The sequence below is a fragment of the Teichococcus aerofrigidensis genome (assembly GCF_054073225.1).
The window spans coordinates 1-56666 of record NZ_JBSXMU010000006.1; the positions used below are offsets into that span (position 1 = coordinate 1).

Sequence of the window (56666 nt, forward strand, 5' to 3'; positions counted from 1 at the left end):
CGAGAGGCTAAGGGCGCCGTCCGCTTTATTGCCCCTTTCCCGGATTTACGGACCAGGCTTGGCCTAGGCGGCCTGCGGCCTGAGGCGCTGCGCGAAGCGCTTCCGGAACTTGGCAACCTTCGGAGCAATCACGGCCCGGCAGTAGCCGGACCACGGATTGTTCCGGAAATAGTCCTGGTGTTCCGCCTCGGCCGGCCAGAAGCGGCCGGCGGCCGCGATCTCCGTCACGAGGGGCGCGGGCCAGAGCTCCTCGCGCGTGACCTCCGCCATCACCTCCCGCGCCGTCCTCTCCTGTTCGGGGGAGAGGGTCAGGATGATGCTGCGGTATTGCGGCCCGATATCCGCGCCCTGGCGATCCTTTGTCGTGGGGTCGTGCAGGGTGAAGAAGATGCGCAGAACATCCGCATAGGAGATCTCGGACGGGTCGAAGGTGACCTTCACCACCTCCGCGTGGCCGGTCTGCTTGCCGCAGACCTGCTCATAGGTCGGATGCTCCGCATGGCCGCCCGCATAGCCCGACACAACCTCCTTCACGCCCTGCAGATCACGGTAGGCCGCGTCCAGACACCAGAAGCAGCCTCCGCCCAGGATCGCCGTCTCGCCACCTTCCATCCCGAAACCCTCCATTGACCGGATCCTGCAGATGGGGTCGGCCCCGCCGGCCGTCCATGCCTCCGCTTGCCGGGACTCGCTGTCGCGTTCAGGCTGGGCGTCATGGAAGCTTTGCCCTTTGCCGGCGCCCCGGCGCCCGCGTCGAATTTCGATCCCGCCCGGCTCGCCGGCGCCGTCGCCTTCGCCCAATCGCGGGAGACACCGTTCCCCCGCGACCTGCTCGCGCATCTGCGAAGCGGCTATTTCGAGCCTCCCCCGGACAATGAGGTCCTGGGCAATACAGCGCCCCGCGGCGCGCCCAACGGCCTGCTGCTGCTGCACGGCCGCCCGGTGGCCCGGTGGGGGGACACACAGCAGGTCGACATGACCTTCAGCGTGGCCAAGAGCTACCTGGCCCTGCTGGCAGGCCTGGCCTGGGGCGACGGCCTCATCGCCGATCTCGACGCGCCTGTCCGGGACACTGTCCGGGATGCGGCTTTCGAGGGTGATCACAACGGCCGCATCACCTGGCGCATGTTGCTGGAGCAGACCAGCGAATGGGAAGGCACGTTGTTCGGCAAGGCGGACCGGATCGACCGGGGCCGCGACCTGAAGCGGGAGGGCAAGGCCGAGAAGGGGCTGGACCGGCCGCTGGAGGCGCCGGGCAGCTACTGGGAATACAACGACGTGCGCGTCAATGCGCTGTCCCTGGCCCTGCTGCACCGCTTCCGCGCGCCCCTGCCCGAGGTCTTCGCCGAGCGGATCCTGAAGCCCATCGGCGGCAGTGGCAGCATGCGGTGGGAGGGTTACCGCACCAGCGACGTCGAGATCGAGGGACGCTTCATCCAGTCGGTGTCCGGCGGCGGCCATTGGGGTGGCGGCGTCTTCACCCATGCCGAGGATCAGGCCCGGATCGGGCAGCTGATGCTGAATGATGGCCTCTGGGACGGCCGGCGCATCCTGCCGGAGGGATGGGTCCGGGCCTGTACCACGCCATGCCGCCTCAATCCGGACTATGGCCTGCTCTGGTGGCTCAACGGCAATGGCCGCTACCCGGGCGCCAGCCGCGAGAGCTTCCTGGCGCAGGGAGCGGGCGGCAACTACATCTGGGTCGATCCGCGGCACGGGCTGGTGGGCGTGTTCCGCTGGCTGGATCCGGCGGCGCTGCCCGACATGCTGGAGCAGGTGACGGCCGCGCTGGAGGGCGCCGCCGCCGGTTGACGCCTTGCCCCCCACCGGCGAGGCTTTCCGCCCTGCCAGGTCGTCCGGACGCGATATGCAACCTCCTCCGCCTTCCGCCGCCGTCCATGCCGCGACGCTCACGCTGGACACCCATGTGGACATCCCCTGGCCGGACCCGCCCGACCCAAGAGGTCCGACCCAGCGGTGCGTGGACTTCGCGAGGATGGCGGCGGGCGGCCTGAAGGCCGTGGTCTTCGCCGCCTATCTGCCCCAGGGGCCGCGCACGCCGGAGGGACATGCGGCGGCCAGCCGGCGTTGCGAGGCCATGCTGCGCGCCATCCGGGCGACGGCCGGCGGGCAGGAGCGGCGAATCGTCGGTCGCGCCGCCGAGCTGGAGGCGTTGCGCTCCGGCGGCACCGGCATCCTGCTGGCGGTCGAGAACGGCTATGGCATGGGGGAGGATCTGTCGCGGCTGGCGTTGTGGCGTGGACTCGGCGCCTGCTACGTGACGATCACCCACAATGGCCACAACGCCCTGGCTGATGCCGCGATCCCCCGGCCCGACCTGGGGGACGGGCCGGTCCTGCACGGGGGCCTTTCAACGCTGGGCCGCGCGGCGATCGCCGAGATGAACGCCCTGGGGCTGCTCGTCGATGTGTCCCATGCGGCGAAGAGCACGATGCTGCAGGCCGTCAGCCTGTCCCGGGCCCCCGTGGTGGCCACGCATACCTGCTGCCGCGCCCTGCGCGACCATCCGCGCAATCTGGATGACGAGCAGATGGATGCCCTGCGCGCCGCGCACGGGCTGATGCAGATCACGGCGGTCCCGGGCTTCCTGCGGGGCCCGGATGCCGATGGCAGGGCCCGGGCGAGCGTCAAGGACATCGTCGATCACGTGGATTATGCCGTGCAGCGCATGGGCATCGCCCATGTCGGCCTGTCCTCGGACTTCGATGGCGGCGGCGGCGTGGACGGCTGGATGAGCGCCGCGGACAGCCCCAACCTGACGGCCGAGCTGTTGCGCAGGGGCTATGACCGGGACGCGATCGGCCTGCTCTGGTCCGGGAACTTCCTCCGCCTGATGCGGGCCGCCGAGGCGGTGTCCGCCGCCGGCTGACGCTGGCTTCCGGATCGGCGGACGACGCAGACCTCGATCATGCCGCCAGCCTCGCCATGGCTTGGCGGAAGCGGGCAAGGATGCGCTCCGCATCGACGTGCCGGCCCTGGCGCACCACCTCCCGGCCCCCGGCGATGACCTGACGCACCGGATTGCCCTGCCCGCTGAACACCCAGGCGTCGAGCAGTTCGTCTCCCTGCCGGCCGCAGAGAGCGGGGTGATCCGGGTCGAGCACAATCAGGTCGCAGCGCTGGCCGGTTGCGATGCCGCGGATCGGGCGCCCGCTGGCCTGAGCGCCGCCGGCGAGGGCCGCGTCCAGCAGCACGCGGCCGGGATGCGGGTTGGCCTCGTCCGTGGCCACGGAGCGCTGCCGCCGCGCCAGGCGCTGGCTGGTTTCCAGCTGGCGCATCTCGTCGCGGGGGGAGGTGCCGACATGGCTGTCCGTCCCGAAGCCGTATCGCCCGCCCGCGGCGCGGAAGGCGGGCAGATCGAAGATGCCGTCGCCCAGTGAGGCCTCGGTGCTGGGGCAGAGGCCGGCCACGGCGCCGCTGCGGGCCAGGCCGGCCGACTCCGCCTCGGTCATGTGCGTGCAGTGGATCAGGCACCAGCGGGCATCCACCGGAAGGTGATCGAGCAACCATTGCACGGGCCGCGCGCCGGTGGCGGCCAGGCATTCGGCCACCTCGCGCGGCTGTTCGGCGGCATGGATGTGAATCGGTCCGTCATGCCGGGCGATCTCGGCGAGCATCGCCGGCGTCACCGCCCGCAGGGAATGGGGGGCCAGACCGATCCCGGCCTGTGGATCGCCGGCGATGGCGCCCCGGATGCCCTCGACGATGCGCCAGAAGCCATCCAGGTCATTGAGGAAGCGCGCCTGGGCCGGAACCGGCGGTTGGCCGAAGATGCCGCCATGCCGGTACAGGCTCGGCAGCAGGGTGATGCCGATGCCGGTGGCGCGGGCGGCGGCATGGTGCCGCAACGCCATCTCCGCAGGTTGCGCATAGGGTGTGCCGTCCGCCTGGTGATGCAGGTAGTGGAACTCGGCGACGCTGGTGAATCCCCATTCCAGGCATTCGGCATAGAGTTGCGCCGCCACGGCCTCCGCGTCCTCCGGCGTGAAGCGGCTGACGAAGCGATACATGGTCTGGCGCCACGTCCAGAAGGAGTCCGCCCCACCCTCGCTGTCACGCGCCTCCGGCGGGGAGCGGCGCTCGGCATGCCCCGCCATGGCGCGCTGGAAGGCATGCGAATGCAGATTGGCCAGGCCGGGCAGGACAAGGCCCGGAAGCCTGTCCGCCCCCTCCGGCACGGCATCGGTCGTGACCGAGGCTATGCCGCCCGCGGCCGACACCTCGATCAGCACGTCATGCGCCCAGCCTTCGGGAAGCAGTGCCTGCGGGGCGAAATAGCGGGACATGCCGGACCTTTCTCCATGGGACGGGCGCATCGTCTTTCAGGTTGACGAAACTTGTCAAGACAACCAATCTGCGCGTATGTCCGTGACGATATCTCCTCCACCGACGCCTAGCCCCACGACACCGCGCTACCAGCAGATCAAGGCTTTCATCCTGTCCCGCGTGGCCAGTGGCGAATGGGCCGCCGAGGATCGCGTGCCGTCGGAGAACGAGCTGGTGAAGCTGACCGGGGTCTCCCGCGTCACCATCAACCGGGCCCTGCGGGAGCTGGCGGATGCCGGGCTCCTGGTGCGTGTGCAGGGCGTCGGCACCTTCGTGGCGCCGAGCAAGCCGCAGTCCAGCCTGCTGGAGCTGCGCGACATCGCGGAGGAGATGCGGGAGCGCGGCGGCACGCATTCCGTCCGGGTGCTGGCGCTGGACCGCTGCCGGCCCGGCGCGGAGCTGACGCGGAGCTTCGGCCTGCCGGACGGGGCCGAGCTGTTCCGCTGCCGGCTGACTCACCTGGAGAATGGCCTGCCGGTCCAGTTCGAGGACCGCTACGTCAATCCGGTCATAGCGCCGCGCTTCCTGGAGCAGGATTTCACCCGTGTCACCCCCTATGGCTACCTGACCTCCTGCGCGCCGCCCGAACGGATCGAACATGTGGTGGAGGCGATCCGGCCGGAGGCGGAAGCCGCCGCCGCGCTGGGCATCCCCGCCGACGAGCCCTGCCTGCTGATCCACCGCCGGACCTGGTCCTGGGGGCTGGTCGCCACGCGCGCATGGCTCACCCATCCCGGCTCGCGCTACCGCCTCGGCGGCGCGCTGGACTGACCGCCCCCTCACCCCCCCCTCACCCCCCCTTTCCCAGGGATCGGCCTCATGTCGCAAACCCGTCTCCGCAACGCCCCGGCCATCCGCGCTCCGCGAGGCAGCACCCTGCACGCCCGGCAATGGACCACCGAGGCGGCCATGCGGATGCTGATGAACAACCTGGACGACGAGGTCGCCGAGCGCCCGGGAGAGCTGGTGGTCTATGGCGGCATCGGGCGCGCCGCGCGGGACTGGCGCAGCTACGAAACCATCCTGGCCGTGCTGAAGCGCCTGAAGGACAACCAGACCCTGCTGGTGCAGTCCGGCAAGCCGGTTGGCGTCTTCGAGACGCATGCCGATGCGCCGCGGGTGCTGATCGCCAATTCCAACCTGGTGCCGCGCTGGGCCAACTGGGACACGTTCAACGAACTCGATCGTGCCGGGCTGATGATGTACGGCCAGATGACGGCGGGGTCGTGGATCTACATCGGCTCGCAGGGCATCGTGCAGGGCACCTACGAGACCTTCGTGGAGGCCGGGCGCCAGCATTTCGGCGGCGACCTGGCGGGACGCTGGATCCTGACGGCCGGGCTGGGCGGCATGGGGGGCGCGCAGCCCCTGGCCGGCGTCTTCGCCGGCGCCTCCGTCCTGGCCGTCGAATGCCAGCCCTCGCGCATCGAGAAGCGGCTGGAGACCGGCTATCTGGACCGGCGCGCGGAGAGCCTGGATGAGGCCCTGGCCATGATCCGCGCCGCCTCGGCGGCGCGGGCGCCGCTCAGCATCGGCCTCCTGGGCAATGCGGCCGAGGTCTTTCCCGAACTGGTCCGCCGTGGCGTGACGCCGGATATCGTCACCGACCAGACCAGCGCGCACGACCCGTCCAACGGCTATCTTCCCGCTGGCTGGACGCTCGCCGAATGGGAGGAGAAGCGGCAGACCGATCCCAGGGCCGTGGCGGCCGCCGCGCGGCGGAGCATGGTCGGGCATGTCCAGGCGATGCTGGACTTCAAGGCCATGGGCAGCGCCGTGCTCGACTACGGCAACAACATCCGGCAGATGGCGCGGGACGAAGGGCTGGAGAATGCCTTCGGCTTCCCCGGCTTCGTGCCGGCCTATATCCGGCCGCTCTTCTGCCGGGGCATCGGCCCGTTCCGCTGGGCCGCCCTCTCCGGCGACCCGGAGGATATCCGCCGGACCGACGACAAGGTGCGGGAGCTGATCCCGGACGACCCCCATCTGCACCGTTGGCTCGACATGGCGCGCGAGCGGATCCGGTTCCAGGGACTTCCGGCCCGGATCTGCTGGGTCGGCCTCGGGCAGCGGCACCGGCTCGGCCTCGCCTTCAACGAGATGGTGGCCCGGGGTGAACTCGCGGCGCCGATCGTGATCGGCCGCGACCATCTCGATTCCGGCTCGGTGGCCTCGCCCAACCGCGAAACGGAAGCCATGCGCGACGGGTCCGACGCGGTCTCGGACTGGCCGCTGCTGAACGCCCTGCTCAACACCGCCTCCGGCGCCACCTGGGTCTCGCTGCATCACGGCGGCGGCGTCGGCATGGGGTATTCGCAGCATGCCGGCATGGTGATCGTGGCCGATGGCACGGAGGATGCGGCCCGGCGCCTGCGGCGCGTGCTGTGGAACGACCCGGCCACGGGGGTGATGCGGCATGCCGATGCCGGCTATGACATCGCGCTCGACTGCGCTCGGGAGCAGGGCCTCGATCTGCCGATGCTCGGCATCGGCCCGGAGGCCGGCCGATGATCGTCACGCCCGGCGGGATCACCCTTCCCGCGTTGCACGCCATCATGGCGGGCGAGCCCCTCGCGCTCCCGGCCGGCTGGGAGGCGGCGGTGGAGACCTCGGTCGCCGCCCTGGCCGAGCGCATCGCGGAAGGCGAGGCGCTCTATGGCGTCAACACCGGCTTCGGGAAGATGGCCAGCACCCGCATTCCCCCCGCCGAGCTGGTCAGGCTGCAGGGCAATCTGCTGCGCAGCCACGCGGCCGGCATCGGCTCTCCCCTGCCGGCGCCCGTGGTGCGGCTGATCCTGGCGCTCAAGGCCCTGTCGCTCGCGCGCGGCGCCTCGGCCGTGCGGCCCGTCGTCATCTCCCACCTGCTGGGCCTGCTGAATGCCGGGATCCTGCCGGTCATTCCCTCGAAGGGCTCGGTCGGCGCCTCCGGCGATCTGGCGCCGCTCGCCCATCTCTCCCTGGTGCTGATCGGCGAGGGCGAGGCCATGCTGGGAGAGGCGCGCCTGCCGGGGGCCGCGGCGCTCCGTCACGCGGGGCTGGAGCCCCTGCAACTCGGACCCAAGGAGGGCCTGGCGCTGCTCAACGGCACCCAGGTCTCCACGGCCCTGGCGCTGGTGGGCCTCTTCAGGGCGCAGGCGCTGCTGGGCAGCGGGCTCGTGGCCGGCGCTCTGAGCGTCGATGCCGCGCGCGGCTCCGACACGCCCTTCGATCCGCGCATTCACGCGCTGCGGGGCCAGCCGGGACAGATCCGCGTCGCCGCCACGCTGCGCCACCTGCTGGCCGGCAGCGCCATCCGCGAGAGCCACCGGCGCGACGACCCCCGGGTGCAGGATCCTTACTGCCTGCGCTGCCAGCCGCAGGTCATGGGCGCCTGCCTCGATCTTCTCGATCAGGCCGGCGGCGTGCTGGAGCGCGAGGCCAATGCGGTGACGGACAATCCGTTGGTGACGCCGGAGGGCGAGGTGCTCTCGGGCGGCAACTTCCATGCCGAACCGGTGGCCTTCGCGGCGGACACCATCGCCCTGGCCCTGGCCGAGATCGGCGCCCTGTCCGAGCGCCGCATCGCCCTGCTGATCGACCCCGCCCTCTCCGGCCTGCCGGCCTTCCTGGTGCGGGAGGGCGGGCTGAATTCCGGCTTCATGATCGCCCAGGTGACGGCGGCGGCCCTGGCCAGCGAGAACAAGGCCCTGGCGACACCACGGAGCATCGACAGCCTGCCGACCAGCGCCAATCAGGAGGATCATGTCAGCATGGCCACCGGCGCCGGGCTCAGGCTGGCGGAGATGGCGGACAACACCGCCGCCATCCTGGCCATCGAACTGCTGGCGGCGGCGCAGGGCGTCGGCTTCCACCGCCCCGCCGCCACCTCCGCGGCGCTCGAGGCCGTGCTGGCAGAGGTCCGCGCCGTCGCCGCGGCCTGGGATGAGGACCGTCACATGGCGCCCGACATCGTCGCGGTGAAGGCCCTGGTCGAGGCCGGAGCCTTCTCCACCCTGGCGGGGACCGTCTGACATGTTCGATCGCGTCTGGCTCAATGCCAGCCTGGCCACCATGGATGGCCCGCCGGAGGCTCCGCTGGGCATCGTCACCGACGGCGCCCTGGCGGTGCGGGATGGGATGATCGCCTGGCTGGGACACCGCCGTGACCTGCCGGGACCGGCACAGCACAGTGTCGACTGCGACGGCGCCTGGATCCTGCCGGGGCTGATCGACTGCCACACCCATCTGGTGTTCGGCGGCGACCGGGCCGCCGAGTTCGAGCAGCGCCTCGAAGGCGCGACCTATGAGGAGATCGCCCGCGCCGGCGGCGGCATCTTCTCCAGCGTGCGCGCGACACGCGGGTCGAGCGAGGAGGATCTCCTCGCCTCGGCCCGCCCCCGGCTGCGCGGCCTGATGGCCGAAGGCGTCACCACGGTGGAGATCAAGTCCGGCTACGGGCTGGACAGGGACACCGAACTCCGGATGCTGCGGGTTGCGCGCCGGCTCGGCGCTGAAGAGCCGCTGAGCGTGCGCACCTCCCTCCTCGCCGCCCACGCCGTGCCGCCCGACTTCCCGGGCGGCGCCGAGGGCTACACGGACTTCGTGGCGCGGGAGATCATTCCGGAGGCGGCGCGGCTCGGCCTCGCCGATGCGGTGGATGCCTTCTGCGAGCGCATCGCCTTCTCTCCGGCCCAGACCGGACGGATCTTCGACGCCGCCCGTGCCGCCGGCCTGCCCGTGAAGCTCCATGCCGACCAGTTGTCGGATCTTGGCGGCGCCGCGCTGGCGGCGCGCCACTCCGCGCTGTCGGCCGATCACCTGGAGTACACCGGCGCCGACGGCTTCCGGGCGATGGCGGCGGCCGGGACCGTCGCGGTTCTGCTGCCGGGCGCGACCTACTTCATCCGCGAGACCCGCCATCCGAATATCGCGGCCATGCGGGAGGCGGGACTGCGCATGGCGATCGCCACGGACATGAATCCGGGCTCCTCACCTGCCCGGTCCCTGATCCTGATGCTCAACCTGGCCTGCACCTTGTTCCGGCTCACCGTCAACGAGGCGCTCCTTGGCGTGACGCGACAGGCCGCCGCGGCGCTGGGGTTGCGGGACCGCGGACGCCTCCGCGCCGGGTTGCGCGCCGACCTCGCCTTCTACCGAATCGGCCGGCCGGCGGAGCTCTGCTACTGGATCGGGGGCAATCCGTGCTGGGGCCGCGTCGGCGCGGGCCGCGACGCCGGGGAGGAACCCACCGGTTGAGGGAGTAAGTGGGGGCTGGCCGGACGCGGCGAGCCGTCCCGCCATCAACGATCCGTGACCCCGCAGGCGCGCGCTCTCGATTCGAATTCGGAATAAGCTTGATTTCGGTTAATCTTTATATTGCAATGCAGCATCAGTGACTTAGCGTGCGCGAGGAACTTGCAGGACCGGCGCGGGACACGTATCTCGACGATGACGCCGCGATCAATTTCGAGCGGCGGCCGACAAGATGGAGCAGCCGGATGGTCCAAAGCGCCGAAGCGGGCACCAGCAAGCGTCGCGGCAGGAGGGCTCCGCCGGCATCCGAGGCCTCATTGGCACAGGAGCAGCTGCTTCAGGCCTACCAGGACATGTTGTTGATCCGCCGCTTCGAGGAGAAGGCCGGGCAGCTCTACGGCATGGGCCTGATCGGCGGCTTCTGCCACCTCTACATCGGCCAGGAGGCGGTGGTTGTGGGTATGCAGCTCTGCCTGCAGCCCGGTGATCAGGTCATCACCTCCTATCGCGACCATGGACACATGCTGGCCACCGGCATGGAAGCGCGCGGCGTGATGGCGGAGCTGACGGGGCGCAGCGGCGGCTATTCGCGCGGCAAGGGCGGCTCCATGCACATGTTCAGCCGGGAAAAGGGATTCTACGGCGGGCACGGCATTGTCGGCGCCCAGGTCTCGCTCGGCGTCGGACTGGCCTTCGCCAACATGTACCGCGACAACGGCAATGTCAGCCTGACCTATTACGGCGACGGCGCGGCCAACCAGGGCCAGGTTTTCGAGAGCTATAATCTCGCGGCGCTCTTCAAGCTGCCCGTCGTCTTCATCATCGAGAACAACAAGTACGGCATGGGCACCAGAGCCGACCGCGCCTCGGCCTCCAAGAACCGTTCGAAGGACGGCGCGCCCTGGGGTATCCCCGGTGAGCAGGTGGACGGCATGGACGTCGTGGCGGTGAAGCAGGCCGGCGAGCGGGCCGTGGCGCATTGCCGCGAGGGGAAGGGTCCGTACATCCTGGAGATGCAGACCTATCGCTATCGCGGCCACTCGATGTCCGACCCCGCGAAGTACCGCACGCGGGAGGAGGTGCAGAAGATGCGCGAGCAGCATGACTGCATCGAAACCGTGCGCAAGCGGCTTCTGGATGGTGGCCTGGACGAGGCGGAACTGAAGAAGGTGGACGATGAGGTGAAACGCATCGTCGCCGATGCCGCCGAGTTCGCCCAGACCTCGCCGGAGCCCGACGAGAGCGAGCTCTGGACCGACATCCTGCTGGAGGCCCGCTGATCCATGGGTGCCACGATTCTGATGCCCGCCCTTTCCCCGACGATGACCGAGGGGAAGCTGGCGCGCTGGCTCAAGAAGGAAGGCGATACCGTCGCCGCCGGTGACGTGATCGCCGAGATCGAGACCGACAAGGCCACCATGGAGGTCGAGGCGGTTGATGAGGGTGAGCTGACCAAGATCCTGGTGCCCGAGGGGACCGAGAATGTCGCGGTCAATTCGCCCATCGCCGAGATCGATGGCGGTGACGGGCAGAAGGCCGCATCCGGCCCGCAGGAGCCGGTGTCGAACGCGACCCAGGCCGGCGGCGAAACCGCCGAGGTCGCGAAGGTGGCGGAAAACAACGCCGCCATCGCCGCCCGGGGCGCGGAGGAGCGCGAAGGCGTGCCGGCGCAACCCAAGGCGCCCGCCGTCGAGCCCGAGAAGGACTGGGGCGAGACCAGGAGCATCACGGTGCGCGAGGCGCTGCGCGACGCCATGGCGGCCGAGATGCGCGCCGACGACAAGGTCTTCCTGATCGGCGAGGAGGTCGCGCAGTACCAGGGAGCCTACAAGGTCTCCCAAGGGTTGCTGGACGAGTTCGGCCCGAAGCGCGTCGTGGACATGCCGATCACCGAGCACGGTTTCACCGGCATGGCGGTCGGCGCGGGCATGACGGGGCTGAAGCCGATCGTCGAGTTCATGACCTTCAACTTCTCGATGCAGGCCATCGACCAGATCATCAACAGCGCCGCCAAGACGCTCTACATGTCCGGCGGCCAGCTCGGCTGCCCGATCGTCTTCCGCGGACCCAATGGCGCGGCCGCGCGCGTCGCGGCGCAGCACTCGCAGTGCTATGCCTCCTGGTATGCGCATGTCCCCGGCCTGAAGGTGCTGGCGCCCTGGTCGGCCGCCGATGCCAAGGGCCTGTTGCGCGCCGCCATCCGCGACCCCAATCCGGTGATCTTCCTCGAGAACGAGATCCTCTACGGCCAGAGTTTCGAATGCCCGGTGGACGAGGACTTCGTTCTGCCCATCGGCAAGGCGAAGATCGAGCGCACTGGCAAGGACGTGACCATCGTCGCCTTCTCCATCGAGGTCGGGCTGGCGATGCAGGCGGCGGAAAAGCTGGCGGCGGACGGTATCGAGGCCGAGGTGATCAACCTGCGCAGCCTGCGCCCGCTCGACACCGACACCATCGTCGCCTCGGTGAAGAAGACCAATCGCCTGGTGACGGTGGAGGAGGGCTGGCCCTTCGCCGGTATCGGTGCGGAGGTGGCCATGCAGATCATCGAGCATGCCTTCGACCACCTGGATGCGCCGCCGGTGCGCGTCGCGGGCAAGGATGTGCCGATGCCCTATGCCGCCAATCTGGAGAAGCTGGCCTTGCCGACGATCGCGGACGTGGTCGAGGCCGCCAAGCAAGTCACCTACCGGAAGTAAAGGGGAAGCGGGACCATGGCCACCAACATCCTGATGCCCGCCCTCTCCCCGACCATGACCGAGGGGACGCTGGCGCGTTGGCTCAAGAAGGAAGGCGAGGCGGTCAAGTCCGGCGATGTGCTGGCCGAGATCGAGACCGACAAGGCGACGATGGAATTCGAGGCCGTGGATGAGGGCATCCTCGGCAAGATCCTGGTCCCCGATGGCACCGAGGGCGTGAAGGTCAACGCCCCGATCGGCATCATGGTCGAGGATGGCGAGGAGGTTCCCGCCGACGCGGCCGCCGGACCGAAGGCGGCGCCGAAGCAGGAAACCAGCCCGGACAGCAAGCCTGCCTCGGGCCCCGGTGAGCAGCAGCCCAAGGCAGCGACGGCGCCCGAGAACAAGGTGCCGGAGAATAGGATGCCCGAGAACAGGGCGCCGGAGAGCGGGGTACCCGAGAACAAGGCCGCGGCGGCCGGGAAGGAGGGCGAGCGCGTCTTCGCCTCCCCCCTCGCCCGCCGCATGGCGCAGCAGGCCGGCCTCGATCTGGCGGGCATTCAGGGTTCGGGCCCGAATGGGCGGATCGTGAAGGCGGATGTCGAGGCCGCCGCCGGCCAGCCCCGGAAGGCGGCGGCGGCCCCGGCCGCCGCGCAGCCCGCCGCGGCACCGGCACCGGCACCGGCACCTGTCCCGGCCAAGGCTCCGGCCGCCGCACCCGCCATCACGGCCCCGCACACCGCCGTGCCGAATTCCTCCATGCGCAAGGTCATCGCCAAGCGCCTGGCGGAGAGCAAGGCGACGGTGCCGCATTTCTATGTCTCGATGGACATCGAGCTGGATGCGCTGTTGAAGCTGCGGGCCGACCTGAACGCGCGCGCGCCGAAGGACGGTCCCGGCGCCTTCAAGCTCTCGGTGAACGACCTCATCATCAAGGCGGCGGCGCGCGTGCTGCGGCAGTTCCCGAATGTCAATGCGAGCTGGACCGATGACGCCATCATCCAGTACCAGGATGTGGACATTTCGGTCGCCGTCTCGATCCCGGATGGGCTGATCACGCCGATCGTCCGCAAGGCCGATCAGAAGGGCCTGGCGGCCATCAGCACCGAGATGAAGGATCTGGCGGCCCGCGCCAAATCCGGCAAGCTCAAGCTGGAGGAGTTCCAGGGCGGCGGCTTCAGCATCTCCAACATGGGCATGTACGGGGTGAAGGACTTCGCCGCGATCATCAATCCGCCGCAGGCCGGCATCCTGGCGGTTGGCGCGGGTGAGCAGCGCCCGGTGGTGAAGGACGGCGCCCTGACCATCGCGACGGTGATGACCTGTACCCTCTCCGTCGATCATCGCGTGGTCGATGGCGCCCTGGCCGCGGAATGGATCGCCGCCTTCAAGAAGGTGGTCGAGGACCCGCTGAGCCTGATGCTGTGAGCGAAGCCTCCGGCTTCACGCTGCGCGGCCTCCGTCCCCGGGACGCCGAGGCGGTCCATCGCCTGATCCTGGCCCTGGCCGCTTACGAGAAGCTGGAGCATGAGGTGACCGCCAGCGCGCAGGACTATTATGGCGCGCTGGCGACCCGCAGGATCCAGGGCCTGCTGGCGGAGGCCGAGGGCGAGGCCATCGGGATCTGCCTCTGGTATGAGACTTTCAGCACCTTCGCCGGCAGGACAGGCCTCTGGATCGAGGATGTCTATGTCGAGCCGGAGTTCCGGCGGCATGGCATCGGCCTCGCCTTCTTCCGCGCCGCGGCCCGCCATGCGCTGGAGGCGGGGCATGCCTGGATGGAATGGAATGTGCTCGACTGGAACGAGCCGGCCCTCGCCTTCTACCGGCGGATCGGCGCGATCCCGCGCAGTGAATGGACCGATCAACGGCTCTCCGGCGAGGCGCTGCGCGCCCTCGCAGGCTGAGTGATCTCGAAGGAACCGGACGACATGGCCGAGCAGTTCGACCTGGTGGTGGTGGGCGGCGGCCCGGGCGGCTATGTCGCCGCCATCCGCGCCGCGCAGTTGAAGATGAAGGTCGCGCTGGTGGAACGCGAGCATCTCGGCGGCATCTGCCTGAACTGGGGTTGCATCCCGACCAAGGCCCTGTTGCGCGCCTCCGAGATCAACCACCTGCTGCACAGCCTGGATCAGTACGGCTTCGCGGCGGACAATATCCGCTACGACTTCGCCAAGGTGGTGAAGCGGTCGCGGCAGGTGGCCTCGCAGCTCTCCTCCGGTGTCAAGGGACTGCTGAAGAAGAACAAGGTCACGGTGTTCGACGGGCACGGCAAGCTCGCCGGCCCCGGCAGGCTCGCGGTCAGCAAGGACGGCAAGGCCGTGGCCGAGATCCAGGCGAAGCACATCATCCTGGCCACGGGCGCCCGCGCCCGCGTCATCCCCGGCATCGAGCCCGACGGCAGGCTGATCTGGTCCTACCGCGAGGCCCTGCAACCGGACATCATGCCGAAGAAGCTGATCGTGATCGGCTCCGGCGCCATCGGCAGCGAGTTCGCCTCCTTCTTCCTGAACATGGGCGCGGAGGTCACGCTGATCGAGGTGATGGACCGGATCCTGCCGGTCGAGGACGCCGAGGTCTCCACCTTCGTGCAGAAGTCCTTCGCCAAGCAGGGCATGAAGGTCATCACCGGCGCCCGGGTACAGGGCGTGCGCAAGTCCGGCGACGGGGTGATCGCTGTCATCGAGGCGGCCAACAAGGTCACGGAGATCCAGGCCGACCGCCTGATCTCGGCCGTCGGCATCGTCGGCAATGTCGAGAATCTGGGCCTCGAAGGCACCAAGGTGAAGGTCGAGAAGACCCACGTCATCACCGATGAATACGGCCGCACGGGCGAGGATGGCGTCTATGCCATCGGCGATCTCACGGGGGCGCCGTGGCTGGCGCACAAGGCCAGCCATGAGGGCATCGTCGTCGTCGAGGCCATCGCCGGACAGCATCCGCACCCCGTGGAGGTCTCCAACATCCCCGGCTGCACCTACTGCCGCCCGCAGGTTGCCTCGGTCGGCCTGACCGAGGTCAAGGCCAGGGAACTCGGCCACGAGGTCCGGGTCGGGCGTTTCCCCTTCATCGGCAATGGCAAGGCCATCGCCCTCGGCGAGCCGGAGGGCTTCGTCAAGACGGTCTTCGACGCCAGGACCGGGGCGTTGCTCGGGGCGCATATGGTCGGCCCCGAGGTGACCGAGATGATCCAGGGCTACACCATCGCCCGGACCCTGGAGACGACCGAGGCGGAACTGATGCACACGGTCTTCCCCCACCCCACCGTCTCGGAAGCCATGCATGAGTCGGTGCTTGATGCCTATGGCCGGGTGATCCACATCTAGGGGCAGGACAGCCGGAAGCGCCTCGCAATGGGGCGTGGCCTGGCTTTATAGAGGGCGGTTGCGGCGGCTTGGCCGCGGCCGTCGTTACACAACCGGGATTCCCGAATGGCTACGCGCATCCTGATCGATCACCGGGCCGGCGGCGCGGTCTCCAATGCCGAAAGCGCCCCGGCGCCGGTCGGAAAGCCTCTGCGGCATCCGGAGAAGGCGCACCGGCCGGACAATCCCATCAAGCGCAAGCCGGAATGGATCCGCGTCAAGGCGCCGACGCACCCCGTCTATCACGAGACGCGCAACCTGATGCGCGAGAACAAGCTCGTGACGGTCTGCGAGGAGGCGGCCTGCCCGAATATCGGGGAATGCTGGTCGCAGCGCCATGCCACCATGATGATCATGGGGGAGATCTGCACCCGCGCCTGCTCCTTCTGCAACATCACCACGGGCATGCCTAAGCATCTGGACGCCGATGAGCCGCGCCGCGTCGCCGATGCGGTGGCGCAGCTGGGCCTGCGCCATGTGGTCATCACCAGCGTGGACCGGGACGATCTGCCCGATGGCGGCGCCGCGCATTTCGCCGCGGTGATCGGCGCCATCCGCCTGGCCGCGCCGGACACCACCGTGGAGATCCTGACCCCGGACTTCCTGCGCAAGGATGGCGCGCTGGAGGTTGTCGTGGCGGCGCGCCCCGATGTCTTCAACCACAATCTCGAAACCGTCCCCAAGCTCTATCCCACCATCCGACCCGGCGCGCGCTACTATCATTCGCTGCGTCTGCTGGACCGGGTGAAGCATCTCGATGCCGGGATCTTCACCAAGTCCGGCCTCATGGTCGGGCTGGGCGAGACCCGGCTCGAGGTGCTGCAGGTGATGGACGACATGCGCAGCGCCGAGATCGACTTCCTGACCATCGGCCAGTACCTGCAGCCGACGGTCAAGCATGCCGCCGTCGACCGCTTCGTCGAGCCGGCCGAATTCGAGGACTATGCGCGGATGGCGCGCGGCAAGGGCTTCCTGCTGGTCTCCGCCACCCCCCTGACCCGGTCCTCCTATCACGCCGACCGCGACTTCGCCGCCCTGCGTGACGCACGCCATGCCAAGCTGCGGGCCAGCGCCGCCTGATGCCCACTCATGCCGAGAAGCGCATCCTGCGCTATACGCCCGAGCAGTTGTTCAACCTCGTCGCCGATGTCCGGCGCTACCCTGAATTTCTGCCCTGGTGCGTCGGGGCGAGGGTCGTGTCGCAGACCGAGACGGAGCTTCTGGCCGACCTGACCATCGGCTTCAAGCTGTTCCGCGAGACCTTTCGCTCCCGGGTGGAACTGGAGAGGCCCGGCGAGATCCGCGTCCGGTACGAGAACGGCCCCTTCCGATATCTGAACAACACCTGGAAGTTCAGGCCCGTGGAGGCAGGGACCGAAGTCGACTTCTTCGTTGATTTCGAGTTCCGCAGCGCCCTGCTGCAGGCGGTGATCGGTGTTGTCTTCAATGAGGCCGTGCGTCTCATGGTCCGGGCCTTCGAGCGGCGCGCCATGGTGCTGTATGGCCGTGACGGCCTGAACCGCGCCGCCCCAGGGCCACTGGGCGAGAAATCCCCGGCGGGGGGCTGACGCCGGGGCACCACCCTGGCAGTCTCCGACTGTCATGAGCCCTGCCCGCCTCCTCGCCCGCGAAGCCGGACGCCATGGTTCCCGGGCCTGCAGCCGGCCGGACGAACCGCATTGCTGAGCTGAAAGGCAACCCATGGTCCATGTCCCCGCCCGCCCGCCGGCCGGCGCTCCGCCGGTGCGTATCAACCTCTATTCGGACACGCAGACCCGGCCCAGCCCTGGCATGAAGGAGGCCATGATGGCCGCCGAGGTGGGTGACGAGCAGCATGGCGACGATCCCACCGTACATGCCCTCTGCGACAGGATGGCCGCGCTCCTCGGCAAGCAGGCCGCGGTCTTCCTGCCTTCAGGGACGATGTGCAACGTCATCGCCATCCTGACCCATTGCCGCCCCGGCGATGAGATCCTGGCCCATGAAACAGCGCATATCCTGAGCAGCGAAGGCGGCACCCATGCCGCCCTGGCCGGAGCGCAGATCCACCCTCTGCAGGGCGCCAGAGGCATGTTCGACGCGGAAACCCTCCGCGCCGCCATTCGCCCCCGCACGCGCCATGCCCCGCCGCAGAGCCTTCTGGAAGTCGAGCAGACGGCCAATATCGGCGGCGGGGCGATCTGGCCGCAGGCGGAGCTGGATGCCGTGGTGGCCATTGCCCGCGAGCAGGGCTGGGCCACCCATATGGATGGCGCGCGCCTGATGAATGCCGTGGTCGCCGCGGACATCCCGGCGGCGGAGATGGTCGCCGGCTTCGATTCGGTCTGGCTCGACTTCACCAAGGGTCTGGGCGCGCCGCTCGGCGCTGTGCTGGCCGGCTCGCAGGAGTTCATCGACACGGCCTGGCGCTGGAAGCAGCGGCTGGGCGGCGCCATGCGGCAGGCCGGCATCTGCGCCGGTGCCTGCCTCTACGCGCTGGACCACAACGTCGATCGCCTGGCCGAGGATCACGCCAATGCGAAGGCCCTGTCGCGCGGACTGCGGCAGATCCCCGGAATGGTCGTCGAGGAGCCGGACACCAACCTGGTCTTCTTCGAACCGTCCGGCGCCGGCATCGAGGCCGGGGCCCTGGTGAAGGCCCTGCGCCTGCAGGGCATCCAGCTTTCCATGCTGGGCGGCCGCATCCGCGCCTGCCTGCACCTGGACGTCTCCGCCCCGATGATCGACGAAACCCTGGCCGCCATCCGGACCGCGGTGAACCGCTGACCTGGCGTGGCCGGGCGGGCCATGGCGTCGCCCGGCCGCTCCCCTACCGCGCCCCGGCCAGCGCCGCCAGAAGGCGGGCGTGGCTCCGCCCGCCGGCATGCAGGCAGGCGAGTTCGAACTTCTCGTTCGGGCTGTGGACCTGATCGTCGTCCAGTCCGAAGCCCATCAGCAGGCTGTCCAGGCCCAGGATACCCTTGAGGCTGGAGACCACCGGAATGGATCCCCCGCCCCCGGCCAGCACGGCGGGGCGGCCGAACTCCTCTTCCAGCACCTCCCGCGCCGCTGTCATCCAGGGCGAGTCCGTGGCCATGGCGATCCCGGGCGCCAGGCCGAAGACCTGAAGATCGAAGCGCGCATCCGCCGGCAGGCGCGCCTGGACGAAGGCCCGGATCCCCTCGACGATCTTCTGCGGGTCCTGTCCCGGCACGAGGCGGCAGGACAGCTTGGCATGACCCTCACAGGCGATGACGGTCTTGGACCCCTCGCCCATATAGCCGCCCCAGATACCGTTGATATCGGCCGTCGGGCGAGCCCAGAGGCGTTCCAGGGCGCCACGGCCCGCCTCGCCGCCGGGAACGGAGAGGCCCTGAGCGAGCAGGAAGGCGGATTCGTCGAAATCCAGCGCCGCCCAGGCGGCCCGCTGCGCCGCATCGGGCTCGGCCACGCCGTCGTAGAATCCGGGGATCTGAACGCGCCCCTCGGCGTCCTTAAGCTCCCCCAGGATCTCGGTCAGCAGGTTGAGGACATTTCCAGCCGAACCGCCGAACAGGCCGGAATGAAGATCCCGCTCGCCCCGCCGGAGGTCGATCTGCACATAGGCGAGGCCGCGCAGGCTGACCGTCAGGGCGGGCGTCCGCGGATCCCACATGTTGGTGTCGCTGATCACGGCGATGTCGGCCGAGAGAAGCTCCCGCTCCTCCCGCAGCACCCTGTCGAGGTTGGGGCTGCCGATCTCCTCCTCGCCCTCGACCAGCACGGTGACACGGACCGGAGGGCCGCCGGCGGCGCTGTTCCAGGCCCGCAGCGCCGCCAGCCAGGTCATCACCTGGCCTTTGTCGTCCACCGCCCCGCGCGCCACGATCCGCTGACCCCGGGGGCCAGGTACGATCGCCGGATCGAAGGGGGGGCTGGTCCAAAGCTCCAGCGGCTCGGGCGGCTGGACATCGTAGTGTCCGTAGATCAGGACGTGCGGCGCTTCGGGGCCCGGGCCGGGATGGGTCGCGATCAGCACCGGATGGCCCGGCGTCTCCCGCAATCCCGCCTGGAAACCCAGTGCGACAAGTTGCTCACCCAGCCATTCGGCCGCCTTTCGGCAGTCCGGCGCGTGGGCAGGCTGTGCGCTGACGCTCGGAATGCGCAGCCATTCGATGAGGCTGGCCTCCGTTTCGGCGCGGGCGGAATCGAGCGCGGTCAGAACCCGCGCGGTGAGGTCGTTTGGCATGGCGCGCCAGTCTCGCGCCATGCCTTCCCCAAGGGAAGTCCCAAGGGAGGTCCCAAGGGAGGTCCCAGAGGCGGTCCCGACCGCGGGGATCAGGGCCGCCGGACCTCAGACGGCCCCGGCAATTCCCAGGAAATCCTCCGCCTTCAGGCTGGCGCCGCCGACCAGGGCACCATCCACATGCGGCAGAGCCAGGATGGCCTGCGCGTTGCCGGGCTTCACCGAGCCGCCATAGAGAATGCGCAGCGCCGCGCCGGCCTCGCCGAAGCTCTGCTCCAGCTCGGCGCGGATGCGGGCGTGCATGGCGGCGATGTCGGCCTCTGTCGGGGTACGACCGGTACCGATGGCCCAGACCGGCTCATAGGCCACCACGCCCCCCGCCGCGGCGAAGCCGGCGGGCAGGCTGCCGGCGAGCTGGCCGGCCACGACCGCTTCCGCCTCGCCGGCGAGCCGCTGCGCCTCGCTCTCCCCGACACAGACCACCGGCACCAGCCCCTCGGCCAGCGCCGCCTCGGCCTTGGCCTTCACCACCGCGTCGCTTTCGCCATGATCGGCACGGCGCTCGGAATGGCCCAGGATGACGAAGCGGGCGCCGACATCCTTCAGCATGGGCGCGGAGACGTCGCCGGTATGCGCGCCCTTGGCGTCCGCATGACAGTCCTGGGCGCCCAGCGCGACGTGGCTGCCGCGCAGGGCCTCCGAAACCGCCGCCAGATGCGGAAAGGGCGGACAGACCAGGAGGTCGGCCCCGGCGGCAGGACCGGCGGCCACGCCACGGGCCAGGGCGGTGGCCTCGGCCAGGGTGCCGTGCATCTTCCAGTTTCCCGCGATCAGCGGCCGCACGCCTGGGGTCATGTCCTGCTTTCCTCTCCGGTCCAGCGTCGTGGAATTATGCCCTGCCGCGCTACAGGGGCCGGCGGCGTTTGGCAACCGGGCGCCTTTTGCCTATGGTCCGCCGGCCTCCACCGCTGCGGAATACGATGCTCACTGCACTGCGCCGCCTCGCCGGCACCTGGTTCGCCAAGGGTCTCTTCGTCCTTCTGATCCTCTCCTTCGCCATCTGGGGCATCGAGGACGTGGTTCGGAACTTCGGCAACGACACCGCCGTCGCGCGTGTCGATGGCGAACCCATCGAGCTTCCCGAAGCTCAGGAAACCGCCCGGCGGCAGCTCGCGCAGATGCAGCGCCAGCTCGGCAGCGGCTTCGACATCACCCCGCAGATGGCGCAGGCCGTCTCGCGCCAGGCCGTGGAAAGCCTGGTGATGCAGCGGGTGCAGTTGCGGGAGGCGGAGCGGCTGAGCATCGCCGTGCCCGAAGAGGCGGTGCGCGACTACGTCTTCGGTATTCCCGCCTTCCAGGGCACGGATGGCCGGTTCAGCCGCGCCCTGCTCGACAACTTCCTGCGCAGCAACGGCCTGACCGAGCCGGCTTTCCTCTCGTTGCTGCGCGCCGATCTGCGCCGCCAGCAGCTCGTCGGCGCCGTCCGTGCCGGCGCCGCCGGCCCCGACGCGCTGACCAGGCCCCTCCTGGCCTGGCAACGGCAGGAACGCGTGGCGCAGGTCGTCCGGCTGCCGCTCGCCGCCGCCGCCGAGCCGGCCGAGCCGGATGAGGCGCAACTCCACCGCTTCCATGAAACCCATCCCGAGCGCTTCTCGGCGCCGGAGTATCGCCGCGCGGTGATCGCCGTCCTGTCTCCCGATGTCCTGGCGTCGGAGATCGACCCGACCGAGGAGGAACTTCAGGCGGCCTTCGAGACACGGCGCGGCCAGTACGAGAAGGCGGAGCGGCGGAGCATCGAGCAGGCGCTCCTGCCCAGCCGCGAGCAGGCTCTGGCCATTGCCGGCGTCTGGCGCGCGGGCGCGGACCTTCCGGCGATCGAGGCGGCCGCGCAGGCCGATGGCGGCCAGGCCCTGGCGCTGGGCGAGGTCGACCGGGCCGGGCTGCCGGTGCCCGAACTGGCCGAGGCCGCCTTCGCCCTGCCGGAAGGCGGCATCAGCGAGCCGGTGCAGAGCGCCTTCGGCTGGCACGTTCTCAAGGTGACCGCCATCGTGCCGGGCGAGAGCGTCACCCTGTCCCAGGTGCGCGATCAGCTTCGCCGCGAATTGCAGCACGAGCGGGCGGCGGACCTCGCCTATGACCGCGCCAACCAGGTCGAGGACGCCCTGGCCGCCGGCACCTCCCTGGCGGACGTCGCGCGCCGCTTCGGCCTCTCCGTGACCGAGGCCAGGCTGGACGCCAACGGCCGTGACCCGGACGGCACCTCCGTCGCCCTGCCGCTCGAGGGAGGCCCGAAGGACATCGTCCTGCGCGCCCTCTTCGCCGCCGAGCAGGGCCAGCAGCCCCGGCTGGCCGAGGCCGGTCAGGCCGCCCTCTTCGCCTTCGATCTCCAGGAGGTGACGCCGGCGGCGCTGCGCCCCTTCGAGACGGTGCGCGATGCGGTCCATGCCGCCTATCTCGTGGATGCCCGCCGCCGGGCGCAGGAGGAAAGGGCCTCCGCCCTGCTCGCCGCGGTCGAGGGCGGCAAGCCCCTGGCCGAGGCCGCCCGGGAGGCCGGCCTGGCCTTCCAGACCGTCGGCCCCTTCGGGCGCGATCCGCAGCGCGCGCCGCAGACCTTGCCGCCGGAGCTGTTGCAGCCGATCTTCGCCGCGGGACTGAACGGCGGCACCATGGCCGAGACCATCGACGGCTTCGCCGTGGCGCAGGTGCAGCGCATTCTGCCCTATGACCCGGACAGCGACGCCCTGGCTCTGGGCCAGGTCCGCAGCGCGGTGGAACAGGCCATGCTGGGCGATCTGGAGGCGCAGTTCCTGGATGCTTTGCGGGCCCGGACCCCGGTGTCCTACAACGAAGCCGTGGTGGGACAGGTCAGCGCCCGATGAGCCTTTCGGCCAACCCGGATTTCGAGGAGTTCGCCGCGGCCCTGGCGGCTGGGAGAGGTCAGGTGCTGTCGCGCGAGCGCGTCGCCGACCTGGACACGCCGGTCGGGGCCTATCTCAAGCTGGTGCAGGGTCAGGCCCCCGCATTCCTGTTCGAGAGCGTCGAGGGCGGCGCGGCGCGGGGCCGCTACTCGGCGATCGGCCTGGCACCGGACCTGATCTGGCGCTGCCGCGACGGCAAGGCCGAGATCAACCGGCATGCCCTCTCCGCGCCGCATGCCTTCCAGCCGGATGACAGGACGGTCCTGGACAGTCTGGAGGACGCCATCGGACAGGCGCGGCTGCCGCTGCCGCCGGCGCTGCCGGCCATTGCGGCCGGGCTCTATGGCTATCTGGGCTATGACATGGTCCGGCACATGGAGGCCCTGCCGGCCCTCAAGCCGGATGTCCTCGGCATTCCCGATGCGGTGATGATGCGCCCCACCCTCACCGTGGTGTTCGATCACGTTCGGGACACGCTGACGCTGTGCGCGCCGGTCTATCCCGGGCAGGACCCGCGCGATGCTTGGAACGCGGCCATGGCCCGGCTCGACGAGGCCGAGGCCGCCCTGGACCGCCCCCTGCCGCGCCCCGCCCCCGCCGCCCGCCTGCCGGCGCTGCCGGAACCGGCCAGCAATTTCAGCCGCGAGGATTTCCTGGCCGTCGTGGAGCGGGCCAAGGAGTATATCCGCGCCGGCGACGTCTTTCAGGTCGTTCCCAGTCAGCGCTTCTCGGTGCCCTTCGGCCTGCCGCCCTTTGCGCTCTATCGGGCGCTCCGGCGCATCAACCCGGCGCCCTTCCTCTTCTTCTTCGATTTTGGCGGCTACGCCGCGGTCGGCGCCAGCCCCGAGATCCTGGTCCGGCTGCGGGATGGGGAGGTCACCGTCCGCCCCCTGGCGGGCACACGCCCGCGCGGCGCCACGCCGGAGCAGGACAGGGCCCTGGAGGCCGAACTGCTGGCGGACGAGAAGGAGCGGGCCGAGCATCTGATGCTGCTCGATCTCGGCCGCAACGATGTGGGCCGGGTAGCGCGCATCGGCTCCGTCCGCGTCACGCAGAGCTTCACCATCGAGCGCTACAGCCAGGTCATGCATATCGCCAGCGAAGTCCGCGGCAACGCGCGTCCTGGCGTCGGCCCCCTGCAGGCGCTGGCGGCGGGCTTCCCCGCCGGCACCCTTTCCGGGGCGCCCAAGGTCCGCGCCATGGAGATCATCGAGGAGCTGGAGCCCTCGCGCCGTGGCCTTTATGCCGGCGGGGTTGGCTATTTCAGCGCCGGCGGCGGCATGGACACCTGCATCGCCCTCCGTACCGCCCTGGTGAAGGACGGGGTCATGCATGTCCAGGCGGGTTGCGGGGTGGTGGCGGATTCCGATCCGGTCGCGGAGTTCGAGGAAACCCGCGCCAAGGCACGCGGCCTGTTCCGCGCCGCCGAGGAAGCCGTCCGATTTGCTGCGGATCGGCGCTAGCGATGGCCGGCAGAGCTCTGTTCTTCAAGAAAAATCGATGGCCATAGCCGGGGCGAACAGCGCGCCCCGGCCATCTTTTCCGCGCGCGGGGCGCGCATTTGTCGCGGATTGTCTGAGGCGACCACCCCTTCGAGGTGGTGCCCGGACCGGAGAACGGGTCGCGAAGCCATGATCCTCCTGATCGATAACTACGACAGCTTCACCTTCAATCTCTATCACTTCCTGGGCGATCTTGGCGCCGAGGTCGAGGTTCGCCGGAACGATGCCGTGACGGTGCAGGAGGCGATGGCCCTGCGGCCGGAAGCCATCCTCCTCTCGCCCGGCCCCTGTACGCCCAACGAGGCGGGCCTCTGCCTGCCGCTGATCGACGCCGCCGCCGCGGCTCGGCTTCCGCTCCTGGGTGTCTGCCTCGGGCACCAGGCCATCGGCCAGGCCTTCGGCGGCATCGTGGAACGCGCCCCGGCTCCCGTCCACGGCAAGGTCTGGCCGATGCACCACCGGGGCACGGATGTCTTCGCCGGCCTGCCCGACCCCTTCCCCGCGACGCGCTACCACTCCCTGATCGTGCGCCGCGACGGGCTGCCCGCCGCGCTCGAGGTCACCGCCTGGACCGAGGACGGGCTCATCATGGGCCTCGCTCATCGTGACCTGCCGATCTGGGGCGTGCAGTTCCACCCCGAGAGCATCGCCAGCGCACACGGGCATGACCTATTGCGGAACTTCATCGACATGGCCGGCATCCGCCTGCCGCCCCGGCACCAGGCCGCGTGATGGCGCAGTCCCTCAAGCCCGTCCTGGCCCGGCTGGCGCTGGGTGAGCGTCTCGCCGAGAGCGAGGCGGAGCAGGCCTTCGGCATCATCATGGAGGGCGAGGCCACGCCCGCGCAGATCGCCGCCCTGCTGATGGCGATGAGGGTCCGCGGTGAGACCGTCGCCGAGATGACCGGTGCGGTGCGCGCCATGCGGGCCCGCATGATCGCCGTCGAGGCCCCCGCGAATGCCATCGATCTGGTGGGAACGGGCGGTGACGGCGCGGGCACGCTGAACATCTCGACCGCCGCCGCCATGGTGGTCGCGGCCTGTGGCGTCCCGGTCGCCAAGCACGGCAACCGCGCCCTCTCCTCGCGCTCCGGTGCCTCCGATGCCTTGTCGGCGCTGGGGATCAATCTCGATGCCCCGCTCGCCGCCCTGCCCGCCATCCTGCGCGAGGCCGGCATGGTGTTCCTGATGGCGCCCCGTCATCATGCGGCCCTGCGCCACGCCGCAGGCCCGCGAATGGAGCTCGGCACCCGCACGATCTTCAATCTGCTGGGCCCCCTCACGAGCCCGGCGCGGGTGAAGCGCCAGATGACCGGCGCCTTCGCGCCGCAGTGGTTGCGCCCCATGGCGGAAACCCTGCTGCGGACCGGCAGCGAGCGGGCCTGGCTGGTCCATGGCCAGGGGCTGGATGAGCTGACCCTCTCGGGGCCCAGCCAGGTGGTGGAGCTGGAGGACGGACGCATTCGCGAGTTCACCCTCGCGCCCGCCGATGCGGGACTCCCGGAAGCGCCGGTGGAGGCCCTGAAAGGCGGCGACCCGGCCGAGAACGCCGTGGCGCTGGAAGAGCTGCTGCGGGGTGCCACGGGCGCCTATCGGGACTGCGTGTTGCTGAATGCCGCGGCGGCGCTCATCGTCGCCGGTGTCGAGACCGATCTGCGGGAGGCCGCGGCCCGGGCCGGCCGGGCGGTCGACGACGGATCGGCCCTGCAGGTGCTGGAACGCCTGCGCCGGGCGACGGCCTTGCCTGAAACCCGGCCGGACTGAGGGGCCTTCCCCGTGACGCTGTCCATCCTGCCTCCTGGCCTGCCTCCCGGCCTGCCACATCCGCCTTCGAGGAAAGCCCCATGAACACCGAGGCCCTGCCCGACACCCTGCTGCGCATCCTCTCCGACAAGACGTCGGAGATCCGCGAGCGGGCGGCCAGCACGCCGCTTTCCGAACTGGAGGGGCGCGTGCGTGACGTGGGCAAGCCGCGCGACTTCACGGGCGCGCTGTTCGCGGCGGTCGCGGAGGGGCGCATCGGCCTGATCGCCGAGATCAAGAAGGCCTCGCCCTCCGGCGGCCTGATCCGCGATCCCTTCGATCCGGTCGGCCTGGCCAGGGCCTACGAGTCCGCCGGGGCGGCCTGCCTGTCGGTACTGACCGATGGCCCCCACTTCCAGGGCAGCCCGGCCGATCTGGTCATGGCGCGCGGGGCCTGCGGACTGCCGGTGCTGCGCAAGGACTTCATGATCGACCCCTATCAGGTGTTCGAAGCACGGGCGATGGGCGCGGACTGCATCCTGCTGATCCTGGCCGCCCTGTCCGACGAGCAGGCCAGGGAGCTGGAGGACGCCGCGCGCAGCCTGGACATGGCGGTTCTCGCCGAGGTGCACGACCGCCATGAGCTGGAACGGGCGCTCGGCCTCCGCACCCAGCTGATCGGCGTGAACAACCGGAATCTGCGGAGCCTGAAGACCGATCTGGCGACGGCGGAGGAGCTGGTTCCGCTGATCCCGCCCGATCGCATCCCGGTCGCCGAGAGCGGACTGCGCGACGCAGCCGATGTCCGCCGCATGGCGGCGGCGGGCGCCCGCTGCATTCTGGTGGGCGAGCATCTGCTGCGCCAGGCGGATGTCGCCGCGGCCGCCCGCGCCATGGTCCAGGCCTGATGCCGCCCCCGCCCGCCCTGACCCATTTCGACCCGGAGGGCCGGGCCGTCATGGTCGATGTCTCGGCCAAGCCCGACACCGTGCGGATCGCGCTCGCGCGCGGCTGCGTCCGGATGGCCGCCGAGACCCTGGCCGCCATCGGCGCGGGACGGATGAGCAAGGGCGACGTGCTGGGCGTGGCCCGTCTGGCCGGGATCATGGCCGCCAAGCGGACGGCCGACCTGATCCCCCTCTGCCACCCGCTGGCCCTGTCATCGGTGCGGATGGACTTGCGGCCCGAGGGGGAGACGAGCCTGCTGATCGAGGCGGAGGTCAAGACCACCGGCCCGACGGGCGTGGAGATGGAGGCGCTGACGGCGGTGAGCGTCGCGGCCCTCACGGTCTATGACATGTGCAAGGCGATCGACCGGGGCATGACCATCGAGGGCATCGGCCTGCTGCGAAAGGAAGGCGGTCGGTCGGGGCGCTGGGAGGCCGCGCCGTGATCTCGGTCGAGGAGGCGCGGGGCCGCATCCTGGCCGGCCTGCGGCCGACCGGTGCGGAAACGGTGGCGCTGGCCGAGGGCTGGGGGCGCGTGCTGGCGGCGGCGGTCGTCGCCCGGCTGACCCAGCCGCCAGCCGATGTCTCCGCCATGGACGGCTACGCCCTGCGCTCCGAGGATGCGCGGGAAGGCGGCATGCTGCGGGTGATCGGCGCGGCGCCGGCCGGGCATCCCTATCAGGGCAGGATCGGACCCGGCGAGGCGATCCGCATCTTCACCGGCGGTCTGCTGCCCCCCGGCGCCGATACCATCCTGTTGCAGGAGGATGCGGAGGTCCTGGACGGCCAGGTGCGGATGCGCGAAGCGCCCCGGAAGGGCCGGTGGATTCGCGAGGCGGGGCTGGATTTCCGCACCGGCGATGTCCTTCTGACGCCCGGCCGTCGCCTTTCCGCGCGGGATATCGGACTCGCGGCGGCATCGAATCACGCCTGGCTCACGGTGCATCGGGCACCGCGCATCGCCATCCTGGCGACGGGAGACGAGATCGTGCTGCCGGGCGAGCCGGTGCCGGCGGGTGGGATTGTCTCATCCAATGCCCATGCCCTCGCCGCGCTGGTCCGCGCCGGCGGTGGAGCACCGTTGATCCTGCCCATCGCCGGGGATGATCGCGAGGCCATCGGCCGGGCGGCTGTCGATGCCGCCAGGGTTTGCGACATCCTGGTCACCACCGGGGGCGCCAGCGTCGGCGAGCATGACCTGATCCAGCCCGCCCTGGAGCCCCATGGCTTCCGCCTCGACTTCTGGAAGATCGCCATGCGGCCGGGCAAGCCACTCATCTGGGGCCATCTGGCGGGCACGCCGCTGCTGGGGCTTCCGGGAAATCCGGTCTCGGCCATTGTCTGCGCGCTGCTGTTCCTGTGGCCGGCGACGATGGTCCTGTCCGGCCTGCCGGCGGCCGCCCCTCCCTTCCGGATGGCCATGCTGGCGGACGATCTTCCCGCGAATGACCGGCGCGAGGACTATATGCGCGCGGATCTGTCCCGCGACGGGGAAGGCCGGTTGATCGCGCGGGCGGCATCGCGGCAGGACAGTTCCATGCTGCGAACCCTCTCCGCCTCCGGCGGCCTGCTGCGGCGCCCGCCGCATGCGCCGGCCCTGCAAGCCGGCGCGATGGTCGAGGTGCTGGTGCTGGACGAGTTCGGGATCTGAGCCGGGCAACTGCGCGGCTCCTTCAGAAATTCAGCCAAGCCTCGGATTTCAGGGCATTTGCCCGTTGACCGCGAATGCGGAACTTTCGTAGAACATCGTGGACGGTCGCGCTTTGTTCGCTGCCGCCTCACTGGTTCCGGGAGCCGCCCTATGCTGACGCGCAAGCAGCACGAGTTGCTGATGTTCATCGACCGGCATCTCCGGGACACCGGTTTCTCTCCCTCCTTCGAGGAGATGAAGGAGGCCCTCAAGCTGCGCTCCAAGTCGGGGATCCACCGCCTGATCACGGCCCTGGAGGAACGTGGCTTCCTGCGGCGGCGCGCCCACCGCGCGCGTGCCCTTGAGGTCATTCGCCTTCCCGAGAGCGCGATGGCCGGACCGCGCATGGCGGCCGAACCCGCTGCGGCGCGGGCGGAGGCGCCGCGCCCGGCCTTCTCGCCCCCGGCCTTCTCACCCAATGTTATCCGCGGCAATTTCGCTTCCAATCTGCCCGGCGTCCCGCGCGCCCCTGACGCGGCCGCGGTGCACCTGCCGCTCTATGGCCGCATCGCCGCCGGCCAGCCGATCGAGGCCCTGCGCGACCAGGGGACCAGTGTCGAGGTGCCTACCGCCCTGCTCGGGAACGGCGAGCACTATGCTCTGGAGGTCGCTGGCGATTCGATGGAGGGGGCCGGCATCCTGGATGGCGACACGGTCATCATCCGCCGTGACGAGACGGCCGATACTGGATCCATCGTGGTGGCCCTGGTCGACGACGCCGAGGTGACGTTGAAGCGCCTCCGGCGCAAGGGCAACTCGATCGCGCTCGAAGCCGCCAATCCGCGCTACGAGACCCGTATCTTCGGACCCGACCGGGTCAAGGTCCAGGGGCGCCTGATCGGTCTGCTTCGGCGCTACTGACGCCCAGGGGCTTGTTCTCCTGGCGCCGTTCCCCGGCCGGGCGCGGCGGCCGGGGAACCCAGGGGCGGTCGCCGCGCCATTCACGGTCCGAGAGGATGCGCGCTCCACCAGGCTCCAGCCAGATGGCGTGCGATCCGTCGCGCCAGACACTGAAGCGGTCGACGACCGGAATGCCCTCGCAGCGGCCTCGGATGGGCTCGGGGGAGATCAGTACGGCCGCCTCCTGGCCGCAAGCCGGAGCGGCTGTCACCGGCGGCGCCGTCTCGCCACGGCGGGTCCGGGCCGGCTTCAGCAGCAACGCCGCCCTGCTTCCTTCCCGCGGCTGAAACCGGCAGATCAGGCCGGCGCATGGCAGGAGCGCGTCATCACCGGCGGTTTTGTCGGAATAGGGCTCGGCTTCGTCCTCTCCCCAGCCTCGAAGCCAGCTGTCACGGATGAAATTCGACGCCCCGCTGGCACGGTGGAGGACGACGGCTCCATCGGTACGAAAGGCGATGAGGCGGGCATCGGCGGAAACCAGCACGTCCGGCGGCGCGGTCCAAAAGGAAGCGCACAGGCCGGTGGCGATCAGCGGAAGGCCAAGGCAGCGCCAGCGGCTCCGCCACAGGCACAACCAGATCATGCCGAAACTCGTCAGGGCCAGGGCCCAGGCCGGCATGGGGCGGGCCAGGAGAGCCGCGCCCGGCCAGCTGGCGACCGTGCGCGCGACCCACAGCACGACCTCCACGCCCCATCCCATCACCGCCAGCGGCCAGCTTTCGAGATGCAGCGGCATCAGCGCGGCCGCGGCCAGGGCGGCGGGCATGATGAGAAAGGAGGTCACCGGCACGGCGAGCATGTTGGCGACGACGCCATAGAGCTGGATGCGGCCGAAATGGAACAGGCCGAAGGGCAGCGTGGCCAGCGTCGCCAGAACCGAGGTCAGCACCGAGCCCATGAGAATCAGAAGGGGTCGTCGCCACCATTCGGCGCTGCGTCGCCAGCGGGTCATCCAGCCGGCCGTCGCTTCCGCGCCCGCGACCAGGGCCATGACCGCGGCGAAGCTCATCTGGAAGGAGGGGCCCAGCACGGCCGCCGGCTGGATCAGCATCACCGCCACGGCCCCGAGCGCCAGGGCCCGCATGGAGAAGACGCGGCGGCCCAGCAGGACGGCCAGCGTCATCAGGGCCGCCGAGGCGAAGCTGCGCTGCATCGGAACCTGGAACCCCGTCAGGGCCAGATAGCCCAGGCCCAGCAGGAGGGCGGCCGGCGCCGCCAGCAGCCTGCCGTCATGGCGCAGCGCGAGCCAGGGCCAGAACGCGATGGCACAGCGGGCCACGCCGAATCCCAGCCCCATCACGATGGCGATGTGCAGGCCCGACACCGACAGCAGATGGGCCAGACCGGAGTCCCGCATCGCCGCCATGGCCTCCGGTGCGATGGCGCTCTGTCCTCCCGTGATCAGGGCCGCCGCGATGGCGCCCACGGACCCCGGCAAGGCGGTGGCCACCCGCTGCTCCATGCTGGCCCGCAGGGTGGCGAAGACCGGTGCCCGATCCGCCTCCTGCAGCCGCTCCGCCGACCCGATGGCGAAGCCCGAGCCGCCTAGGCCCGAGAAGTAGGCGTCGCGCTGGAAGTCCCAGGCCCCCGGATAGGCGGGAGCGGAAGGGGCGCGCAGCAGGGCCCGCACCCGCAGCCGGTCCCCTGGGGAGGGGTGGAGGGGATCGTCCTTCCGCAGCCGCAGGCGGATGTCGCGCGGCAGGGTCCCTGGCCCTTCATCCAGCATCACGCCGGAGAGGGTGACACGAAGTCCTTGCGGCAGGGTCTGCACGGTCTCGACACTGCCCGTGACGATGACCGCCTTGCCGGGAAGCATCAGGGGCGCCGGAAGCGCGCTGGCGTGCCAGGCCGCGACGGCATAGCCCGTGGTGATCATGAGACCCAGGGCGGCGGGCCATGCCCAGGCCGGATGCCGCCGGAGGGCAAGCAGGAGAAGCGCCACAAGGGGCGGCAGCAGGAGAACGGCCCGCGCGGGCTCCGTGGACCGCGCGAAATAGCCGACGATACCGGCCCCCATGCCCACCGGCAGCCAGAGGGGAAAGGCGCGCCACTCCTGCTGCAGGATGACGGCGAGCATGTTCATCCCGCGCGCAAGCAGGCCTGGCCGGAGCCGATCGGAGTCCGGGCCGGGCAGGATTTCAGGATTAAGATCTAGCGCCATTCTTCAACCATGGCGCGCACTCTACAGCGGAAGGCGGTGGTGCTAGAAGGACGGCCTGAAGGAATTGACCGAGCCATGACCGTACGCACCCGTTTCGCCCCTTCCCCGACCGGGTATCTGCACATCGGGGGAGCCCGCACCGCTCTCTTCAACTTCCTCTTTGCCCGCCATCACGGCGGCCAGTACCTCCTGCGCATCGAGGACACGGATCGTCAGCGCTCCACCCCGGAAGCCGTCCGGCAGATCCTGGAGAGCCTGGACTGGCTGGGCCTGCAGCCCGACGAGCCTCCCGTGATGCAGACCGCGCGGGAAGCCCGGCATGCCGAGGTGGCCCGCATGCTGCTGGCGGCCGGCAAGGCCTATCAGTGCTTCTGCACCCCGGAGGAGCTGGCGCAGATGCGGGAGAAGGCCGCCGCCGAGGGCCGCCCGCCTCGCTATGATGGCCGCTGGCGCGACCGCGACCCGGCCGAGGCGCCGGCCGGCGTCCGGCCCGTCATTCGCGTCAAGGCGCCGCGCGAGGGCGAGACGGTGATCCAGGACCTGGTCCAGGGCGAGGTCCGGGTGCAGAACAGCGAGCTGGATGACATGATCATCCTGCGCTCCGATGGAACGCCGACCTATCTGCACGCCGTCGTCGTCGACGACCATGACATGGACATCACCCATGTCATCCGGGGTGACGACCACCTGACCAATACCTTCCGCCAGGTCATGGTCTATGACGCCATGGGCTGGCGCCGGCCGCACTTCGCCCATATTCCGCTGATCCATGGCGCCGATGGCGCCAAGCTGTCCAAGCGGCATGGCGCCGTGGGGGCGCTGGAGTTCCGGGATCAGGGCTTCCTGCCGGAGGCGGTCTGCAACTACCTGCTGCGCCTGGGATGGGGCCATGGCGACGAGGAGTTCGTGCCCCGGGAACGGGCCATCGCGCTCTTCGACCTGAAGGATGTCGGCCGCGCGCCGAGCCGGATGGACTATGCCAAGCTGACGCATCTGAACGCCCAGTATCTGCGGCAGATGGACGCCGGGGCCGTGGCCGGCAAGGTGCTGGAGATCCTCGCGCACCGGCCCTCGATCAGCTTCGGCACCGAAGGCGCCGAGCGCGTCCGCCTGCTGATGCCCGATATCCTCCCGCGCGCCCGCACCCTGGTCGAGGCGGCCGACATGGCGGCCTTCGCCGTCGCCAGCCAGCCGCTGACGATGGAAGCCAAGGCCGCGGCATTGCTGACCGACGAGGCGAAGGCGCGGCTGAAGGATCTCGCGATCTTCCTCACCGATGCGCCCTGGGAGCGCGCCGACCTGGACAAGTGGCTGCGGGACTATGCCGAGGTGAAGGGCCTCAAGCTCGGCGCCGTGGCGCAGCCGCTGCGCGCGGCGCTGACCGGCAGCACGCAGTCTCCGCCCATCGACGCGGTGCTCTTCGCGCTGGGCCGCGCGGAATCCGTCTCCCGCATGCTGGCGGCGGCGGGCGACGAGGGCTGAGACGGCACAGGGATACCGGATCTTAAGCCGGGGCGATCCATCCTGCGGGCATGTCCGTGAACGAGATGCCCCGCAGGCTCATCGCCTACCAGACAGGCCCCGCCCTCCCGGGCCTGCGCCCCGCCTCCGCCCGGCGGGGCTGGATGGACGAGACCCCGAATGGCTTCGCCTACCGCTGCCTGCCCATGACCGTGGCCAATGCCCATGGCTGGGAGGTCATCGGCGACACGGCCTTCGAGGCGTGGTGGAATGGCGGAAGCCGCAAGACCGACATCGTCATTCGCCCGCTGGGCGGTGGCGCCATCCGGCCGATGAGCCATTTCGGTTCGGGCATCCTCACCTTTCCCATCGATGCCCTGCTGCGCACGGAGCCTGGGATCGGCCTCTGGGTGTCGGGGCCTCCGAACAGCCCGAAGGATGGCATCATGCCATTGTCGGGGCTGGTCGAGACCGACTGGGCACCGATGACCTTCACCATGAACTGGCGTTTCACCCGGCCTGACCATGTCATCCGCTTCGAGGCCGGTGAGGCGATCTGCTTCTTCTTCCCGCTCGATCGTGGGCTGATCGGCCGGCACCAGCCGCAAAGCCGCCCCATCACCGAGGACGCCGCGCTGGAGGCGGCTCATCGAGGATGGCGGCAGGGCCGCCGCGCCTTCAACGAGGCGCTTCACGAGGAAGGCAGCCCCGAGCGGGCGAAGGGTTGGCAGAAGGATTATCATCGTGCGCCGGGCATTGCCGACCACATGACCAAGCCTCGGGTACTGCCCTTCCCGCCCCTTCCCTAGAGTGTCAGGCCGGCAATGTCACCAGGGCGGTGATGCCGCCCGTGGCGCGGTTGCTGAGCACCACGTCGCCGCCGTGGGCGCGGAGGATATTGCGCGCGATGGGCAGGCCGAGGCCTGTGCCACCGGTCTCCCGGTTCCGGCTCACCTCCAACCGGCGGAACGGCTGGAACACCGCCTCCAGCGATTCGGGCGGAATGCCGGGCCCCTCGTCCTCGACGCGGAGATGGAGGGTTCCGGTCTCACTTGGCGCCTCAAGCCGGATGCAAGCCGTCGCTCCGTAGTTCAGCGCATTTCCGACAAGATTGGCGAGAGCGCGCTTGAGGGCGATCGGCCGGCCGCGGATCCGCAGGCGCTCGGGCCCTTCGTAGCGGATGGCCTCGGGCGGCAGTTCCGGCCTGGCATCGGCGGCCTCGTCGAGCACGGTGCGGCAGAGCGCCGCGAGGTCGAGCGGCACCGAGGGCTCGGCCGTGGCCTCGTCCCTCGCGAAGGCCAGGGTTTCGTTGACCATGGATTCCATCTCGTCCAGGTCGGCCAGCATCTTCCGGCGCTGCTCGTCATCCTCCAGGAACTCCGCCCGCAGCCGGAGCCGGGTGATCGGGGTCCGCAGATCATGCCCCATGGCGGCCAGCATCTGGGTCCGGTCGCTGACGAAGCGGCGGATCCGCTCGGCCATGGTGTTGAAGGCGCGCGCCGCGGTGGCCACCTCCAGCGGCCCCTCCTCCGGGAGGGGCGGCGCGTTCACGTCGCGGCCGAGGGCCTCGGCGGCCCGCGCCAGCGCCGAGACAGGGCGGGTCAGGCGGCGCGTAGCGATCAGGATCAGGGCCAGCGCGGCGCCGGTCATCAGGAAGAAGGCGACCAGGAAGGTTTGCGAATGCCAGGGCCGGGGCGGCGGAACGGCCATGCGAAGATTGAGCCAGGGCCCGTCCGGCAGTTGCAGGGAGAGCAGAAGGCTGCCGGGCCGGCTGCCCCCCGCCACCTTCACATCCACGGGGCGGGTGACACGGGCGGCGCCGATGATGAACTGCGGCTGGAACAGTTCGAGGGAGGCGGCCGAAGGGCGGGGCATCCCCAGCCGAACGGCCGGCATGGCCGAAAGCTCGACCTGAAGGCCCACGGGCAGGTCCAGATCGCCGAGCACGGCCTCGCGCAGCATCGGCGGCGACAGCATCGCCGCCCTCCAGGCACCCCCGGCACGCGCGGTGATCTCCCGCGACAGCGCGAAACGCTGAAGATCGACGCGATCGAGGGCATGGATCGTCAGGCCGGCCGCCTGCACCGCCATCAGGGCCAGCGTCAGGAAGAAGGCGGTCCGGCCCGCCAGGCTGCGGGGCAGCAGACGGCGGATCACCCCGGACTCTCGGAGCCGGGACTCGCAGGTCCGGGGCGGGGCCGGATCAACGGGCCATGTCCAGATCGCCCGTCGGCGCCGGGCTGTTCTCCATCCCGCGGTCGCCCAGCTTCTCGACGGTCGCCGCCAGGACATATCCGCCACCGCGCACGGTCTTGATCAGGCTTGGATTGCGTCCGTCATCCTCCAGCTTCCGGCGGAGCCGCGAGACGGCGACATCGATGGCGCGGTCGAACGGCCCTGCCTGACGGCCGCGCAGCAGGTCCATCAGCATATCGCGGGTGAGCACCCGGTTCGGCCGCTCCACCAGGACCATCAGCAGCTCGTACTCGCCACCGGTCAACGAGACTTCCACGCCGTCCTGGTTCAGCAGGCGGCGGCGCGCCGGTTCCAGGGTCCAGCCGGCGAAGCGGATGGCCTTGGCCGGCGGCTCCTGCTGCCCCAGCCCCTCGCCGCTGGCGCGGCGCAACACGGCCCGGATGCGCGCCAGCAGTTCGCGCGGATTGAAAGGCTTGGCCACATAATCGTCGGCGCCGAGCTCGAGGCCGACGATGCGGTCCGTCTCCTCGCTCATCGCCGTCAGCATGACGATCGGAACATCGCTCTGGCTTCGCAGCCAGCGCGCGAAGTCGAGACCTGATTCGCCCGGCAGCATCAGGTCCAGCACCACCAGATGGTACCGCCCGAGCGGCCAGAGCCGGCGGGCTTCCCGGGCATCGCGGGCGGCGGTCACACGGCAGGACTGCCGCTCGAGGAACTTCGAGAGGAGGTCGCGGATCTCCCGATCGTCATCGACGACCAGGATATGCGGAGGCGGTTCCATGACTTCGACCATAACCGTGATATGGCAACGCTGCCTGGCTGTCATGTTACAGGCTTTTTCCGGCCGGCGCTCTGTTGCGCTTCGTTTCACTTCGTCGGCGGGATGCGTATTCCCAGGCGCCGGCTGTCATCCATCGGAGGGATGCCATGAGTGTGACCCCGATTCCGCCCTGGGCGCGGAGCGGCATCGCCGAGCTGTGCCGCCGGGATCCCGCCTTCCTGCGAGTCGAGGCCGAGGCCGGTCCACTGGTCTGGCGAACGCGCCCGCAGGGCTTCGCCGGCCTCGTGCGCACCCTTTTCGGGCAGCAGATCAGCCACAGGGCCGCCGGCGCCATCTGGTGCCGCTACGCGGCACTCCCGAGGTCCCTGGACCCGGAAGGCTCCCTCCAACTGAATGACGAGCAGCTGCGCGCCGCCGGATTGTCGCGCAACAAGGTGGCGCACCTGCGCAGCCTGGCGGCTGCCTGCCTGTCCGGCAGCCTGCGTCTGGATGCCCTTCCCGCCATGGCGGATGACGTGGCGCTGGCTCATCTCGCGGCGCAACGCGGTCTGGGACCATGGACGGCGCAGGTCTACCTGCTGTTCGCCGAGCAGCGGGCGGACATCTTCCCCTACGGAGATGTCGCCCTGGCGGCCAGCCTTCAGCACCTCAGGGGCCTTCCGGACCGTCCCGCCTCCAGGCAGTTGCTGGTTCTCTCCGGGGAATGGACGCCCTGGCGTTCCCTGGCGGCGCGGCTGCTCTGGCAGCACTGGCGGCATGCGCGGGGGCGCCCTCTCGCCGACGCGGATTGATCGCCGGGAAGCGCTCGGGGCGGGTTTGCGGAAGGCCGGGGCCGTGACACTCTAGACGGACCATGCCAAGCCCAAGCCTGTCGCCGCGCGTCGGCGCCACCGCAGCGCCGCCTATTCCCGCAGCCCGCTCCTGGGCCGCGCGCTATTCCGGCGGCGCCGGCCCCGCCATCGACCTGACTCAGGCGGTGCCGGGCTATCCGCCTCCCGATGCCCTGTTGGAGCGGCTGGCCCACGCCGCTGGCGACGCCACCTTCGCAGGCTACGGCCCGATCGACGGGGAGCCGGCCTTGCGGGAGGCTCTGGCGGAGGATCTGTCCCGCTTCTACGGCGCCCCCCTCGGGGCCGGCTCCGTCGCCATCACCGCGGGCTGCAACCTCGCCTTCACCATGGTCATGACCGTCCTGGCCGGCACCGGCGAGGCGGTGATGCTCCCGACACCCTGGTACTTCAATCACCGGATGGCCCTGGAACTCCTCGGCATCGCCGCACAGCCTTTCGAGACACGCGCCGAGGATGGCTTCGTGCCCGATCCCGAACGGCTGGAGGCCGCGCTGACGCCGCGGACGCGTGCCGTGGTGCTAGTCTCGCCGAACAATCCCACGGGCGCCGTGTATCCGCCGGAGATCATCGCGCGCATCGCGGGAATGTGCCGGAGGCGGGGCATCTGGCTGGTGATCGACGAGACCTATCGGGACTTTCTGCCCTCCGGCGCCGCACCGCATGCGCTGTTCCATGACCCCGACTGGCAGGATGGGATGGTGCATCTCTATTCCTTCGCCAAATCCTATTGCATTCCGGGACATCGGGTGGGGGCGATTGTCGGCGGTGGCGCCTTCCGGGAGCAGCTCCTGAAGCTGCTGGACACCTTCCAGATCTGCGCGCCGCGTGCCGCGCAGTCCGCGCTCAGCTGGGCCGTGCCGGCGCTGACCGATTGGCGCGCGGGCAACCGGCGCCTGATGGCCCACCGCGCGGAAGCCTTCCGCCAGGCCATGGCGGGCCTCCCGGACTGGCGCATCGATGCGCAGGGCGCCTACTTCGCCTATCTCCGCCTGCCAGAACACGGCCCGGACGCCATGGCCGTGGCCGAGACGCTGGCTGCCGAACGAGGCCTGCTGACGCTCCCCGGCCCTTTTTTCGGACCTGGCCAGTCACGATACCTGCGGGTCGCCTTCGCCAATGCGGGCGAGCCCAGCCTCGCCGCGGTTCCGGGACGTCTCGGGATGAAAGATCCTCTGGTAGCCTAAGAGAGAGATCGCGATGCCCGCGTGCGGGCATCCATCGCGGACATCGAGAGCAGAAGCGCCAGATACCGGCGACTGTCCAGAGGAATGGAGATCATGCACCGTTTCACCGCCCGCACGCCCCGGTCAGGGGTCGCCGTCCCCCGCCGGCCGCTCCTGGCGGCCATGGCGCTGGGAGGCCTGGCCTCTCCCGGCATCCTTCGCGCGCAGACCGCCGCCATCCGTATCGGCGAGATCAATTCCTATACCGCCCAGCCGGCCTTCCTCGGCCCCTATCGCAATGGCTGGCTGCTGGCGCAGGAACAGGTCAATGCCAATGGCGGCATCCATGGCCGCCCGCTGGAGACCGTGTTCCGCGACGATGCCGGCAAGCCGGAGGACGCCGTGCGCATGGCCGGCGAGTTGGTGAGTTCCGAGCGGGTGGCGCTGCTGGCGGGCGGCTATCTTTCCAATGTCGGGCTGGCCCTCGCGGATTTCGCCCTGCAGAACAAGACGCTCTATGCCGCGAGCGAGCCCCTGACTGATGCCCTCGTCTGGTCGAAGGGCAACCGCTACACATTCCGGCTGCGGCCCAGCACCTATATGCAGGCCGCCATGCTGGTGGAGGAAGCGGCCAAGCTCCCGATCAGGCGCTGGGCGACCATCGCGCCCAACTACGAGTACGGGCAATCCGCGGTCCGCTGGTTCCGCGAGTTGCTGTCCCGGAAGCGGCCGGATGTGGAGTTCGTCGGCGAGCAGTTCCCGGCGCTCGGCCGCATCGAGGCCGGCTCGACCGTGCAGGCCCTGGAGCGGATGCGGCCGGAGGGCATCTTCAACGTCACCTTCTCCACCGACCTGCTGAACTTCGTTCGCCAGGGCAACACCCGCGGCCTTTTCGAAGGGCGGAGCGTGGCCTCCATGCTCAGCGGCGAGCCCGAGTATCTCGAGCCGCTGGGCGAGGAATGCCCGGACGGCTGGATCGTCACCGGCTATCCGCGGGACGACCTCGACAATCCGGTCCATGTCGCCCTGCGCGAGGCCTATCGCGCCCGGTTCGGCGATCTTCCCCGCTGCGGGTCGATCGTCGGATACGATACGGTCCAGGCCATCGCCGCCATGCTGCGGAAGGCCGGCGGCACCGAGACGGAGGCCATGGTCGAGGCGTTCCGGGGCATCCGCTACCAGACCGGCTATGGCACGGGCGAGGTGGAGTTCCGCGCGCTGGACCATCAGGCCACGCTGGGCGCCTTCGTCGGCCGCACCAAGCTGGAGGGGCGGCGCGGCAAGATGGTGGACTGGCACTATGCCGACGGCGCCCGCTACCTGCCGGATGACGAGCAGGTGAAGGCCTGGCGCCCACAGGGGTAGCGGCGCGGTGGAAGCCCTGGCCCTCCAGGCGCTGAACGGCCTGGCCAGCGCCTCATCGCTCTTCCTGGTCTCGGCCGGGCTCACGATCATCTTCGGCGTCAGCCGGATCGTGAACTTCGCCCATGGCAGCTTCTACATGCTGGGCGCCTACCTGGCCTGGACGCTGACCAGCCAGGGTCCGCTGGCCGAATGGGGCGGCTTCTGGGGCTTCTGGGGCGCGGTGCTGCTGGCCGCCCTGGCGGTCGGGGTGATCGGCGCCGCGGCGGAGGTGCTGGTCCTGCGCCGCGTCTATCAGGCGCCGGAGCTGTTCCAGTTGCTGGCGACCTTCGCCCTTGTCCTGGTGGTGCAGGACCTCGCGCTGCTGCTCTGGGGCGCGGAGGACAAGTTCGGCCCGCGCGCGCCGCTGCTGCGGGGCGCGGTGGAGATCCTCGGCCTGCGCTTTCCTCGCTATGAGCTTTTCATGATCGTCGTCGGACCGGTGGTGCTCGGCCTGCTCTGGCTGCTCCTGCACCGGACGCGCTTCGGCATCCTGCTGCGCGCGGCGACGCAGGACCGCGAGATGGTGGCGGCGCTGGGTGTCGATCAGCGCCGGCTCTTCACAGGTGTGTTCTTCCTGGGCGCGGCCCTGGCCGGGCTGGCCGGCGCGCTGCAACTGCCGCGCGAGGCCGTGACCCTGCACATGGACATGGCCATCATCGTCGAGGCTTTCGTGGTCGTCGTCGTCGGTGGGCTGGGCAGCCTGCCCGGCGTCTTCCTGGCCGCGCTGCTGATCGGCGAACTGCACGCCTTCGGCATCCTGGCCTTTCCGCGCATCACCCTTGTGCTGGTCTTCCTGGTGATGGCGGCCGTGCTGGTCCTGCGCCCCTATGGCCTGCTGGGCAGGCGGCCCTCCGGCCTCCAGCCCGCCGCGCCAATGGCCGCGCCGCTTCCCCCGCCCTCTGGCAGGCGGCAGCGGGTCCTGGTGACACTCCCCGCCGCCGTGGTCCTGCTGCTGCTGCCTCCCTTTCTCGGCGACTACGCCCGCATCCTGCTCACCGACTTCGCCGTCTTCATCCTCTTCGCCGCCAGCCTGCACTTCATCATGGGCCCGGGGGGCATGGCGAGCTTCGGACATGCGGCCTATTTCGGCGCTGGCGCCTACGCGGCGGCCCTGCTGGCGCGGCACATGGGCGCGCCGATGGAGGTCGGCCTCGCCCTGGCGCCCTTCGCCGCCGGGCTGGTCGGGCTGCTCTTCGGCTGGCTCTGCGTGCGGCTCAGCGGGGTCTATGCCGCCATGCTCACCCTGGCCCTGGCGCAGATCGCCTGGAGCATCGCCTTCCAATGGGTCGAGGTGACGGGGGGCGACAACGGCATCCTGGGCGTCTGGCCCAGTGACTGGGCCAAGGACCGGCTGAGCTTCTGGTATCTCGCCCTGCTCCTCTGCGGCCTCGGGACCTGGCTCCTGCGCCGCGCGATCCGCGCGCCCTTCGGCCTGGCCCTGCGCGCGCAACGGGACTCGCCCCTGCGCGCGGAGGCCGTCGGCCTCGACGGCTTCCGCCTCCGCTGGCTGGGTTTCGCCCTCGCGGCGGCCATGGCCGGGCTGGCCGGAGCGGTCTTCGCCTATGGCAAGGGGAGCGTCTTCCCCTCGTTCCTGGGCATCCCGCGCAGTGTCGACGCCCTCGTCATGGTGCTGCTCGGCGGTGTGCAGACCCTCAGCGGGCCGATCCTGGGGGCCGTCGCCTATATCGGCCTGCAGGACCAGCTGGCCCGCGTCACCGATCTGTGGCGCCTGCTGCTGGGGCTCGTCATCCTGGCCCTGGTGCTGTTCTTTCCGCGCGGCCTGGCGGGCGCGATCGCGCGGCCGGAGCCAAGGGCATGAGGCCGGTGCTGGAGGCGGCCGGGCTGACCAAGCGCTGGGGCGGTATCCAGGCCGTGGACGGTGTGTCCTTCGCCCTCGCGCCGGGCGAGATCCTGGCGCTGATCGGGCCCAATGGCGCGGGCAAGTCCACCTGCTTCAACATGCTGAACGGCCAGATCCGCCCGGATGGCGGGCGGGTGCTGCTGCGGGGCCAGGATGTCACGGGGCTGCCGCCGCGGCGGATCTGGCGCCTCGGCGTCGGCCGCACCTTCCAGGTCACCGCGACCTTCGCCTCCATGAGCGTGCTGGACAATGTGCGGCTGGTGCTGCTCTCGCACCACCGGCGGCTGTTCCGGTTCTGGCGGCCGGCCTCCGATCTGTTCGGGGAGGAGGCTCTGGCGCTGCTGGAGCGTGTCGGCATGGCCGGGCAGGCCGGGCGGATCAGCGGCATCCTCGCCTATGGCGACCTCAAGCGGCTCGAGCTGGCCATGGCGCTGGCGCATGCGCCGAGCCTTCTGCTGATGGACGAACCCACCGCCGGCATGGCACCCGCCGACCGGCTTGAGATGATGGCGCAGATGGTCGGGGTCGCGCGCCGATCCGGGATCGCCGTCCTGTTCACAGAGCACGACATGGATGTGGTCTTTGCCCATGCCGATCGCCTGCTGGTCCTGGATCGTGGCCGGCTGATCGCCGAGGGGCCGCCCGAGGCCGTGCGCCGGGACCCGCTGGTGCGGGACGTCTATCTGGGGCAAGGCCTCGGCTGATGCTGGAGGTCGCGCAACTCCACGCCCATTACGGGCGGGCCCATATCCTGCACGGGCTGTCCTTCCACGTCGGCGAGGGCGAGGTGGTCTGCCTGCTCGGCCGTAACGGCGCCGGCAAGAGCACCAGCCTGAAGGCCGTCATGGGCCTGCTCCGCCCCAGCACCGGCCGGGTCCGCTTCCGGCGGCAGGAGCTGGCCGGGAAGCCCCCCCATGCCATCGCCCGGTCCGGCCTGGGCTACGTGCCCGAGGAGCGCCGCATCTTCGCGGAACTGACGGTGCTGGAGAATCTGGAGGTCGGGCGCAGGCCCGCCGCGCCGGGCCTGCGGCCCTGGACCGTGGAGCGGCTTTTCGAGCTTTTCCCGAGCCTGGCGGCCCTGCGCCACCGCCCTGGCGGCCGGATGAGCGGCGGGGAACAACAGATGCTCACCATCGCCCGCACCCTGATGGGCAATCCGAGCCTGCTCCTGCTGGACGAGCCCTCGGAAGGACTGGCTCCCGTGGTGGTGGAGCGCATCGCCGCCACGCTGCAGGCCCTGAAGGCTGAGGGGCTTTCGATCCTGCTCTCGGAGCAGAACCTGGCCTTTGCCGGGGCCGTCGCCGACAGGGCCTATATCCTGGAGACGGGACATATCCGCCACGAAGGCCCGATGCGCGAGATCATGGCCGATACCGGCCTGCGCGCCCGCTACCTTTCCGTCTGAGCCACGGCGCCCTACAGCAGCCAGATGGCCAGGCCGGCGGCGAACCAGCCTGCCGTCATTCCGAGAACGGTGCCCAGCATGATCTCCCGCGCCAGCGCCAAGCCGCGCCAGCGTGGCGCCGGGAAGGACGCGGACAGGGTTCGCCACCCTGTCCGCGCCATGCCGGGCGGCCCGGCTCTTCGCCGCCGGACATGCCAGGACGGGGAGACGCCGGTGGGGGACCACCGGCGGTTCCTGGTGAGCGGAGCGGCGGGAGAGAGGAACGGCATCGGCATGGGCTGATGCGAACATAGAGGGAACATGAAGGCAAGCATGAACTGCCCGGCCTTCGATCACATGTGAACAAACCATAAACCGGGCAAGGATCGCTCGTCGCCCCTTTCCCGGCCTCAGCCCGCTGTCACCTCCCCCAGCGCCGCATCCACCGCCTCCAGGAAGCGCTCCGCATGGTCCTGCCGGAAGACCAAGGGGGGGCGGATCTTGAGCACGTTCGCGGCCGGGCCGGCGGCGCTGATCAGCACGCGCCGCTCCCGCAGGGCGTTCACCAGCCGCGCCGTCTCGGCCGTGGCGGGGGTCTTGCGATCGCGGTCGCTGACCAATTCGACGCCGACGAAGAGGCCCGCCCCGCGGACATCGCCGATCAGCGCGTGGCGCCGGGCCAGCTGCCGCAGGCCATCCTGGAGGAAGGCGCCGGTGCGGCCGGCATTCTCGACCAGCCCCTCCGCCTCGATGACCTCCAGCACGGCCTGGCCGACCGCGCAGGAGACGGGATTACCGCCGAAGGTGTTGAAATAGCGTGTCTGCTCACCGAAACGGCGCAGCACCTCGGGCCTCGCCACCATGGCGGCGATCGGGTGGCCATTGCCCATGGGCTTGCCCATGGTGACGAGATCGGGAACCAGGCCGTGGCGCTGGAAGCCCCACATGCCGGTGCCGGTGCGGCCGAAGCCGGGCTGGACCTCGTCGGCGATGAACAGCCCCCCGGCCTCACGGATCGCGGCGACGGCCGGCGCCAGGAAACCGGCGGGCTCGGCGAAAACGCCGTCGCTGGAGAAGATCGTATCCACCAGCAGCGCCGCCGGGGTGATGCCATGGGCGCGCATGTCCGCGATGGCGGCCCGGACATGGGCGGCGAGCGCCTCGCCCACATCCTGCCCGGAGGAACGGTAGAGATCCGGCGCCGGAACGGTCCGGACATTGGCGCCGAGGGTGATGCTCTTGCCGAGCGAGGGCGACATCTCGGAGATCGCCACCGTCACACCATGATAGGCCAGCTCGGTGACGATGAAGCCGGTGCCGCCGGTGAAGCTGCGCGCCACCCGATAGGCGAGGTCGTTCGCCTCGCTGCCGGTGCAGGTGAACATGACCTGCGACAGTTCCGGCGGGAAGTGGCCGAGCAGCCTGTCGGCGTATTCCAGGATGCCGTCGTTCAGGTAGCGGGTGTGCGTGTTCAGCGTCGCCGCCTGCCGGGTCAGCGCCGCCACGACATGCGGGTGGCAATGCCCGACGCTGGCCACGTTGTTGTAGACGTCGAGATAGGCATTGCCGTCGGGATCATAGAGCCAGACCCCCTCGCCTCGGACCAGATGCACCGGATTGGCGTAGAACAGCCTGTAGGCCGGGCCGAGCAGGCGCTCCCGCCGCGCGATCATCTCCTTTTCCCGCGCGGGGATGCTGTTCGAGGCGCGCGCGTCATAGGCATTGATCATGCTCATGGGGTGTCCAGCCTTTCGCGGAGATAGAGCCGTGCCTCGTCCGGCGGCAGGGCGCCCAGGCGACGCAGGCCGGAGAGGCTTCGCGCGTAGTTGCGCAGGATGTAGTCGGCATTGGCGGGCTGCCGCGTGGCGCGCCAGCCGCTGATCGCCACCGAAACCACCAGCCGCGTGGCGATCAGGTCGGGCAGCACGTCGATCTCCTCCGGCACCAGCGGCAGGAGGGCATGATAGGCGGCGGCGAGCTGGGCCGGCGCCTCCAGGGGATGGCCTTCCGACGTGATCTGATAGGCGGCCGCCGTGGCCAGGTCCTGCACCAGCGGCGCCCGGACCATGTCGCCAAAGTCGATGATCCCCGCGATGCGGTCGTCCGCCCGCTCCTCGGTCAGGATGTTGTGCGGGTTGAAGTCGTTGTGGATGACCTGTGCCCGCAGCCGTGGCAGCCGCGGCAGCGCGCGCTGCTCGAAGCGGTCGAGCATGGCCGCGGCCAGGCCGCGATCGCCGATCTGCGGCAGGTGCCGGATCAGCGGACGCAGGCGCGCGGCCCGCTGGATGTCCCACATCAGCGGATGGCTTTCCGACGGGTGACGAAAGCCGCCGAGGCCCAGGTCCAGCCGGGCCAGGCATTCGCCGATGGCCTGTCGCTGCGCGGCGCCCGGTGGCGCCAGGTGCAGGGGGCGGCCGGGCAGGTAATCCAGCAACCGCAATCGGCGCGGCGGCGCTCCTTCCTCCTCCCACAGCGCCTCGGCGGCAGCCCCCGAGAGCGGCCTGTGCAGGCGGGGCACCGGCAGGTCCGGCGCCGCTTGCGCGAGATGCAGCAAGGCACGGCTCTGGAAATCGGAGACGCCGGGATCCTCGGCGGGGTGGATGACGCGCAACACGTACTCGGCCCCCGCCCCGTCCCGAAGATGGAAATTGCGGTCCCTTTCGCCACTGAGGGGCCGAGCCTCGGCTTCGAGGCCATAGAAGCGCGCCACCAGGGCTTCGGCCTGCTCTCCGGACACTTCCGGTGCGGTGGAGTCCAGCAAAGCTCCCAGTTCTTCCGCTGCCGTCACAACCACCTCTTCGCTTCTGCGGGCCGCCATGATGCGCCTTGCGAGGGCGGGCGCCAATCCGGGGCGCCCATCGGGGCGCCGGTTCGGAATTCCGAACGGCGGACAGGGCCCATGATCGCCGATCCGAACGCCCCAATGATGTGCTTGAAAAGAGTTTTCGCAATTTCAATTGACTAGGATGACGAACCCAACTGGCAAGCCGCTTGCAGAAGGCCGGGCATGCGCCTGTCGCCTTGTCCCCGCCATCGCCTGCCCGGCCGCTCCTCCCCGAGAGCGGGATGGCTCGCGCCGGCCTGGGTGATGATGGCCATGCGTCCTCCGCAGTCCCCCGCCACCGGACCCGCCCCTTCCCGGGACGACGCCCGCGCCCTTCCCTCACCGCGCCGGCGCTGGACCATCGCTGTCCGCCTGCCCGTGCTGGTGGGGCTGGTCGTCTTCATCTCCTCGGTCAGTACGACCCACCTGGCCATCCATGTCATGGAAGGCGAGCTGGACCGCGAGGTGGAGCGGCTGGCGGATGTCTATATCGACAGCCTGTCCGGCGTCGCCCTTCCGCCGCTCCGGGCCGGTGACTTCGCCGCGCTGGAGGCCACGCTGGAGCGCGGCATGGGCTTTCAGCGTGGCGTCAGCGACCTTGCCATCGTCGTCGCCGACCCGAACGGCCTGACGCTGGCCCGCGCCGGCCAGCCGATCGGCCAGCCGCCCATGGCCTACGGCGTGATCGGCGTTCACTGGTCCCTTAACGAGCGCGGCGACATGGCCTGGGCCCAGAGGGAGTTGCTGGAGGATGGGCAGGTGGTGGCCCTGGTTGCCGCGCAAATCGCCTTTCCGGAGCAGGCCGAGCGGCGCCGGGGGCTGACCCTCGCCCTGATGCTGGTCGATCTCCTGCTGGCCGCCGTCGCCGCCCTGCTGGCCATCTTCTTCTCACGTCACCTGATGCGGCCCTTCCTGGCCGTGACGGCGGCACTCGACCGCGCGGCCGCCGGACACTTCGATTCCCTTCCGGTCAACACGCGGGACAGCGAGGCCAGCCGGCTGGCCTCGGCCTTCAACCTCATGGTCCGGCGCCTGCGCGAGCGCGAGGAGCTGGCCACCCGCCTGGCCGAGCGGGAACGCGCCGCCGTGCTGGGCCGTCTGGCCGCCAGCGTGGCCCATGAGGTCCGCAATCCCCTGGCCGGCATGCTGACAGCGCTCGACACCATACGCCGGTTCGGCGAGGCGCCGGCCCCGCGCGAACGGGCCGTCGATCTGGTCGAGCGCGGCCTGCGGCAGATCGAGGCGGTGGTGCGCACCACCCTGGCGACGCACCGCCAGGGAGAGGCCGGCCGGCCGCTCTCAGCGGAGGATCTCGAGGATCTCAAGCTCCTGATCATGCCGGAGGCCCGCCGTGGCGGCGTGCAACTCGGCTGGCGGATCGATCTGCCCGCAGCCTTTCCGACGGATGCCCTCCGCCTCCGCCAGCTTCTGCTGAACCTGTTGTTGAACGCGGTGGCCGCGACACCGCCGGGCCGGCGGGTGCTCCTGGAGGTGCGGCAGGAGGCGGCGGCGCTCGTTCTCTCGATCGAGGATGAAGCCGGGGGCCTGCCCGAGGAGGCCGGACGCCGGCTGTCCGGACGCGCAGGCGAGGCCCGCCAGGATGGCGGCGGCCTCGGCCTGGACATCGCGGCGGAACTGGCCGCCGCCCTCGGGGCGCGCATCGACATCGTGCCGCTGCAACGCGGCAGCCGCATCACCGTCCGGATCCCGCCGCGGGAGGAGAACGAGCCATGACCGCCACCCCCCGTTCCGTCGTGCTGATCGAGGACGACGCCGTCCTCGGTGAATCGCTCCAGCAACGCCTGACGCTGGAGGGCGTGGAGACACGCTGGGCGCGCAGCGCGCGGGAGGGCGAGGCCATCCTCCGCCGCCACCGCCCCAGCCTGATCGTCTGCGACATCCGCCTTCCCGACGGCAATGGCGAGGAACTGCTGACCCGGCTGATGCCGGAGCTGGGCGGCACGCCGATCATCGTCGTCACCGCCTTCGGAGACGTGGCCCAGGCGGTGCGGCTGTTGCGCGCCGGGGCGGACGACTACGTGGAGAAGCCCTTCCCGGCGCAGCTGCTGATCGACAAGCTCGCCAGCTATGCCAGCTGGGTGCCGCCGCAGGCGCCGCGCAGCAACGGCGCGGGCTGGCGCTCGCCGGCCATGCAGACGCTCCGCCGCCATCTGCTGAAGCTCGCCCGCGTCGATACGACCGTGCTGCTGGGCGGCGAGAGCGGCGCGGGCAAGGAGGTCGCCGCGCGGCACTTGCATGAGGCCGGCCCGCGTGCCGCGGCGCCCTTCATGGCGGTGAACTGCGCGGCGCTGCCGGCGGACCTCCTGGAGAGCCAGGTCTTCGGCCATGAGCGAGGCGCCTTCACCGGCGCCCTGGATCGCCAGCTTGGCATGGCGGAACGGGCCGGCGACGGCACCCTGTTCCTGGACGAGGTGGCGGAGCTGGGGCCGGCCTCGCAGGCCAAGCTGCTGCGCCTCTTGCAGGAGCGCCGCTTCACCCGCCTGGGTGGCCGGGAGGAGCACAGGCTCGGGGCGCGGATCGTCGCCGCCAGCAACGCGGATCTGCGCGCCCGCGTGGCCGAGGGCCGCTTCCGGGAGGATCTCTACTATCGGCTCGCCGTGGTGGAACTCACCGTGCCGCCCCTGCGGCAGCGGCCGGAGGATCTCGGCGAACTCGCGGCGCATTTCCTGCAGCACTTCTCCTCGGCGCTGGGCCGCGAGGAGCCGCAGATGGGCGCCGAGATCTTCGACGCCCTGATGGCGCACGAATGGCCGGGCAATGTGCGCGAGCTGCGCAACCGCATCGAACGCGCCATGGTCCTGTCCGAGGGGCCGCGCCTGCAGCCGGGGGATCTCTTCCCCGAGCGCCAGCCGCGCGAAGCCCCACCCCTGTCCCTGTCCGAAGCCCGGGATGCCGCCGAGCGTGAGCATATCCGACGGATGCTGACCCGTAGTGGCAATCGCGTCGGCGACGCCGCGCAGTTGCTCGGCATCTCCCGCACCACACTCTGGGAGCGGATGAAGCGGCTCGGCCTCAAGGGCTGAATGTCACGAGAACACCCTGGGAGGGTTCGTTTGAGAAGCGCACGCGATTACACCGATATCATCGGCGGGCTGTTGCTGATCGCCGGCGGCACCTGGTTCATGCTCTATTCGACCGGCTACAGCATCGGCAGCCTGCGCCGCATGGGGCCTGGCTATTTCCCCATGGTCATCGGGGGGCTGGTGCTGCTCTTCGGGGTCCTGGTGCTGTTGCCCGGGCTTTTCCGCGCCGGCCAGCTGCCCCGGCCTGAATGGCGGCCGTTCCTGACGATCAGCGCCTCGATCCTGCTCTTCGCGCTCATCGTCGAGCGGTTCGGCCTGATCCCCGCCACCGTGGCCCTGACGCTGGTCGCGGCGGTGGCGGACAATCAGTCCCGCATCCTGCGCACCGTCATCCTCGCCGCCGCCCTCTCGGCCGTTGCCGTCGGGGTCTTCACCCAGGGTCTGGGTATCCCCATTCCCGCCATCCGGTGGTCCTACTGATGGATATGTTCGCCAATCTGGCGCTGGGCTTCAGCGAGGCCTTCGCACTCCAGAACCTGCTCTACTGCTTCCTGGGTGTCTTTCTCGGCACCTTCATCGGCGTGTTGCCGGGCATCGGGCCGCTGGCCACGATCTCCATGCTCCTGCCGCTCACCTTCTACGTGCCGCCCACGGCCGCCCTCATCATGCTGGCCGGCATCTACTATGGCGCGCAGTATGGCGGCTCCACCGCCTCGATCCTGATGAACCTTCCCGGCACGCCCGCCGCGGCGGTGGTCTGCCTGGACGGCTACCCGATGGCCAAGCAGGGCCGCGCCGGCGTCGCGCTCTTCATGACCACGATCGCCTCCTTCGTCGGTAGCACCATCGGCATCGTGGTCCTGACCGCCTTCTCGCCGACCCTGGCGGGCGTCGCCCTCGCCTTCGGCCCGGCCGACTACTTCTCGATGATGCTGCTCGGCCTGGTGGCCGCCGCCGCGCTGGCCCAGGGATCGCCGGCCAAGGGCATCGCCATGGTGCTGGCGGGGCTGGCCCTCGGCATGGTCGGCACGGACGTGCAGACCGGGCAGCAGCGCTTCACCTTCGACATTCCCCAGCTCGCCGACGGCATCAGCCTGGTCGCCCTGGCCATGGGCCTCTTCGGTGTCTCCGAGGTCATCACCAGCATCATGCGCATGCGGGAGGTGAGCAGGCAGAAGCAGGAGAGCATCACCCTCCGCTCCATGGTGCCGACGAAGTCGGATGTGCGGCAATCCTGGCGCGCCATGCTGCGGGGCAGCGGTGTCGGCTCCTTCTTCGGGACCCTGCCCGGCGCCGGCACCACCATCGCCTCCTTCATCGCCTATGCGGTGGAGAAGCGCCTCGCCCGCAAGCCGGAGCGCTTCGGGCAGGGTGCGGTGGAGGGCGTCAGCGCGCCGGAATCCGCCAGCAACGCCTCGGCCCAGACCGCCTTCATCCCGACCCTGACGCTCGGCATCCCGGGTGACGCGGTGATGGCGCTGATGCTGGGGGCGATGATCATCCAGGGCATCCAGCCCGGCCCCCGCCTCGTCACCGAGCACCCGGAGCTGTTCTGGGGCCTGATCGCCAGCTTCTGGATCGGCAATGTCATGCTGGTCATTCTGAACATCCCGATGATCGGGCTCTGGGTGCGCATGCTGCGCATTCCCTACGGCATCCTCTATCCCGCCATCCTGCTGTTCATCTGCATCGGCGTCTTCAGCGTCAACAACAGCGCCTTCGACGTGCTGCTGGTGATGATCTTCGGCATCGTCGGCTATGTCATGGTGCTGCTGAAGTTCGAGCCCGCGCCGCTGGTGCTCGGCTTCATCCTTGGCCCGCTGATGGAGGAGCATCTCCGCCGCGCAATGCTGCTCTCCCGTGGCGATGCCATGGTCTTCCTCGAGCGGCCGATCAGCGCCAGCTTCCTGGCCCTGACCTTCGCCCTGCTGGCCTGGTCGCTGTTCTCCGCAATCCGGTCGATGCAGCAACGACCCCGGACGGCCGCGGCGCGGTAGCCGGCACGGATGCAGGAGCACCTCCTTCCCGCGCTGGCCTGGATCGAGGCCCGCCAGGACTGGGCGGCGGTGGTGGTGTTCCTGCTCGCTTTCCTGGAATCCCTGCCGCTGCTCGGCTTCTTCATTCCCGGCTCGGCCCTTCTGCTGGGCGTCGGGGCCCTCGTCGCCGCCGACGTCCTGCCGGCACTTCCGGTTCTCGTCGCGGCCATGCTGGGCGCGGCGCTCGGCGATACGTCCGGCTACCTGCTGGCACGCTGGCTGGGGCCAGGGCTGGTCCGGCGCCACCTGCCAGGCCGGTGGCGCCGGACTTATGCCCGATCGGTCCTGGGCTTCCGGCGCTGGGGGTGGTGGGCGGTCTTCATCAGCCGCTTCTTCGCCCCGCTGCGGGCCTTCATTCCCGTCGTGGCCGGCCTTTCCGCCATGTCACCCTGGCGGTTCCAGAGCGCCAACATTCCCTCGGCCCTGATCTGGGCGCCGCTGATCCTGCTGCCGGGCCAGGCCGCCAGCTGGTGGAGCGCCGCCTCACCGGCCTGGCGGGAGGCCGCGCCCCTTTCCGCCGGCCTTCTGGCGGCGGGCACCCTGGCCCTTCTGATCCACCGGCGCCGCCGCCGGACGGATGCGGCGTGACGTCGCGATGGCCTCGCTCTCGCGCCAGCCGGAGATGGCCCCGAACCGCCCTCCACGCGCCGATTGGCCCACCGACGAAGCCGATCTCCCGGCTTGCCGGCGCAGTCAGGCAGCTCCTCCGCGGACCGCCTCGACGCGCGGGCGCGGCGGGGCGTGAACCGTCACTCCGGGGGCGGGGCCCTCGAAGGCCTCCACCTCGACCAGGCAACTCTGCGCCGAGCAGCCCTGGCCGAGGCGCGAGGTGCCCACATCCCGGGTCAGCACATTCGGGTTTCCGTGCACGTCCAACCCGCCCTGCGGGTCCCACCAGGCCCCCGTTGCCATCGCCACCACGCCGGGCCGGATGCCGGCATCCAGGCGAAGCCCGGCGAGGCTGGCGCCGCGGTCGTTGTGGACGCGGACGATGTCGCCATCCGCCAGATCGCGCGCGGCGGCATCCTCGGGGTGCATCAGCAGGGGCTCGCGCCCCTGGATCTTGCTGGCCGCCGCCACCGGGCCGTTGTCGAGCTGGCCGTGCAGCCGCGTCGCCGGCTGGTAGGAGAGAAGGTGCAGCGGATACCGCCCGGCGAGCGGCGCCCCGAGATACTCGCTCGGCTCCTGCCAACGTGGATGGCCGCCGATCTCGCCATAGCCGAAGCCGGCGATGGTCTCGGAGTAGAGTTCGATCTTTCCCGACGGCGTGTTCAGGGGATGCGCCACGGGATCGGCGGCGAAATCCGCGAAGAGGACGAAATCCTCCTCCGGCGACGGGATCTCGACATGACCCTCCTGCCAGAAGCGGTCGAAGTCCGGCACCGTCTCACCCAGCCGCCCGCAGGCCTGGCGCCAGCGCTCATAGATGTGGCGCAGCCAGGCCGCCTCGTCTCGCTGCTCGGTGAAGCGTTCGCGGAAGCCGAGATGCTCGGCCATGTCGGCCAGCATGTCGTGGTCGTTCCGGGCCTGGCCAAGGGGCGCGATGGCCTGGTGCATGGCGCGCACGAAACGGTCCGAGGAGGAGGAGGCGATGTCGTTGCGTTCCAGCGTCGTCGTCGCCGGCAGGACGATATCGGCGTGGCGCGCGGCGGCGGTCCACCATGGCTCCTGAACGACGATGGTCTCGGCGCGGTTCCAGGCGCGCAACAGGCGGTTCAGATCCTGATGGTGATGGAAAGGGTTGCCGCCCGCCCACCAGATCATGCGGATGTCCGGCAGCGGGATATCCCGCCCGTTGTACTGCAGGATGCTGCCCGGCCGTTCCAGCAACTCGGTCACACGCGCGACGGGAATGGCGATGCCGCCCGGATTGCGCACGGCGGGCATCGAGACAGAAGGCAGGTGGCGGCGCGGCGTGCCCATGCCGTTCATCGAGCCGTAACCGAAGCTCACGCCCTGCCCCGGCTTGCCGATGCCGCCCAGCATGGCCGCCAGCGCCACCAGCGCCCACCAGGGCTGCTCGCCATGCTCCGCGCGCTGCAGCGACCAGGTGGCGCCGAGCATGCTGGGCGCCGAGGCCAGATCAAGCGCCAGGGAGCGGATGCGCCCGGCGGGGATTCCGGTGATCGGCGCGGCCCATTCCGGCGTCTTGGCGACCCCATCGCTCTCGCCGAGGATATAGGGCCGCAACCTGTCCCAGCCGACGCAATGGCTGGACAGGAAGCCGCGGTCCTCGCGGCCCTCCCGCAACAGCGCATGGGCCATGGCGAGGAGCAGGGCGGTGTCCGTGTTGGGCCGGATCGGCACCCATTCGGCGTTGAGGAAGTCCGGCGCGTCGCTCCGCAGCGGAGAGACGTTGATGAACCGCACCCCGGCCGCCACCAGCCGCCGGAGCCAGGGAATGTATTCATGCGCCCCGGCGCCGCCGGAGGTGACCAGCGTGTTCTTGAGCGGCAGGCCGCCCAGGCAGAACATCACCCGGGTGTGCTTCTCCAGGCTCGACCAGTCGGTCACCGGCCCGTGCACGACCTCGTTGGTGCCCAGGATATGCGGCATCAGCGTCATGCCGGCGCCGTAGGAATAGTTGGTTACCTGGGTGGTGAAGCCACCGCCCAGCCCCAGGAAGCGATGCAACTGGCTGCGGGCATGATGGAACCGGCCGGCGGAGGACCATCCGTAGGACCCGCCGAAGATCGATGCGTCGCCATGCGCCTGGCGGATCCGACGGGTTTCCTCGGCGACCAGGCGGATCGCCTGGTCCCAGGGCACGGGCACGAAGTCGCGGTCGCCCCGCTCGGAGCCCCGGCGCTCGCCGCGCAGCCATCCGGCACGGACATGCGGACGATCGATGCGCGCGGCGGACTGCACCACGTCCGGGACCGCCTGGATCAGCGCTCCCGGTTGCGGATCATGCGCGAAGGGCCTTACCCCGACGAGGCGCCCATCCTCGATGATCGCGTCGAAACTGCCCCAATGGGCCGCATGCGGCCTGTATTCGCGCATCCACCACCTCACGTCAGGGGGCGGAAGATAGCGGCGGCGACGCCATCAGGGCAACGTGGCCCGGAGGATGTGCACCGGGGGCGAGGACCCCGCCTCAGCGCGCCGCGGCGTCCAGGTTGAGGTCCTGCACAGCACCTTCGAGGTGGCCGGCATGCGCGCTGGCGGGTGCCTCCGCCAGTTCCTCGCGGCCGCTGGCATTGGTCATGATGACCTCGGAGGGTCGGTTGTAGATGAAGCCATTGGTCGGATAGACGCGACCATAGGCCTCGCCTCCACGGCCGACCTGCACGCGGACCGCGGTCCAGTCGTTGCGGTCCGAGACGTCGAGCACGGAGACGCCGCGCATGATCGTTCCCTTACGGATGCCCGGCCCTTCCCAGTTGGCGTGATCGATCAGGATCTCGCGCGCGCTGACCACCTGCGACACCGCCGCGACGTGGCCGAGACGCATGCCGCCGGTGGCCTTGAAGCTCAGCACCGCGCCCCGCTCCGGCCGATGGCCGCGCGAATAGACGCCGGCCGCGCCGGCCCACCAAGTGTGAGCATTGCCGACGATCTCGACCCCGCTGACCGCCCGCGCATAGGGCACGCAGGAGACGCCGGTCGCATTCGGCGGATAGCCGCTCGGCAGAAGAAAGGCGCCCTGCCGCGACACCTGCATCTTGCTGGCCTGCGGCTTCGCGCTGCGCAGCGAAGCCTGTTGCAGCGCCGGGCGCTGCTGCTTGACGCCGTCCCGTGCATTTCGACTGGACGTGGCTTCGGCCCCCACCGAACCCACCGTCATTACTCCCAGCAGGATGGCGGCGACTGCCGCCGCGCTTCCAGCACGCATCCTGAAATGACCCCCGATCACTCTGTCCCCCACCGCGCTTTCGACGCGGCCCGATGGCGGTAGCAAGAGCGTGAAGGGATCGGCAATGCCGACGTCCGACATGGAGCGAAACACGGCGTGATTTGTCGTTTCGCGTGCCGCAATACAGGAAGTATTAAGAATACTATCCTGCAAATAAATGAATTCAATGCCTAAGACACAGTGTGGTGGCAGATTGGCAACAGGTGCAAAACCGAACGATTCCCGGACCTTCGCCTATAAAGCGAAAATGGCGCTGGAAGTTTCCAGCGCCATCTCATCAAGCCGTGATCCGGCGGCTCAGCGGCAGGCGGTGACCATGATCTCCACCAGGTGGCGCGGGTCCGCCATATTGGCCTGCACGCAGGCACGGGCCGGCGCGCCCTCCTTCGGCAGCCACTCGACCCAGAGCTTGTTCATCGCCTCGCGGTCGCGGATGTCCTTCAGCCAGATCTGGGCCTGCAGCAGCCGGGTCTTGTCGGTGCCGTGACCTTCCAACGCGGCGTCGATCTTGGCCAGCACCTGCTGGGTCTGTCCCAGGACGTCCTGGGACAGGTCGTCGGCCGTCATGCCGGCCAGGAACACGAAGCCATGATACTCGACAGCCCCGGAGAGAACCGGATTGCTCTGGTGACGGGTAATCTTGCTCATCGCTTCCACCTGCTCCCGAAATCGGCCCGGGTCGGGCCGGATGGCGCGCGCCGGAGATCGGCGGCGCGCGATAGGATGCCGGCGCTTCTAGGATGCGGGCGCCGCTGCCGCAAGAGAGGGGCCGATCAGGGCACCGCCCGGCCGCCGCCCGAGGCCGCCGCGGCGATCATGGTCTCGAAGACCGAAACGCCGTGCACCGCCTGGTCGAGCGGCAGCGGATAGGCGGCATCGCCCCGCACGGCCGCGGCAAAAGCCGCGAGTTCCGCGCGCTCGATATCCACCTTCGGGAAATCGCGGACGAAGCCGTCGCCCTCGCGGGGTCGATAGACGAGGTGCTCATGGTCGCTCAGCTCGGCCCAGCCTTCCGAGCCATAGAGCGCCACGCGCCAGCAGCGGGGGGCATAGGCCAGGGTGGCGAAGGTTCCGGTGGCGCCGCTGGTGAAGCGGCAGAGCATGGCGGTGGTGTCGTCCAGCCCGTTCTCCAGCACCCGCGCCGTGCTGTGCACGGTGACCTCGGTGATAGGGCCGGCCAGGTTGATCATCATGTCGATCATGTGGATGCCCATGCCGCCCATGCCGCCGAGCGGGCTCTCGTGCCGGTCGGCGCGCCACATGCCGGGCCTGTAAGCGATCGCGCCCGGCCCGCTGAACTGGCCCTCGACATGCAGCAGGGTGCCGATGCGGCCATCCCCCAGCATCGCCCGCAGCTCCGCCACGCCAGGCAGGAAGCGCCGGTTGTGCCCGAGCGCCAGGACCACGCCGGCTTCGCGGCAGGCCGCCACCGCCGCCTCCGCGCTAGCCTTGCTCAGGGTGAAGGGCTTCTCGACGAAGACATGCTTGCCCGCCCGCGCCGCCGCGATGACCTGCTCGGCATGCTGGCCATGCGGCGTGGCGAGGACCACGGCCTCGACCTCCGGATCGGCCAGCACCGCCGGGTAGTCCGGCAGGAGGCGGATCCCCTTCGAGGCCGCCCAGTCGCTCGCCTTCTCCGGCGTGCCGGTGCTGCCGGCGACGAAGCGGATGCCGGTCCCCGCCTTGTCCTGAACGCTCTCCACCAGGGTGCGCCCCCAGCGGCCCATACCCACGATCGCGGCCCGCAAGCTCATCGGTTCTCTCCTCCATCCGGCGGGCTCTCCAGCTCCGCCTCGATTCGCCGGTAGCGGGTCATGCCCCAGGCGAAGGCCAGCAGCGCGAGCAGCACGCCGACCAGGGTCGGGATGCGCAGCCCATAGGCCTCACCCGCCGCGCCGAGCATGATGGCGCCGAGCGCCGGGCAGGCCCGGGTGATCAGCCCCCAAAGGGCGAGAACCCGTCCCCGCATTTCCGGCGCCGCCGCCGTCTGCGCCAGTTGCTGCACCGAGATGCCGTGCAGGGAGGCGGTGGCGCCGATCGCGGCGGCGCAGAGCAGGCCGACCCCGAACCAGCCCGTTGCCACGAAGCCCGCCGTGGCCAGGGCCTGCAGCAGCCC

The 56666-nt window shown here is 70.1% G+C and carries 50 protein-coding genes (1 of these 50 running past the window's edge); 35 read left to right on the forward strand and 15 right to left on the reverse strand.

Translation table 11 applies throughout. The features are described from left to right. Positions 1–63 precede the first annotated feature (63 nt). Complete coding sequence (gene msrA / locus ACVMLK_RS02865) at positions 64–627, reverse strand: peptide-methionine (S)-S-oxide reductase MsrA (RefSeq protein ID WP_232477382.1); 564 nt, start codon at positions 625–627, stop codon at positions 64–66. Between the two features lie 87 nt (positions 628–714). Here msrA and ACVMLK_RS02870 point away from each other — a divergent pair, with 87 nt between their 5' ends. Both ACVMLK_RS02870 and ACVMLK_RS02875 read left to right on the forward strand, forming a co-directional pair. Further along, entirely contained in the window at positions 715–1812 is a 1098-nt protein-coding gene (locus tag ACVMLK_RS02870) for a serine hydrolase domain-containing protein (RefSeq protein ID WP_457485562.1), read from the forward strand. Positions 1813–1867: 55 nt separating this feature from the next. Next, positions 1868–2890 carry a dipeptidase gene (locus ACVMLK_RS02875; RefSeq protein ID WP_457485563.1) on the forward strand — a complete coding sequence of 341 codons (1023 nt, stop codon included), beginning with the start codon at positions 1868–1870 and terminating at the stop codon, positions 2888–2890. A gap of 37 nt (positions 2891–2927) precedes the next feature. Here the strand turns inward: ACVMLK_RS02875 and ACVMLK_RS02880 are convergent, their stop codons facing one another. Beyond that, positions 2928–4307, reverse strand: a complete 1380-nt coding sequence (locus ACVMLK_RS02880) for a formimidoylglutamate deiminase (RefSeq protein ID WP_457485564.1) — start codon at positions 4305–4307, stop codon at positions 2928–2930. A gap of 82 nt (positions 4308–4389) precedes the next feature. Between ACVMLK_RS02880 and hutC the strand changes: the two genes are divergently transcribed. The 12 genes from hutC (at position 4390) to ACVMLK_RS02940 (ending at position 18388) form a co-directional block, all read left to right on the forward strand. Then, the gene (hutC, locus tag ACVMLK_RS02885) at positions 4390–5118 is read left to right on the forward strand and encodes a histidine utilization repressor (protein ID WP_457485565.1); all 729 of its coding nucleotides are present in this window, start codon (positions 4390–4392) and stop codon (positions 5116–5118) included. Positions 5119–5166: 48 nt separating this feature from the next. Further along, entirely contained in the window at positions 5167–6858 is a 1692-nt protein-coding gene (hutU, locus tag ACVMLK_RS02890) for a urocanate hydratase (RefSeq protein WP_457485566.1), read from the forward strand. Continuing rightward, entirely contained in the window at positions 6855–8357 is a 1503-nt protein-coding gene (gene hutH / locus ACVMLK_RS02895; RefSeq protein WP_457485567.1) for a histidine ammonia-lyase, read from the forward strand. The genes hutU and hutH overlap by 4 nt, the downstream gene beginning before the upstream one ends. 1 nt (position 8358) lies before the next feature. Further along, the gene (gene hutI, locus ACVMLK_RS02900; protein ID WP_457485568.1) at positions 8359–9582 is read left to right on the forward strand and encodes an imidazolonepropionase; all 1224 of its coding nucleotides are present in this window, start codon (positions 8359–8361) and stop codon (positions 9580–9582) included. A gap of 242 nt (positions 9583–9824) precedes the next feature. Next, positions 9825–10859 carry a pyruvate dehydrogenase (acetyl-transferring) E1 component subunit alpha gene (pdhA, locus tag ACVMLK_RS02905; protein WP_457485569.1) on the forward strand — a complete coding sequence of 345 codons (1035 nt, stop codon included), beginning with the start codon at positions 9825–9827 and terminating at the stop codon, positions 10857–10859. A 3-nt stretch (positions 10860–10862) separates the two neighbouring features. Next, entirely contained in the window at positions 10863–12278 is a 1416-nt protein-coding gene (locus ACVMLK_RS02910; RefSeq protein ID WP_198367772.1) for a pyruvate dehydrogenase complex E1 component subunit beta, read from the forward strand. 15 nt (positions 12279–12293) lie between these two features. Further along, positions 12294–13685 (forward strand): pyruvate dehydrogenase complex dihydrolipoamide acetyltransferase, encoded by a 1392-nt coding sequence (locus ACVMLK_RS02915; protein WP_457485570.1) that lies wholly within the window; start codon positions 12294–12296, stop codon positions 13683–13685. After that, positions 13682–14164 carry a GNAT family N-acetyltransferase gene (locus ACVMLK_RS02920; RefSeq protein ID WP_422923949.1) on the forward strand — a complete coding sequence of 161 codons (483 nt, stop codon included), beginning with the start codon at positions 13682–13684 and terminating at the stop codon, positions 14162–14164. The genes ACVMLK_RS02915 and ACVMLK_RS02920 overlap by 4 nt, the downstream gene beginning before the upstream one ends. 24 nt (positions 14165–14188) lie before the next feature. Then, positions 14189–15583 (forward strand): dihydrolipoyl dehydrogenase, encoded by a 1395-nt coding sequence (gene lpdA, locus ACVMLK_RS02925; protein WP_457485571.1) that lies wholly within the window; start codon positions 14189–14191, stop codon positions 15581–15583. Between the two features lie 105 nt (positions 15584–15688). Beyond that, positions 15689–16702, forward strand: a complete 1014-nt coding sequence (lipA, locus tag ACVMLK_RS02930; RefSeq protein WP_457485572.1) for a lipoyl synthase — start codon at positions 15689–15691, stop codon at positions 16700–16702. Beyond that, positions 16702–17190: a type II toxin-antitoxin system RatA family toxin gene (locus ACVMLK_RS02935; RefSeq protein ID WP_457485573.1), complete on the forward strand. Its 489-nt coding sequence runs from the start codon at positions 16702–16704 to the stop codon at positions 17188–17190. The genes lipA and ACVMLK_RS02935 overlap by 1 nt, the downstream gene beginning before the upstream one ends. A 133-nt stretch (positions 17191–17323) precedes the next feature. Next, positions 17324–18388, forward strand: a complete 1065-nt coding sequence (locus ACVMLK_RS02940; RefSeq protein WP_198367768.1) for a threonine aldolase family protein — start codon at positions 17324–17326, stop codon at positions 18386–18388. A gap of 43 nt (positions 18389–18431) precedes the next feature. On the opposite strand, the gene ACVMLK_RS02945 is transcribed toward ACVMLK_RS02940, so the two are convergent. Both ACVMLK_RS02945 and tpiA read right to left on the reverse strand, forming a co-directional pair. Then, the gene (locus tag ACVMLK_RS02945; protein ID WP_457485574.1) at positions 18432–19829 is read right to left on the reverse strand and encodes a dipeptidase; all 1398 of its coding nucleotides are present in this window, start codon (positions 19827–19829) and stop codon (positions 18432–18434) included. A gap of 105 nt (positions 19830–19934) precedes the next feature. Beyond that, the gene (tpiA, locus tag ACVMLK_RS02950; protein WP_457485614.1) at positions 19935–20669 is read right to left on the reverse strand and encodes a triose-phosphate isomerase; all 735 of its coding nucleotides are present in this window, start codon (positions 20667–20669) and stop codon (positions 19935–19937) included. Positions 20670–20806: 137 nt separating this feature from the next. On the opposite strand from tpiA, the gene ACVMLK_RS02955 reads away from it, so the two are divergent. From ACVMLK_RS02955 to lexA, 8 genes are all read left to right on the forward strand, one after another. Then, complete coding sequence (locus tag ACVMLK_RS02955) at positions 20807–22705, forward strand: SurA N-terminal domain-containing protein (protein ID WP_457485575.1); 1899 nt, start codon at positions 20807–20809, stop codon at positions 22703–22705. After that, positions 22702–24207, forward strand: a complete 1506-nt coding sequence (gene trpE, locus ACVMLK_RS02960) for an anthranilate synthase component I (protein ID WP_457485576.1) — start codon at positions 22702–22704, stop codon at positions 24205–24207. The genes ACVMLK_RS02955 and trpE overlap by 4 nt, the downstream gene beginning before the upstream one ends. Positions 24208–24375: 168 nt before the next feature. Further along, entirely contained in the window at positions 24376–24978 is a 603-nt protein-coding gene (locus tag ACVMLK_RS02965) for an anthranilate synthase component II (protein WP_457485577.1), read from the forward strand. After that, complete coding sequence (gene trpD / locus ACVMLK_RS02970) at positions 24978–26009, forward strand: anthranilate phosphoribosyltransferase (RefSeq protein ID WP_198367764.1); 1032 nt, start codon at positions 24978–24980, stop codon at positions 26007–26009. Before ACVMLK_RS02965 ends, trpD begins: the two co-directional genes overlap by 1 nt. Before the next feature lie 80 nt (positions 26010–26089). Continuing rightward, complete coding sequence (gene trpC, locus ACVMLK_RS02975) at positions 26090–26896, forward strand: indole-3-glycerol phosphate synthase TrpC (protein ID WP_422923932.1); 807 nt, start codon at positions 26090–26092, stop codon at positions 26894–26896. Continuing rightward, a complete protein-coding gene (gene moaC / locus ACVMLK_RS02980; protein ID WP_457485578.1) occupies positions 26896–27381 on the forward strand; it encodes a cyclic pyranopterin monophosphate synthase MoaC in 486 nt (161 codons plus the stop codon). The genes trpC and moaC overlap by 1 nt, the downstream gene beginning before the upstream one ends. After that, complete coding sequence (locus ACVMLK_RS02985; protein ID WP_457485579.1) at positions 27378–28586, forward strand: molybdopterin molybdotransferase MoeA; 1209 nt, start codon at positions 27378–27380, stop codon at positions 28584–28586. The genes moaC and ACVMLK_RS02985 overlap by 4 nt, the downstream gene beginning before the upstream one ends. Before the next feature lie 150 nt (positions 28587–28736). Beyond that, entirely contained in the window at positions 28737–29486 is a 750-nt protein-coding gene (gene lexA, locus ACVMLK_RS02990; protein WP_457485580.1) for a transcriptional repressor LexA, read from the forward strand. Here the strand turns inward: lexA and ACVMLK_RS02995 are convergent. Continuing rightward, positions 29443–31608 carry a ComEC/Rec2 family competence protein gene (locus ACVMLK_RS02995; RefSeq protein WP_457485581.1) on the reverse strand — a complete coding sequence of 722 codons (2166 nt, stop codon included), beginning with the start codon at positions 31606–31608 and terminating at the stop codon, positions 29443–29445. The genes lexA and ACVMLK_RS02995 overlap by 44 nt on opposite strands. A gap of 153 nt (positions 31609–31761) precedes the next feature. Here ACVMLK_RS02995 and gltX point away from each other — a divergent pair, with 153 nt between their 5' ends. Next, positions 31762–33168: a glutamate--tRNA ligase gene (gltX, locus tag ACVMLK_RS03000; protein WP_457485582.1), complete on the forward strand. Its 1407-nt coding sequence runs from the start codon at positions 31762–31764 to the stop codon at positions 33166–33168. A gap of 50 nt (positions 33169–33218) precedes the next feature. Next, positions 33219–33956 carry a DUF6065 family protein gene (locus tag ACVMLK_RS03005; RefSeq protein ID WP_370592066.1) on the forward strand — a complete coding sequence of 246 codons (738 nt, stop codon included), beginning with the start codon at positions 33219–33221 and terminating at the stop codon, positions 33954–33956. Positions 33957–33960: 4 nt separating this feature from the next. Here the strand turns inward: ACVMLK_RS03005 and ACVMLK_RS03010 are convergent, their stop codons facing one another. Then, complete coding sequence (locus ACVMLK_RS03010; RefSeq protein ID WP_457485583.1) at positions 33961–35304, reverse strand: ATP-binding protein; 1344 nt, start codon at positions 35302–35304, stop codon at positions 33961–33963. A gap of 46 nt (positions 35305–35350) precedes the next feature. Continuing rightward, positions 35351–36127, reverse strand: a complete 777-nt coding sequence (locus ACVMLK_RS03015) for a response regulator (RefSeq protein ID WP_198367756.1) — start codon at positions 36125–36127, stop codon at positions 35351–35353. Between the two features lie 146 nt (positions 36128–36273). Here ACVMLK_RS03015 and ACVMLK_RS03020 point away from each other — a divergent pair, with 146 nt between their 5' ends. The 6 genes from ACVMLK_RS03020 (at position 36274) to ACVMLK_RS03045 (ending at position 42811) form a co-directional block, all read left to right on the forward strand. Next, entirely contained in the window at positions 36274–36918 is a 645-nt protein-coding gene (locus ACVMLK_RS03020; protein WP_457485584.1) for a DNA-3-methyladenine glycosylase family protein, read from the forward strand. 62 nt (positions 36919–36980) lie between these two features. After that, on the forward strand, positions 36981–38162 hold the full coding sequence (locus ACVMLK_RS03025) for an aminotransferase (protein ID WP_457485585.1): 1182 nt from the start codon (positions 36981–36983) through the stop codon (positions 38160–38162). Positions 38163–38255: 93 nt separating this feature from the next. Then, complete coding sequence (locus ACVMLK_RS03030) at positions 38256–39506, forward strand: ABC transporter substrate-binding protein (RefSeq protein WP_422923918.1); 1251 nt, start codon at positions 38256–38258, stop codon at positions 39504–39506. A gap of 7 nt (positions 39507–39513) precedes the next feature. Beyond that, a complete protein-coding gene (locus ACVMLK_RS03035) occupies positions 39514–41364 on the forward strand; it encodes an ABC transporter permease (RefSeq protein WP_457485586.1) in 1851 nt (616 codons plus the stop codon). Then, the gene (locus tag ACVMLK_RS03040) at positions 41361–42110 is read left to right on the forward strand and encodes an ABC transporter ATP-binding protein (protein WP_457485587.1); all 750 of its coding nucleotides are present in this window, start codon (positions 41361–41363) and stop codon (positions 42108–42110) included. The genes ACVMLK_RS03035 and ACVMLK_RS03040 overlap by 4 nt, the downstream gene beginning before the upstream one ends. Then, the gene (locus ACVMLK_RS03045; RefSeq protein WP_457485588.1) at positions 42110–42811 is read left to right on the forward strand and encodes an ABC transporter ATP-binding protein; all 702 of its coding nucleotides are present in this window, start codon (positions 42110–42112) and stop codon (positions 42809–42811) included. Before ACVMLK_RS03040 ends, ACVMLK_RS03045 begins: the two co-directional genes overlap by 1 nt. A gap of 11 nt (positions 42812–42822) precedes the next feature. Here the strand turns inward: ACVMLK_RS03045 and ACVMLK_RS03050 are convergent, their stop codons facing one another. The 3 genes from ACVMLK_RS03050 to ACVMLK_RS03060 form a co-directional block, all read right to left on the reverse strand. Continuing rightward, positions 42823–42972 (reverse strand): hypothetical protein, encoded by a 150-nt coding sequence (locus ACVMLK_RS03050; protein ID WP_198367749.1) that lies wholly within the window; start codon positions 42970–42972, stop codon positions 42823–42825. Positions 42973–43200: 228 nt separating this feature from the next. Beyond that, on the reverse strand, positions 43201–44526 hold the full coding sequence (locus tag ACVMLK_RS03055) for an aspartate aminotransferase family protein (RefSeq protein ID WP_422923913.1): 1326 nt from the start codon (positions 44524–44526) through the stop codon (positions 43201–43203). Beyond that, positions 44523–45551 carry a phosphotransferase gene (locus ACVMLK_RS03060; RefSeq protein ID WP_457485589.1) on the reverse strand — a complete coding sequence of 343 codons (1029 nt, stop codon included), beginning with the start codon at positions 45549–45551 and terminating at the stop codon, positions 44523–44525. Before ACVMLK_RS03060 ends, ACVMLK_RS03055 begins: the two co-directional genes overlap by 4 nt. Before the next feature lie 330 nt (positions 45552–45881). On the opposite strand from ACVMLK_RS03060, the gene ACVMLK_RS03065 reads away from it, so the two are divergent. From ACVMLK_RS03065 to ACVMLK_RS03085, 5 genes are read left to right on the forward strand one after another with little or no spacing between them, the layout of a single operon-like run. Next, positions 45882–47348 (forward strand): ATP-binding protein, encoded by a 1467-nt coding sequence (locus tag ACVMLK_RS03065; RefSeq protein ID WP_457485590.1) that lies wholly within the window; start codon positions 45882–45884, stop codon positions 47346–47348. Beyond that, positions 47345–48658, forward strand: coding sequence for a sigma-54-dependent transcriptional regulator (locus tag ACVMLK_RS03070; RefSeq protein WP_457485591.1), 1314 nt, complete (start codon positions 47345–47347; stop codon positions 48656–48658). The genes ACVMLK_RS03065 and ACVMLK_RS03070 overlap by 4 nt, the downstream gene beginning before the upstream one ends. 30 nt (positions 48659–48688) lie before the next feature. Continuing rightward, positions 48689–49138, forward strand: coding sequence for a tripartite tricarboxylate transporter TctB family protein (locus ACVMLK_RS03075; protein WP_457485592.1), 450 nt, complete (start codon positions 48689–48691; stop codon positions 49136–49138). Continuing rightward, the gene (locus ACVMLK_RS03080) at positions 49138–50655 is read left to right on the forward strand and encodes a tripartite tricarboxylate transporter permease (protein WP_457485593.1); all 1518 of its coding nucleotides are present in this window, start codon (positions 49138–49140) and stop codon (positions 50653–50655) included. Before ACVMLK_RS03075 ends, ACVMLK_RS03080 begins: the two co-directional genes overlap by 1 nt. Before the next feature lie 9 nt (positions 50656–50664). After that, positions 50665–51282 carry a DedA family protein gene (locus ACVMLK_RS03085; RefSeq protein WP_457485594.1) on the forward strand — a complete coding sequence of 206 codons (618 nt, stop codon included), beginning with the start codon at positions 50665–50667 and terminating at the stop codon, positions 51280–51282. 105 nt (positions 51283–51387) lie between these two features. Here the strand turns inward: ACVMLK_RS03085 and ACVMLK_RS03090 are convergent, their stop codons facing one another. The 5 genes from ACVMLK_RS03090 to ACVMLK_RS03110 all read right to left on the reverse strand — a co-directional run. After that, positions 51388–53697: a molybdopterin-dependent oxidoreductase gene (locus tag ACVMLK_RS03090; RefSeq protein WP_457485595.1), complete on the reverse strand. Its 2310-nt coding sequence runs from the start codon at positions 53695–53697 to the stop codon at positions 51388–51390. 94 nt (positions 53698–53791) lie between these two features. After that, positions 53792–54631, reverse strand: a complete 840-nt coding sequence (locus ACVMLK_RS03095; RefSeq protein ID WP_457485596.1) for a CHAP domain-containing protein — start codon at positions 54629–54631, stop codon at positions 53792–53794. Between the two features lie 216 nt (positions 54632–54847). Continuing rightward, positions 54848–55198 carry a RidA family protein gene (locus ACVMLK_RS03100; RefSeq protein ID WP_198367740.1) on the reverse strand — a complete coding sequence of 117 codons (351 nt, stop codon included), beginning with the start codon at positions 55196–55198 and terminating at the stop codon, positions 54848–54850. Positions 55199–55323: 125 nt separating this feature from the next. Continuing rightward, positions 55324–56304 carry a Gfo/Idh/MocA family protein gene (locus tag ACVMLK_RS03105; protein WP_457485597.1) on the reverse strand — a complete coding sequence of 327 codons (981 nt, stop codon included), beginning with the start codon at positions 56302–56304 and terminating at the stop codon, positions 55324–55326. Continuing rightward, on the reverse strand, positions 56301–56666 hold the final stretch of the coding sequence (locus ACVMLK_RS03110; RefSeq protein ID WP_198367738.1) for an MFS transporter. 969 nt of this gene lie beyond the right edge of the window; only the last 366 of its 1335 coding nucleotides appear in the window; its start codon lies beyond the right edge, outside the window; its stop codon occupies positions 56301–56303. Before ACVMLK_RS03110 ends, ACVMLK_RS03105 begins: the two co-directional genes overlap by 4 nt.

Excerpts from the sequence above, each read along its gene's own strand:
- msrA (WP_232477382.1), bottom strand. The coding sequence starts at position 627 with ATGGAGGGTTTCGGGATGGAAGGTGGCGAGACGGCGATCCTGGGCGGA.
- ACVMLK_RS02870 (WP_457485562.1), top strand. The coding sequence starts at position 715 with ATGGAAGCTTTGCCCTTTGCCGGCGCCCCGGCGCCCGCGTCGAATTTC.
- ACVMLK_RS02875 (WP_457485563.1), top strand. The coding sequence starts at position 1,868 with ATGCAACCTCCTCCGCCTTCCGCCGCCGTCCATGCCGCGACGCTCACG.
- ACVMLK_RS02880 (WP_457485564.1), bottom strand. The coding sequence starts at position 4,307 with ATGTCCCGCTATTTCGCCCCGCAGGCACTGCTTCCCGAAGGCTGGGCG.
- hutU (WP_457485566.1), top strand. The coding sequence starts at position 5,167 with ATGTCGCAAACCCGTCTCCGCAACGCCCCGGCCATCCGCGCTCCGCGA.
- hutH (WP_457485567.1), top strand. The coding sequence starts at position 6,855 with ATGATCGTCACGCCCGGCGGGATCACCCTTCCCGCGTTGCACGCCATC.
- hutI (WP_457485568.1), top strand. The coding sequence starts at position 8,359 with ATGTTCGATCGCGTCTGGCTCAATGCCAGCCTGGCCACCATGGATGGC.
- pdhA (WP_457485569.1), top strand. The coding sequence starts at position 9,825 with ATGGTCCAAAGCGCCGAAGCGGGCACCAGCAAGCGTCGCGGCAGGAGG.
- ACVMLK_RS02910 (WP_198367772.1), top strand. The coding sequence starts at position 10,863 with ATGGGTGCCACGATTCTGATGCCCGCCCTTTCCCCGACGATGACCGAG.
- ACVMLK_RS02915 (WP_457485570.1), top strand. The coding sequence starts at position 12,294 with ATGGCCACCAACATCCTGATGCCCGCCCTCTCCCCGACCATGACCGAG.
- lpdA (WP_457485571.1), top strand. The coding sequence starts at position 14,189 with ATGGCCGAGCAGTTCGACCTGGTGGTGGTGGGCGGCGGCCCGGGCGGC.
- lipA (WP_457485572.1), top strand. The coding sequence starts at position 15,689 with ATGGCTACGCGCATCCTGATCGATCACCGGGCCGGCGGCGCGGTCTCC.
- ACVMLK_RS02935 (WP_457485573.1), top strand. The coding sequence starts at position 16,702 with ATGCCCACTCATGCCGAGAAGCGCATCCTGCGCTATACGCCCGAGCAG.
- ACVMLK_RS02940 (WP_198367768.1), top strand. The coding sequence starts at position 17,324 with ATGGTCCATGTCCCCGCCCGCCCGCCGGCCGGCGCTCCGCCGGTGCGT.
- ACVMLK_RS02945 (WP_457485574.1), bottom strand. The coding sequence starts at position 19,829 with ATGCCAAACGACCTCACCGCGCGGGTTCTGACCGCGCTCGATTCCGCC.
- ACVMLK_RS02955 (WP_457485575.1), top strand. The coding sequence starts at position 20,807 with ATGCTCACTGCACTGCGCCGCCTCGCCGGCACCTGGTTCGCCAAGGGT.
- trpE (WP_457485576.1), top strand. The coding sequence starts at position 22,702 with ATGAGCCTTTCGGCCAACCCGGATTTCGAGGAGTTCGCCGCGGCCCTG.
- ACVMLK_RS02965 (WP_457485577.1), top strand. The coding sequence starts at position 24,376 with ATGATCCTCCTGATCGATAACTACGACAGCTTCACCTTCAATCTCTAT.
- trpD (WP_198367764.1), top strand. The coding sequence starts at position 24,978 with ATGGCGCAGTCCCTCAAGCCCGTCCTGGCCCGGCTGGCGCTGGGTGAG.
- trpC (WP_422923932.1), top strand. The coding sequence starts at position 26,090 with ATGAACACCGAGGCCCTGCCCGACACCCTGCTGCGCATCCTCTCCGAC.
- moaC (WP_457485578.1), top strand. The coding sequence starts at position 26,896 with ATGCCGCCCCCGCCCGCCCTGACCCATTTCGACCCGGAGGGCCGGGCC.
- lexA (WP_457485580.1), top strand. The coding sequence starts at position 28,737 with ATGCTGACGCGCAAGCAGCACGAGTTGCTGATGTTCATCGACCGGCAT.
- ACVMLK_RS02995 (WP_457485581.1), bottom strand. The coding sequence starts at position 31,608 with ATGAACATGCTCGCCGTCATCCTGCAGCAGGAGTGGCGCGCCTTTCCC.
- gltX (WP_457485582.1), top strand. The coding sequence starts at position 31,762 with ATGACCGTACGCACCCGTTTCGCCCCTTCCCCGACCGGGTATCTGCAC.
- ACVMLK_RS03005 (WP_370592066.1), top strand. The coding sequence starts at position 33,219 with ATGTCCGTGAACGAGATGCCCCGCAGGCTCATCGCCTACCAGACAGGC.
- ACVMLK_RS03015 (WP_198367756.1), bottom strand. The coding sequence starts at position 36,127 with ATGGAACCGCCTCCGCATATCCTGGTCGTCGATGACGATCGGGAGATC.
- ACVMLK_RS03020 (WP_457485584.1), top strand. The coding sequence starts at position 36,274 with ATGAGTGTGACCCCGATTCCGCCCTGGGCGCGGAGCGGCATCGCCGAG.
- ACVMLK_RS03025 (WP_457485585.1), top strand. The coding sequence starts at position 36,981 with ATGCCAAGCCCAAGCCTGTCGCCGCGCGTCGGCGCCACCGCAGCGCCG.
- ACVMLK_RS03030 (WP_422923918.1), top strand. The coding sequence starts at position 38,256 with ATGCACCGTTTCACCGCCCGCACGCCCCGGTCAGGGGTCGCCGTCCCC.
- ACVMLK_RS03040 (WP_457485587.1), top strand. The coding sequence starts at position 41,361 with ATGAGGCCGGTGCTGGAGGCGGCCGGGCTGACCAAGCGCTGGGGCGGT.
- ACVMLK_RS03045 (WP_457485588.1), top strand. The coding sequence starts at position 42,110 with ATGCTGGAGGTCGCGCAACTCCACGCCCATTACGGGCGGGCCCATATC.
- ACVMLK_RS03050 (WP_198367749.1), bottom strand. The coding sequence starts at position 42,972 with ATGGCGCGGACAGGGTGGCGAACCCTGTCCGCGTCCTTCCCGGCGCCA.
- ACVMLK_RS03055 (WP_422923913.1), bottom strand. The coding sequence starts at position 44,526 with ATGAGCATGATCAATGCCTATGACGCGCGCGCCTCGAACAGCATCCCC.
- ACVMLK_RS03065 (WP_457485590.1), top strand. The coding sequence starts at position 45,882 with ATGGCCATGCGTCCTCCGCAGTCCCCCGCCACCGGACCCGCCCCTTCC.
- ACVMLK_RS03070 (WP_457485591.1), top strand. The coding sequence starts at position 47,345 with ATGACCGCCACCCCCCGTTCCGTCGTGCTGATCGAGGACGACGCCGTC.
- ACVMLK_RS03080 (WP_457485593.1), top strand. The coding sequence starts at position 49,138 with ATGGATATGTTCGCCAATCTGGCGCTGGGCTTCAGCGAGGCCTTCGCA.
- ACVMLK_RS03085 (WP_457485594.1), top strand. The coding sequence starts at position 50,665 with ATGCAGGAGCACCTCCTTCCCGCGCTGGCCTGGATCGAGGCCCGCCAG.
- ACVMLK_RS03090 (WP_457485595.1), bottom strand. The coding sequence starts at position 53,697 with ATGCGCGAATACAGGCCGCATGCGGCCCATTGGGGCAGTTTCGACGCG.
- ACVMLK_RS03095 (WP_457485596.1), bottom strand. The coding sequence starts at position 54,631 with ATGTCGGACGTCGGCATTGCCGATCCCTTCACGCTCTTGCTACCGCCA.
- ACVMLK_RS03100 (WP_198367740.1), bottom strand. The coding sequence starts at position 55,198 with ATGAGCAAGATTACCCGTCACCAGAGCAATCCGGTTCTCTCCGGGGCT.
- ACVMLK_RS03105 (WP_457485597.1), bottom strand. The coding sequence starts at position 56,304 with ATGAGCTTGCGGGCCGCGATCGTGGGTATGGGCCGCTGGGGGCGCACC.